At 52.9% G+C, this 56,275-nt stretch carries 60 protein-coding genes and 1 tRNA gene (2 of these 61 cut by a window edge); 41 read left to right on the top strand and 20 right to left on the bottom strand.

Annotated elements, in window-relative coordinates:
* The 4 genes from DOP62_RS13440 to DOP62_RS13425 all read left to right on the top strand — a co-directional run.
* On the top strand, positions 1-477 hold the 3' portion of the coding sequence (locus DOP62_RS13440; RefSeq protein WP_208677086.1) for a RelA/SpoT family protein. It extends 1,815 nt beyond the left edge of the window; only the last 477 of its 2,292 coding nucleotides appear in the window; its start codon lies beyond the left edge, outside the window; the stop codon is at positions 475-477.
* A 246-nt stretch (positions 478-723) separates the two neighbouring features.
* A complete protein-coding gene (locus DOP62_RS13435; RefSeq protein WP_208674119.1) occupies positions 724-1,896 on the top strand; it encodes a hypothetical protein in 1,173 nt (390 codons plus the stop codon).
* 120 nt (positions 1,897-2,016) lie between these two features.
* Positions 2,017-2,769, top strand: a complete 753-nt coding sequence (locus DOP62_RS13430) for a hypothetical protein (RefSeq protein ID WP_208674116.1) — start codon at positions 2,017-2,019, stop codon at positions 2,767-2,769.
* A gap of 3 nt (positions 2,770-2,772) precedes the next feature.
* Entirely contained in the window at positions 2,773-3,732 is a 960-nt protein-coding gene (locus DOP62_RS13425; RefSeq protein WP_208677110.1) for a hypothetical protein, read from the top strand.
* 176 nt (positions 3,733-3,908) lie between these two features.
* On the opposite strand, the gene DOP62_RS13420 is transcribed toward DOP62_RS13425, so the two are convergent.
* Complete coding sequence (locus DOP62_RS13420) at positions 3,909-5,144, bottom strand: lipid-A-disaccharide synthase (protein WP_261789858.1); 1,236 nt, start codon at positions 5,142-5,144, stop codon at positions 3,909-3,911.
* 76 nt (positions 5,145-5,220) lie between these two features.
* Positions 5,221-5,302, bottom strand: a tRNA-Leu gene (locus DOP62_RS13415).
* A 155-nt stretch (positions 5,303-5,457) separates the two neighbouring features.
* Here DOP62_RS13415 and accC point away from each other — a divergent pair.
* The 4 genes from accC (at position 5,458) to DOP62_RS13395 (ending at position 13,611) form a co-directional block, all read left to right on the top strand.
* Positions 5,458-6,819 carry an acetyl-CoA carboxylase biotin carboxylase subunit gene (accC, locus tag DOP62_RS13410; protein ID WP_208674110.1) on the top strand — a complete coding sequence of 454 codons (1,362 nt, stop codon included), beginning with the start codon at positions 5,458-5,460 and terminating at the stop codon, positions 6,817-6,819.
* 43 nt (positions 6,820-6,862) lie between these two features.
* Positions 6,863-8,587 (top strand): solute carrier family 26 protein, encoded by a 1,725-nt coding sequence (locus DOP62_RS13405; RefSeq protein WP_208674107.1) that lies wholly within the window; start codon positions 6,863-6,865, stop codon positions 8,585-8,587.
* Positions 8,588-8,649: 62 nt separating this feature from the next.
* On the top strand, positions 8,650-10,575 hold the full coding sequence (locus DOP62_RS13400) for an ABC-F family ATP-binding cassette domain-containing protein (RefSeq protein WP_208674105.1): 1,926 nt from the start codon (positions 8,650-8,652) through the stop codon (positions 10,573-10,575).
* 366 nt (positions 10,576-10,941) lie between these two features.
* Positions 10,942-13,611 carry a bifunctional diguanylate cyclase/phosphodiesterase gene (locus tag DOP62_RS13395; RefSeq protein ID WP_208674103.1) on the top strand — a complete coding sequence of 890 codons (2,670 nt, stop codon included), beginning with the start codon at positions 10,942-10,944 and terminating at the stop codon, positions 13,609-13,611.
* 74 nt (positions 13,612-13,685) lie between these two features.
* On the opposite strand, the gene DOP62_RS13390 is transcribed toward DOP62_RS13395, so the two are convergent.
* On the bottom strand, positions 13,686-14,198 hold the full coding sequence (locus tag DOP62_RS13390; protein ID WP_208674099.1) for an inorganic diphosphatase: 513 nt from the start codon (positions 14,196-14,198) through the stop codon (positions 13,686-13,688).
* A gap of 135 nt (positions 14,199-14,333) precedes the next feature.
* Here DOP62_RS13390 and DOP62_RS13385 point away from each other — a divergent pair, with 135 nt between their 5' ends.
* Entirely contained in the window at positions 14,334-15,197 is an 864-nt protein-coding gene (locus DOP62_RS13385) for an META domain-containing protein (protein WP_208674097.1), read from the top strand.
* 104 nt (positions 15,198-15,301) lie between these two features.
* Here DOP62_RS13385 and acs read toward each other — a convergent pair whose 3' ends face one another.
* The gene (acs, locus tag DOP62_RS13380; protein ID WP_208674089.1) at positions 15,302-17,272 is read right to left on the bottom strand and encodes an acetate--CoA ligase; all 1,971 of its coding nucleotides are present in this window, start codon (positions 17,270-17,272) and stop codon (positions 15,302-15,304) included.
* 114 nt (positions 17,273-17,386) lie between these two features.
* Between acs and DOP62_RS13375 the strand changes: the two genes are divergently transcribed.
* From DOP62_RS13375 to DOP62_RS13350, 6 genes are all read left to right on the top strand, one after another.
* Complete coding sequence (locus DOP62_RS13375) at positions 17,387-18,067, top strand: HAD family hydrolase (protein WP_208674087.1); 681 nt, start codon at positions 17,387-17,389, stop codon at positions 18,065-18,067.
* Between the two features lie 163 nt (positions 18,068-18,230).
* The gene (locus DOP62_RS13370; RefSeq protein ID WP_208674085.1) at positions 18,231-18,857 is read left to right on the top strand and encodes a cytochrome b; all 627 of its coding nucleotides are present in this window, start codon (positions 18,231-18,233) and stop codon (positions 18,855-18,857) included.
* Between the two features lie 43 nt (positions 18,858-18,900).
* The gene (patD, locus tag DOP62_RS13365) at positions 18,901-19,203 is read left to right on the top strand and encodes a heterocyst frequency control protein PatD (RefSeq protein WP_208674084.1); all 303 of its coding nucleotides are present in this window, start codon (positions 18,901-18,903) and stop codon (positions 19,201-19,203) included.
* Entirely contained in the window at positions 19,200-20,816 is a 1,617-nt protein-coding gene (locus DOP62_RS13360; RefSeq protein WP_370538819.1) for a dipeptide ABC transporter ATP-binding protein, read from the top strand. Before patD ends, DOP62_RS13360 begins: the two co-directional genes overlap by 4 nt.
* Positions 20,817-20,912: 96 nt before the next feature.
* The gene (locus tag DOP62_RS13355) at positions 20,913-21,485 is read left to right on the top strand and encodes a hypothetical protein (protein WP_208674083.1); all 573 of its coding nucleotides are present in this window, start codon (positions 20,913-20,915) and stop codon (positions 21,483-21,485) included.
* A gap of 9 nt (positions 21,486-21,494) precedes the next feature.
* Complete coding sequence (locus DOP62_RS13350) at positions 21,495-21,896, top strand: hypothetical protein (protein WP_208674082.1); 402 nt, start codon at positions 21,495-21,497, stop codon at positions 21,894-21,896.
* Between the two features lie 149 nt (positions 21,897-22,045).
* On the opposite strand, the gene DOP62_RS13345 is transcribed toward DOP62_RS13350, so the two are convergent.
* From DOP62_RS13345 to ndhC, 3 genes are read right to left on the bottom strand one after another with little or no spacing between them, the layout of a single operon-like run.
* Positions 22,046-22,564 (bottom strand): NAD(P)H-quinone oxidoreductase subunit J, encoded by a 519-nt coding sequence (locus DOP62_RS13345; protein WP_208674081.1) that lies wholly within the window; start codon positions 22,562-22,564, stop codon positions 22,046-22,048.
* Positions 22,557-23,264, bottom strand: coding sequence for an NADH dehydrogenase subunit K (locus DOP62_RS13340; protein WP_338430228.1), 708 nt, complete (start codon positions 23,262-23,264; stop codon positions 22,557-22,559). The genes DOP62_RS13345 and DOP62_RS13340 overlap by 8 nt, the downstream gene beginning before the upstream one ends.
* Positions 23,255-23,617 (bottom strand): NADH-quinone oxidoreductase subunit A, encoded by a 363-nt coding sequence (gene ndhC, locus DOP62_RS13335; protein ID WP_208674070.1) that lies wholly within the window; start codon positions 23,615-23,617, stop codon positions 23,255-23,257. Before ndhC ends, DOP62_RS13340 begins: the two co-directional genes overlap by 10 nt.
* A 211-nt stretch (positions 23,618-23,828) precedes the next feature.
* On the opposite strand from ndhC, the gene DOP62_RS13330 reads away from it, so the two are divergent.
* The 6 genes from DOP62_RS13330 to DOP62_RS13305 all read left to right on the top strand — a co-directional run bounded on the left by DOP62_RS13330 (position 23,829) and on the right by DOP62_RS13305 (position 26,127).
* Positions 23,829-24,245, top strand: coding sequence for a rubredoxin (locus DOP62_RS13330; RefSeq protein WP_208674065.1), 417 nt, complete (start codon positions 23,829-23,831; stop codon positions 24,243-24,245).
* A 32-nt stretch (positions 24,246-24,277) separates the two neighbouring features.
* Complete coding sequence (locus DOP62_RS13325) at positions 24,278-25,318, top strand: photosynthesis system II assembly factor Ycf48 (protein WP_208674063.1); 1,041 nt, start codon at positions 24,278-24,280, stop codon at positions 25,316-25,318.
* A gap of 64 nt (positions 25,319-25,382) precedes the next feature.
* On the top strand, positions 25,383-25,634 hold the full coding sequence (gene psbE / locus DOP62_RS13320; RefSeq protein ID WP_208674061.1) for a cytochrome b559 subunit alpha: 252 nt from the start codon (positions 25,383-25,385) through the stop codon (positions 25,632-25,634).
* Between the two features lie 23 nt (positions 25,635-25,657).
* Positions 25,658-25,792, top strand: coding sequence for a cytochrome b559 subunit beta (psbF, locus tag DOP62_RS13315; RefSeq protein ID WP_011242686.1), 135 nt, complete (start codon positions 25,658-25,660; stop codon positions 25,790-25,792).
* Positions 25,793-25,804: 12 nt separating this feature from the next.
* Positions 25,805-25,927, top strand: coding sequence for a photosystem II reaction center protein L (locus tag DOP62_RS13310; protein WP_011377901.1), 123 nt, complete (start codon positions 25,805-25,807; stop codon positions 25,925-25,927).
* 80 nt (positions 25,928-26,007) lie between these two features.
* On the top strand, positions 26,008-26,127 hold the full coding sequence (locus tag DOP62_RS13305) for a photosystem II reaction center protein J (protein WP_011377900.1): 120 nt from the start codon (positions 26,008-26,010) through the stop codon (positions 26,125-26,127).
* Between the two features lie 244 nt (positions 26,128-26,371).
* Here DOP62_RS13305 and hemB read toward each other — a convergent pair whose 3' ends face one another.
* The 5 genes from hemB to DOP62_RS13280 form a co-directional block, all read right to left on the bottom strand.
* Positions 26,372-27,340: a porphobilinogen synthase gene (gene hemB / locus DOP62_RS13300; RefSeq protein WP_425330105.1), complete on the bottom strand. Its 969-nt coding sequence runs from the start codon at positions 27,338-27,340 to the stop codon at positions 26,372-26,374.
* Between the two features lie 178 nt (positions 27,341-27,518).
* Positions 27,519-28,502: a CobW family GTP-binding protein gene (locus DOP62_RS13295; RefSeq protein WP_208674054.1), complete on the bottom strand. Its 984-nt coding sequence runs from the start codon at positions 28,500-28,502 to the stop codon at positions 27,519-27,521.
* A 59-nt stretch (positions 28,503-28,561) separates the two neighbouring features.
* Complete coding sequence (folE, locus tag DOP62_RS13290; protein ID WP_208677085.1) at positions 28,562-29,176, bottom strand: GTP cyclohydrolase I FolE; 615 nt, start codon at positions 29,174-29,176, stop codon at positions 28,562-28,564.
* Positions 29,177-29,217: 41 nt separating this feature from the next.
* Positions 29,218-30,210 (bottom strand): CobW family GTP-binding protein, encoded by a 993-nt coding sequence (locus DOP62_RS13285; RefSeq protein WP_370538818.1) that lies wholly within the window; start codon positions 30,208-30,210, stop codon positions 29,218-29,220.
* Positions 30,194-30,619: a SufE family protein gene (locus DOP62_RS13280; RefSeq protein ID WP_208674052.1), complete on the bottom strand. Its 426-nt coding sequence runs from the start codon at positions 30,617-30,619 to the stop codon at positions 30,194-30,196. The genes DOP62_RS13285 and DOP62_RS13280 overlap by 17 nt, the downstream gene beginning before the upstream one ends.
* Before the next feature lie 410 nt (positions 30,620-31,029).
* On the opposite strand from DOP62_RS13280, the gene psb32 reads away from it, so the two are divergent.
* The 13 genes from psb32 to DOP62_RS13215 all read left to right on the top strand — a co-directional run bounded on the left by psb32 (position 31,030) and on the right by DOP62_RS13215 (position 40,956).
* A complete protein-coding gene (gene psb32 / locus DOP62_RS13275; RefSeq protein ID WP_261789855.1) occupies positions 31,030-31,740 on the top strand; it encodes a photosystem II repair protein Psb32 in 711 nt (236 codons plus the stop codon).
* A 2-nt stretch (positions 31,741-31,742) separates the two neighbouring features.
* Positions 31,743-32,399, top strand: a complete 657-nt coding sequence (locus DOP62_RS13270) for a class I SAM-dependent methyltransferase (protein WP_208674049.1) — start codon at positions 31,743-31,745, stop codon at positions 32,397-32,399.
* A gap of 120 nt (positions 32,400-32,519) precedes the next feature.
* Positions 32,520-32,696, top strand: coding sequence for a chlorophyll a/b-binding protein (locus tag DOP62_RS13265; protein WP_208674047.1), 177 nt, complete (start codon positions 32,520-32,522; stop codon positions 32,694-32,696).
* A gap of 4 nt (positions 32,697-32,700) precedes the next feature.
* Positions 32,701-33,321: a 7-carboxy-7-deazaguanine synthase QueE gene (locus tag DOP62_RS13260; protein WP_208674044.1), complete on the top strand. Its 621-nt coding sequence runs from the start codon at positions 32,701-32,703 to the stop codon at positions 33,319-33,321.
* Positions 33,321-34,016 carry a 7-cyano-7-deazaguanine synthase QueC gene (gene queC / locus DOP62_RS13255; RefSeq protein ID WP_370538817.1) on the top strand — a complete coding sequence of 232 codons (696 nt, stop codon included), beginning with the start codon at positions 33,321-33,323 and terminating at the stop codon, positions 34,014-34,016. Before DOP62_RS13260 ends, queC begins: the two co-directional genes overlap by 1 nt.
* The gene (pabB, locus tag DOP62_RS13250) at positions 34,013-35,410 is read left to right on the top strand and encodes an aminodeoxychorismate synthase component I (RefSeq protein WP_208674042.1); all 1,398 of its coding nucleotides are present in this window, start codon (positions 34,013-34,015) and stop codon (positions 35,408-35,410) included. The genes queC and pabB overlap by 4 nt, the downstream gene beginning before the upstream one ends.
* A complete protein-coding gene (locus DOP62_RS13245) occupies positions 35,407-36,201 on the top strand; it encodes an aminotransferase class IV (protein WP_208674039.1) in 795 nt (264 codons plus the stop codon). The genes pabB and DOP62_RS13245 overlap by 4 nt, the downstream gene beginning before the upstream one ends.
* A 301-nt stretch (positions 36,202-36,502) precedes the next feature.
* Positions 36,503-37,021, top strand: coding sequence for a DNA recombination-mediator protein A (locus tag DOP62_RS13240; protein WP_208674037.1), 519 nt, complete (start codon positions 36,503-36,505; stop codon positions 37,019-37,021).
* Positions 37,022-37,097: 76 nt separating this feature from the next.
* On the top strand, positions 37,098-37,589 hold the full coding sequence (locus DOP62_RS13235; RefSeq protein WP_208674030.1) for a YajQ family cyclic di-GMP-binding protein: 492 nt from the start codon (positions 37,098-37,100) through the stop codon (positions 37,587-37,589).
* 63 nt (positions 37,590-37,652) lie between these two features.
* Positions 37,653-38,225 (top strand): hypothetical protein, encoded by a 573-nt coding sequence (locus tag DOP62_RS13230; protein ID WP_208674028.1) that lies wholly within the window; start codon positions 37,653-37,655, stop codon positions 38,223-38,225.
* A gap of 68 nt (positions 38,226-38,293) precedes the next feature.
* Positions 38,294-38,608, top strand: a complete 315-nt coding sequence (locus DOP62_RS13225) for a DUF6825 family protein (protein WP_261789854.1) — start codon at positions 38,294-38,296, stop codon at positions 38,606-38,608.
* Between the two features lie 60 nt (positions 38,609-38,668).
* Positions 38,669-40,357, top strand: coding sequence for an ABC1 kinase family protein (locus DOP62_RS13220; RefSeq protein WP_208677083.1), 1,689 nt, complete (start codon positions 38,669-38,671; stop codon positions 40,355-40,357).
* Between the two features lie 8 nt (positions 40,358-40,365).
* Positions 40,366-40,956 carry a helix-hairpin-helix domain-containing protein gene (locus tag DOP62_RS13215; RefSeq protein ID WP_208674022.1) on the top strand — a complete coding sequence of 197 codons (591 nt, stop codon included), beginning with the start codon at positions 40,366-40,368 and terminating at the stop codon, positions 40,954-40,956.
* A gap of 115 nt (positions 40,957-41,071) precedes the next feature.
* Here DOP62_RS13215 and DOP62_RS13210 read toward each other — a convergent pair whose 3' ends face one another.
* Entirely contained in the window at positions 41,072-41,560 is a 489-nt protein-coding gene (locus DOP62_RS13210; protein ID WP_208674019.1) for a GNAT family N-acetyltransferase, read from the bottom strand.
* 106 nt (positions 41,561-41,666) lie between these two features.
* On the opposite strand from DOP62_RS13210, the gene DOP62_RS13205 reads away from it, so the two are divergent.
* Complete coding sequence (locus DOP62_RS13205) at positions 41,667-42,245, top strand: GIY-YIG nuclease family protein (protein ID WP_208674016.1); 579 nt, start codon at positions 41,667-41,669, stop codon at positions 42,243-42,245.
* 114 nt (positions 42,246-42,359) lie between these two features.
* Here DOP62_RS13205 and DOP62_RS13200 read toward each other — a convergent pair whose 3' ends face one another.
* From DOP62_RS13200 to DOP62_RS13170, 7 genes are all read right to left on the bottom strand, one after another.
* Complete coding sequence (locus DOP62_RS13200) at positions 42,360-42,902, bottom strand: GNAT family N-acetyltransferase (protein WP_208674014.1); 543 nt, start codon at positions 42,900-42,902, stop codon at positions 42,360-42,362.
* A 369-nt stretch (positions 42,903-43,271) separates the two neighbouring features.
* Positions 43,272-43,829 carry a hypothetical protein gene (locus DOP62_RS13195; RefSeq protein WP_208674011.1) on the bottom strand — a complete coding sequence of 186 codons (558 nt, stop codon included), beginning with the start codon at positions 43,827-43,829 and terminating at the stop codon, positions 43,272-43,274.
* A gap of 222 nt (positions 43,830-44,051) precedes the next feature.
* A complete protein-coding gene (locus tag DOP62_RS13190) occupies positions 44,052-47,114 on the bottom strand; it encodes an SNF2-related protein (protein ID WP_370538816.1) in 3,063 nt (1,020 codons plus the stop codon).
* A 3-nt stretch (positions 47,115-47,117) separates the two neighbouring features.
* Positions 47,118-47,594 carry a hypothetical protein gene (locus DOP62_RS13185; protein WP_338430214.1) on the bottom strand — a complete coding sequence of 159 codons (477 nt, stop codon included), beginning with the start codon at positions 47,592-47,594 and terminating at the stop codon, positions 47,118-47,120.
* Between the two features lie 251 nt (positions 47,595-47,845).
* Complete coding sequence (locus tag DOP62_RS13180; protein ID WP_208674009.1) at positions 47,846-48,199, bottom strand: carboxymuconolactone decarboxylase family protein; 354 nt, start codon at positions 48,197-48,199, stop codon at positions 47,846-47,848.
* 92 nt (positions 48,200-48,291) lie between these two features.
* Complete coding sequence (locus DOP62_RS13175; RefSeq protein WP_208674007.1) at positions 48,292-48,678, bottom strand: ArsR/SmtB family transcription factor; 387 nt, start codon at positions 48,676-48,678, stop codon at positions 48,292-48,294.
* Complete coding sequence (locus DOP62_RS13170; protein WP_208674005.1) at positions 48,629-49,981, bottom strand: NAD(P)/FAD-dependent oxidoreductase; 1,353 nt, start codon at positions 49,979-49,981, stop codon at positions 48,629-48,631. Before DOP62_RS13170 ends, DOP62_RS13175 begins: the two co-directional genes overlap by 50 nt.
* A gap of 205 nt (positions 49,982-50,186) precedes the next feature.
* Here DOP62_RS13170 and DOP62_RS13165 point away from each other — a divergent pair, with 205 nt between their 5' ends.
* From DOP62_RS13165 to DOP62_RS13140, 6 genes are all read left to right on the top strand, one after another.
* A complete protein-coding gene (locus tag DOP62_RS13165) occupies positions 50,187-50,570 on the top strand; it encodes a DUF302 domain-containing protein (protein WP_208674003.1) in 384 nt (127 codons plus the stop codon).
* 102 nt (positions 50,571-50,672) lie between these two features.
* Entirely contained in the window at positions 50,673-51,653 is a 981-nt protein-coding gene (locus DOP62_RS13160; RefSeq protein ID WP_208674002.1) for an arsenic resistance protein, read from the top strand.
* Between the two features lie 96 nt (positions 51,654-51,749).
* Complete coding sequence (gene alaS, locus DOP62_RS13155; RefSeq protein WP_208674001.1) at positions 51,750-54,380, top strand: alanine--tRNA ligase; 2,631 nt, start codon at positions 51,750-51,752, stop codon at positions 54,378-54,380.
* 99 nt (positions 54,381-54,479) lie between these two features.
* A complete protein-coding gene (locus DOP62_RS13150; RefSeq protein WP_208673999.1) occupies positions 54,480-55,163 on the top strand; it encodes an ABC transporter ATP-binding protein in 684 nt (227 codons plus the stop codon).
* 41 nt (positions 55,164-55,204) lie between these two features.
* Positions 55,205-55,966 carry an ABC transporter permease gene (locus DOP62_RS13145; RefSeq protein WP_425330082.1) on the top strand — a complete coding sequence of 254 codons (762 nt, stop codon included), beginning with the start codon at positions 55,205-55,207 and terminating at the stop codon, positions 55,964-55,966.
* A 125-nt stretch (positions 55,967-56,091) separates the two neighbouring features.
* A protein-coding gene (locus DOP62_RS13140; RefSeq protein ID WP_208673996.1) for a TIGR03960 family B12-binding radical SAM protein crosses the window boundary here: on the top strand, positions 56,092-56,275 show its 5' end (the start). Its footprint extends 2,435 nt past the window's final position; 184 of the gene's 2,619 nt are visible here — the first part of the coding sequence; the start codon lies at positions 56,092-56,094; its stop codon lies off the right edge, out of view.

Genomic DNA, 56,275 nt, shown 5'->3' with positions numbered 1-56,275 from the left:
GTCAGCCGATCGCCAATTATTGGCGTTGAAGGACTGGTTTATCGGCTGGCAGGCTGTTGTAATCCTCTGCCCGGCGAGTCCATTCTGGCGGTTGTCTCGCGCGGTAATCACGGCATTGCCGTCCATCGTCAAAGCTGCCCGAATGTGGAAGGGATCGAGGGCGATCGCTTAATTCCAGTCTGCTGGAACCCAGACGAAATCAAAGCACCACGGCCGCAGACCTACCCCGTCAATGTTCAGATCACGGTGCTCGATCGCGTGGGCGTCCTGCGCGACATCCTCACCCGCCTCAGCGACAACAACATCAACGTCCGCAATGCTCAGGTGAAAACCACACCCGGTAAGCCCGCCATTATCGATCTCTGCATCGATCTTGCCAGTGCTGATCAGCTGGGACGGACGTTTTCCCAAATCCGTCAGATGAGCGATGTGCTGCATATTCGGCGGCTGTCGAGCGGCAGCGATGACGAGCTTTGATAGTTCAGGAATTGGCGTTGCATGCCAGGGATATGCAGCAATATAGGTAGCTACGATTAACTAACCTATTTTTGACTCACTCTATCCATCTATTGATTCACAATCTTAGGTTTAAGGTAATCCCTGTTCTTTTCTAGCTCATACCTTAAGTCGATAGGACTTAAGAACCCATACTTGGAGACTCGCCCTAGTCAGTGGCTTTATCATTTAGCCTGATAACCATTGATTAAAAACTAGGTTTCAGTCGTGCGTGACTTCTTGAAAAACGTGACTGATGGTTTGGTGCCAGCAGTAACAGCTAATATTTCTGCTGCTGCTCAAGCCGCGATCGATGGCGCTGCAACGCTGTTGACCCCAGGGGCTGGTGTTATCCGCCAAGACGGTGCAGTGAGCCAAAATCCCCAGGCTTTTGGTTTTGCTTTTGAGCACCTGCAGGCGATTGGCTACAACCTACAGTCCAGTCTGCAAGGAAGTGGTAACCGTGCCTGGCAAGTGCCTGCGGATGGTACCGCTGCTGGCACTGACATCTATGTGACAGATGCTGTGGGCCGCATGATCGCATCGATTCAGGCCAAAGTTGGTAGCGCTGACTATGTGACCCGTCAGGTTAACAGCGGTCGCTATGGTGACCAAGCGGTTGTCACCGATGCAGCCAATCAGGGTATTGACGGCGCATCAGTCGTGATTGAGGTGGACGGCATTCGGAGTCTGCCAATTGACCGCGGTACAGCTGAATGGGTTGCCGCCCATCCCTTTGAAGCCGCAGCTTTAATTGAAGTAGTAGCAATTGGGGGCGAAGCAGTCGCTGGCGGCGTTTCGGGGGCTGCCATCAATGCTGCGATCGCCACAATGCTGGAAGGAATTAAGTTGGCTGGAGCCTACGCTCGGGGAGAAGGTGCACCGAGTGAGGAACAGTTACAAGCCTTTCAGCAAGTAGTGCTGCAGGCGCTCCAAGCTGGTTTTATCCGAGGTGCCGCTATTAAGTTGCTGCAACGGCTTCTCCAAGGCAATGCCTTTGCAGTTTTGGGCTTCGCGATCGCGGCCGAAGCTGCGCCGGCCCTGATTCAGATGCTGCAGGGACACTTGACCCTTGAACAAGCGATCGCGCAAGTGGGGCCATCCGCCTTAACTGCGGGCATGGTCACCACCGTCGTTTTACTCTTCCCACCTGTGGGCGCCCTTCTCTTCAGCGCCTCTGTTTTGCAAGCTGTCTGGGCAGAGGTCACGCCAGAGTTTCGAGCCTACGTGCTGGAGGGCATTGCAGCAGCCGGTCGGGGAGCTGTGGCCGGTGTCCAAGCAGGTCAAGCGCACCTAAAAGCTCAGCCATGGGATTTATTCGGAGCTTCTTCTGCCAGCGCCCTGGCGTCCTCCGCCGAAATGCAAGCGATGCAGGGCGAGCTGGATAGCCTGCTGGAGTAGTCCAACACCCAAAAGTTCGCCAGGAGGTTTCTCAATCCACGATTGGGGCGAGAAAGGATGCTCTAAAGCAGAACTTGCGTTTATGATCACAGCTAATTGATCGGCGTCTTGAGAACTGCGATGCAAGCAACTGCTGAGGACTCGTCAGTTAACTTTGAATTTCTAAAACCCTTTGACTACCCGCTCTATAACTACGCCCTCTTAGCTGAAAAGATCCATCAACTAACGGCTGCCGATCCTTGCCTCTGTCAACTTCGCCTCTTTTCTGAACATTTAGCTAATGTCATAGCGACTCAGTACAATCTTGAACGTCCTCGAAAAAAGCGCTGGAATCAGGCACAGCTTCTGGAGAACTTACGGTCGCAGCAAATCATTGAAGGCAGAATCTACCGTCTTTTGCAGTGGTTTCGTGAGACTGGAAACAAAGCCTGTCACTGTAATGAAAAAGGGGTGCATTTACTCAACGATCTACCTGATCGCTTTACACCAGATGACTCTCTAGAAGGTTTGCAGAAAGCCCAAGAGTTAGGGGCTTGGTACATTCAAGCTTGCCATTCTCAAGAATTTGTAAAACCGGTCTTTAAACCACTTTCTCAGAATAATTCTGGGAGCACTGACAACCCACAACCCTCTCTTGAAGAACTGAATCGCAGAGTTCAACAGCTCGAGGCCTCGCTTTCAGCCAGTTTGCGACCTTATCTACTGCGACAGATTGATTTCGCAGTCGAGGGTCTTGGCACAGGTGTTGAAACTGGGAAAGAACATCTCAAGACCAATCCCTGGGACATCTTCGGAGCTTCTAAGGCAAGCTCAGCAGCCTCTACAACCAAGATGCAGGCCATGCAAGCAGAACTTGACAGTTTATTGGAGTAATTAATGTCTCGCTTTCAATTAGGTCAAATCGTCAAGCATGGTCATAGCGTGGCAGCCCATTATGCCGTTGTCGTTGCTGAAGATCGAACAATTGGGTGGACTAATGATTCCAGCTTGGAAGTCAAACCAATTCAGGGAATTGCTTGGGAGGCAGTAGCGCTAGAGGGTGAAGCCTTTCCATTTGACCAAATCAAAGCCAATATTCGGGCTTTTCGCAATTCACTCAGCTTAGAGAATGCACCTCGCTATCACTTGACAGAGTTCAATTGTGAACACTGGGCAACGCTGATGGTGACAGGGCGAAGCTACTCAACCCAGAGCGGAGCAGTCAAGTTTGGGACTGCCGAGATTGTTGGCGGGGCAATGATTCTTGGCGGAGCCTCTGCTGGAACTGTTGTGACGATCGCCTCTCTCGTTGGGGCGGCAGCCTCAACTGGAACAGCAATCAGTACCTTGAGTGGCGCAGCTGCCACCAATGCTGCAATGGCTTGGCTCGGAGGGGGAGCGGTAGCAGCGGGTGGTGGCGGAATGGCAGCGGGCAGCGCAATCTTAGCTGCAGTTTCTACCGGGGGAGCTGTGATTGCGATCGCTGGAGTTGGAGTCATCACGAAGAAGGTCTGGGACAACCTCGACGAAGCTCAACGACAAGAAATTATTGAAAAGGTCGATCGCGCCACGCCGGAGCAAGTGAAGGTTTTGGCAAATACAACATCGGAAGCTGTTCAAAGCTTTGTAGCAGAGACAAGTCAGTGGATTGGAGACCAGTCATCACAACTTGCGCAGGCTGTACGTCAGGCCATGCCACCGGAGATCAAACAGCAAATAAAAGGTTTGTTAGGCACTGGGCAAGAAGCTTTAGAAGCAACTGGCGAGTTCGCATATCAGACTTGGGATTCTACTCAAAAAGCTGCTCAAGGCTTATTCGATAAAGCAGGTCATCAACTAGGTCGCTGGTTCAAATAACTAATTGACTAAAAAGTGACTATTTCCTGAAGCTTTAGTAGACAACTATCTATTGAAGCTTGGAGTTTCATCCTAGAAACAAGAAGTGACATAGATTAATGGGGAGGGGGGTAAATTTCCCAACTTTTGGCTTGACCCATATTCGTAAGAATGGTCAAAAAATTAATAATAAAAATTTATTCTTCTGAAGAAATCAGTAATTGAGCGGCGATCGCGGCCAGTTTTTGAGCAGCACCGGCCTCACCGCGCACAGCTCTTAGTTCTGCTTGCATCGCTGCTAGTTTCTCTGGGTGCTGGAGATAGTCGAGAGCGATCGCGGCAATATCCTCGGGGTAATACTCGCCGATCAATTCCGGTACGATCGCCCGCTTTGCCCAAATATTTGGCCAAGCTAGCAGCCCGACTTTGCGCAAGGCCAAGGTATTGATCAGACTAGCGATCGCGTCGCCTAGCAACGGCAACTTGACCAGCAAGCCCGGCAAGCCATCCCAGGCTTTCATGGCATCACGTTTCTGGGTTGGTAGCAGCACCAACATTGGCACCGCTAACGAACCCAATTCCGCGGTATTGGCACCGATCGTGGTCAGACAGAGCTGGCACTGGGCCAACTCTACATAGGCCGGAGATTCAGTGATCAGCCGTACGGTCAGCCCTTTTTCGGTCGTCAGCACCCAACCCTCGGGCTGCTCCTGTAAACGAGCGGAACTGCCCCGAAACATAGCAATGACTGGATTTTGATCTGCATCTGCATAGCGGGCAATCTGCTGCGGTTGTACCGTGGGTGCGAGCGGCAGAATGAACTCCATCTCTGGTTGCTGGGCCGCGATCGCCTCAGCTGCCGCCAGCATGAAGGGTAAGCCGATCTGCAATTTAGCCGCCTTGGATCCGGGCAGAAGCCCCACCCGCGATCGCGTCGACTCCGCTTGGGCTTGCGCCGACACTTCCGCCATCAAGTCGCCAACGAGCTGGAATTTGTGGCGATCCTGCTCCGGTGCTTTTTCAATTACTTGCGGCGTCATCACTGCAAAGGCATCAGCCCAACCGGTCCAGCGGGCTTCCCATTCCGCGTAGATCAAGCAGCGGTAGCCCAAGCGGCGGGCAATCCAGAGGGCAAAAAACTGATCGCCGCCGAGAAAAATGACTAAGCCCTGCGATCGCCAATCCCAGTTATCCGCAGTTTTGCCCCAGAGCAAAAATGGCCAGAAATGCTCAACCGATTGAATGCGATCGAGTTCGGGATAACGGGCTGCCGCTGCCGCTTCCTGCCCGGTGCCGTTGCTGCAAGGTGCGAGGACGAGGGAGAGACGCAGGCGATCGCGATCGTTGCCCAACTGTTGTCGCAGAGCCTTGACCACTGGCCGCACCCAGGTCGCAACTTCCCCAGGGCCATTGGACAGAATCAGAATATCCATACGCATCCTCTTGGCCCCACCATCAAACCAAGAAAGCAGGCTAGCGTTTTGCTCTCCTGCTTTCCGGTTTTATGAGTGCGGATGGCGAGACTTGAACTCGCATGGCGTAAGCCACACGCCCCTCAAACGTGCGTGTCTACCAATTCCACCACATCCGCGTGGCTGCACTCGGTTAAAAGCGCTTAAGTACTATAACGAGCGATCGCCGGACTCGGCAAGAGGGGCCGACAGGCTGCATGATAGGATTCGGTTGCTCAAAACGGCGTTGCTGCCGTTCTGCTGCCGCTAGCAATTCCTGGCTGCCGCTGCTCCTATGCGTTTCAACAAGATCCTGATCGCCAATCGCGGCGAAATCGCCCTGCGTATTCTCCGCACTTGTGAAGAACTTGGGATCGGGACGATCGCCGTTCATTCCACTGTGGATCGCAACGCGCTCCATGTGCAGTTGGCGGATGAGGCGGTCTGTATTGGTGAAGCAGCGAGCAGCAAGAGCTATCTGAATATTCCCAACATCATTGCCGCAGCGCTGACGCGTAATGCCAGTGCCATTCATCCCGGCTATGGCTTCTTGGCAGAAAATGCTCGCTTTGCAGAAATCTGCGCCGACCATCACCTCACCTTTATTGGCCCCAGCCCCGACTCGATTCGGGCGATGGGCGATAAGTCCACGGCGAAGGAAACAATGCAGCGCGTCGGCGTGCCGACCATTCCTGGCAGCGATGGTCTGCTGACGGATGTAGAGGCAGCCGCCAAAGTGGCTGCTGAAATCGGCTACCCCGTCATGATCAAAGCGACGGCGGGCGGCGGCGGTCGTGGCATGCGCTTGGTGCGCGAAGCAACGGATCTGGAAAAGCTGTTCCTAGCTGCCCAAGGTGAAGCTGAAGCAGCCTTTGGTAATCCCGGTCTTTACCTTGAAAAGTTCATCGATCGCCCCCGACACGTCGAATTTCAAATTCTGGCGGATGCCTATGGGAACGTTGTCCACCTCGGCGAACGTGACTGTTCGATTCAGCGCCGCCACCAAAAATTACTAGAGGAAGCGCCTAGTCCGGCTCTATCGGCAGATCTGCGGCAGAAGATGGGCGATGCTGCCGTCAAAGTTGCTCAGGCGATTGGCTATATCGGTGCAGGCACTGTGGAGTTTCTGGTCGACGCGACTGGCAACTTCTACTTCATGGAGATGAATACTCGCATCCAAGTTGAGCATCCAGTTACGGAAATGGTGACGGGTCTGGACTTGATTGCTGAGCAGATTCGGATTGCTCAGGGAGAAGCGTTGCGATTCCGGCAAGCGGATATTCAACTGCGGGGTCATGCGATCGAATGCCGGATCAATGCGGAAGATCCCGAGTACAACTTCCGACCGAATCCTGGTCGAATCACCGGCTATTTGCCGCCCGGTGGCCCCGGTGTACGAGTCGATTCCCACGTCTACACGGACTACGAAATTCCGCCTTACTACGATTCGTTGATCGGCAAGCTGATCGTTTGGGGGTCCACGCGTGAGGAGGCGATCGCACGGATGCAGCGCGCTCTGCGGGAATGCGCCATCACCGGTTTGCCGACCACTCTAAGCTTCCACCAGTTGATGTTGCAGATGCCGGAGTTTCTACGCGGGGAACTCTATACCAACTTCGTTGAACAGGTGATGCTGCCACGGATCCTCAAGTCCTAGCGCTGCGATTGCCCGTCATATTCATTTCATCCGAGGAGAGGCCATGCTGCTGCGACGCTCTCGACTGCGCTGGCTACCCGGTCTGCGATCGCTGTTGCACTACCAGCCAGCTTGGCTACGGGGCGATCTACTCGCTGGTGTGACTGTGGCCGCCTATTTGATTCCCCAGTGCATGGCCTATGGGGAGCTTGCAGGGCTGTCACCGATCGTCGGCCTCTGGGCCATTTTGCTCCCGCTATTCCTCTACACCTTTTTAGGCTCCTCGCCTCAGCTCTCGGTGGGGCCAGAATCGTCCACAGCAATCATGACCGCAGTGGCGATCGCACCGATCGTGGCTCAGGGCGATGCTGCCTACCCGGCGATCGCGGCATTGATGGCTTTGTTGGTGGGCCTCGTCTTTCTGGTGGCCTACAGTCTGCGACTGGGCTTTCTAGCCGATTTACTCTCGAAGCCGATTCTGATTGGCTACATGACGGGCATTGGTCTGGTGATGATCACAGGCCAGCTGGCCAAGACGAGTGGGATTCCGATCACGTCACAGACACCCCTAGGGGAGATCCGAGAGTTTGTGACCGGACTGGCCAACCTACACTGGCCGACAGTCGGTGTGTCGCTATTGGTGCTGTTTTTTTTGGTCGTGATTCAGCGGCGCTTCCCCACCGCTCCGGGGCCTCTTTTGGCTGTGCTGTTGGCCACGCTGCTGGTTGCCAGCTTCCAGTTAGATAACCAAGGTGTCAAAGTCATTGGCACGATTCCGGCTGGCTTGCCGCGCTGGCAACTGCCGGAGTTTCGCTGGCAAGACTGGCCGACCTTAACTGCCTCAGCAATCGGGGTGGCATTGGTGGGCTACTCCGACAACATTTTGACGGCTCGAACATTTGCCGTTCGCCATCGCTATGAGATTGATGCCAATCAAGAGCTGTTGGCCTTGGGCGTCGCCAACTTGGGCAATAGCTTTTTCCAGGGCTTTCCAATCAGTGGCAGTACCAGTCGCACAGTGATTGGCGATGCGCTGGGGAGTCGCACCCAACTGTTTTCTCTCGTCAGCTTGGGGACTGTTCTGCTGGTGTTGTGGTGGTTTCGTCCGGTCTTGGCGCAATTCCCCCAAGCAGCGCTGGGCGCGATCGTGATTTATGCAGCAACAAAGCTGATCGATCTGCAAGAGTTTTATCGCCTGCATCGCTATCGCCGCAGTGAATTTTGGCTGGCGATTGTGACGACGGTTGGTGTTTTGACCACCAATATGCTGATTGGGGTCGGGGTTGCCGTCAGTCTCTCAGTCATTGATCTCTTTGCCCGTTTGGCGCGTCCTCACGCTGCGATTTTGGGCGAAATTCCGGGGATGGCGGGGCTGCATGACATTGAAGATTGGCCCCAGGCCCAAACTTTCCCTGGCTTGGTGATTTTTCGCTATGACGCCCAGCTCTGTTTTGCCAATGCCGAAGACTTTAAGCGGCGGGTACTCATCGCGATCGCAACGGCGCCGCAACCCGTGCAGTGGTTGTTGCTCAATGCCGAAGCGATCATTGATTTGGATGTGACGGCAGCAGACAAGCTGTTGGAACTGGTGCGGGAGCTGCAACAGCGGGGTGTGACCCTCACCATTGCCCGCGCCAAGCAAGAGCTGATTGCGGAACTCGATCGCGTGGGGTTGGTGGAACGGATTGGGGGTGAGCATTTCTATCCCACCTTGCCAACAGCGATCGCGGCCTTTCAACAGTTCCGCCGGAGCCAGATCGCTGATGAGCCACCCCTGACGGCGGGCTGAACGCGATCGGAGTTTGGCCAGAACTGCGAGACTGAAAAGAGCAATCCGGCACGGGAGTTCCTATGGCGCTGATGACGCTGCGCAACGTCAGCAAAGACTACGGTCTGAAAGTCTTGCTACAGTCAGCGAGCTTCAGTGTGAGCGATCGCGATCGCATTGGTTTGATTGGTCGCAATGGCTCAGGGAAATCGACCCTTCTGCGCATTTTGGCCGGCTTAGAAACGGCAGACAGCGGCGATATTCAACGACAGTCTGGCCTACGCACCGTCTATGTGCCTCAGGATCCACAGCTCGACCCTGAACGCACTGTTTTGGAACAAGTCTTTGCCGATGCTGGTGAGCAACTGCAGCTCGTTCGCGACTATGAAGCGATTTCTGAGCAACTCGCGACCGCCCAAGGGGAGACAGCGGAAGCCTTGATGGCGCGACTGACGAGCTTAAGTCAGCAACTCGATGCGCAGGATGCCTGGGGACTGGAAACCCAAGCCAAGATTGTCCTCAGTCGCCTTGGCATTCACAACTTTCAGCAGCGAGTCGGCGATCTCTCGGGGGGCTACCGCAAGCGGCTAGGGTTGGCTTCAGCTCTGTTAGCGGATCCAGAGCTGTTGCTCTTGGACGAGCCAACCAACCACCTTGATGCCGATTCCGTTGAGTGGCTGCAGTCCTTTCTCAGCAAGTTTCGAGGGGCGTTGGTTTTGATCACCCACGATCGCTACTTCCTCGATCGCGTCACCAATCGCATCTTGGATCTCGATCGCGGTGAGTTATCTGCCTATGACGGCACTTACGCTTACTACTTGCAGAAAAAAGCCGAGCAAGAAGCGGCTGCAGCCAGCAGTGCCCACAAGTTTCAAGGTGTGTTGCGGCGGGAACTCGCATGGCTTCAGCGCGGGCCTAAAGCGCGGAGTACCAAACAAAAGGCTCGGATTCAACGCATTGAGGAAATGCGATCGCAGGAGGGTCGGGCCGCTGCGGGACGGGTCGAAATTGCAGCCGCCAGTCAGCGCCTCGGTAAGACAGTAGTTCGCCTCGAAAATGTCAGCAAACGCTTCGGCGATCGCCAACTGATTCAGAACTTTTCCTACGAGGTCAGTCCTGAGGAACGGCTGGGGATTATTGGCCCGAACGGGGTGGGTAAATCTACTTTGCTCAACTTGATGACCGGGCAGCTCGCCCCGGATGAAGGCAACGTAGTTCAGGGCAGCACTGTTTGCTTTGGCTATGTCGATCAGCAGGCGGAAGGACTAGAACTGGCTGCACAAAAGCAACAGCGGCCAATTGATTATCTCCGCGAAGAAGGTGAGTATCTCCCCCTTGGCAATGGCGAGAAACTGAGTGCCAGTCAGCTCTTGGAGCGTTTTCTCTTTCCCCCGGCACAGCAATATGCCCCGATCGCTGCACTCTCTGGTGGAGAAAAGCGACGCCTTTATTTACTCCGAATTTTAATGACAGCACCGAATGTGCTGATTCTGGATGAACCCACGAATGATCTCGACATCCAAACCCTCGCTGTCTTAGAAGAGTACCTTGAAGACTTTCCGGGTACCGTGATTGTCATTTCGCACGATCGCTACTTTCTCGATCGCACAGTGGATTCCATCTTGGCGTTTGAGCCGACAGGGGAACTACGACATTATCCTGGCAACTATTCCGTCTATTTGGAATATCAACAGAAACAAGCAAATTCCACAGAAATAGAATCTCTCAAACAGTTAAAATCCAACGCAGAACGTTCCTCCAATCAACCCTCGCGATCGCAACAGCGACGACTATCCTTCAAAGAAAAACGAGAATTAGAGCAGCTTGAGCTACAAATTCCGGTTTGGGAAGCTGAAAAAGCAGAAATTGAGTCCAAGCTTTATCAAGATGGCTCAGGTGGTTTTAGTCAACTGCAAGCACTCTCTGAGCAACTAGCAGAACTTGAAAACCGGATTGAGACAGGCACTGAACGCTGGTTAGAGCTATCAGAAGTTGCCAGTGCTTCTTGAAACTTTAAAGAGTTCTGAATTGGGAAAACAGCATAATTGTGCCAGCAGTTATGTATTTCATTATCATTTTTGTAGCCAAAAATACTGAAACTTCTAAAACTTTTTAGATTTTTAGTCAACTGTTTCGATTAAGGCTGCTGCTGAGCAGGGACAATCAATAGACAGCAAGCCCCATCCAGCTTCGTTAGACTAGGAAAGAAGCGACTGATCAACTATCAACTTCGCCCAAAGATTGATCAAATCAATTCTTATTGTTGAGTCTTGCATTGTTGCCAGACACAAGACACAATCATGAAAACCCGATAAGTCTTATGAGAGAAATCGGTAGTTCGCTGTTTAATGCCCATGTGGTAGCAAAACTGCTCAATGTCCTTGGCAGCCTTTACGGGATTAAGCTCCCTCGTCAATACGCGCTTGGCTGATCGGCGCTTTTGGCTAGGAAGTCTTGTCACCTTTTGCCTGTTTTGGGTGACAGCCCGTTTGGGAATTGACTATGGCTCGTTACCACCCAGCAATTTAACTGTAGCTTGGCTGCCGGCAGGTATTGGCTTAGTCGCTTGCATTGCCTTGGGCTATCGGGCAGTGATCGCGATTTGGCTCGCAGCCTTTTTGATTAACCTACAGGACTTTACCAATCTCGGAGGCTGGCAGTGGGGCTCCGAACTGTTCCATAGCTTTTTAGCAGCACCGATCAATGCCAGTCAAGCCGCGATCGCCTATACCTTGTGGCGGCGTTTTCTCGGGGCACCCATTCAGAAAAGTCGCCAGCTGTGGCCCCTAATTGGGTGGGTGTGTCTGCTGCCGACTGCTCTGACCTTACCCATCCTCGTCGCTAACCAAGCTTTTGGTGGCTTTTTACCCTGGGATGACGTACCCAATAGTCTATTGACCATTTGGATCGGTGACTCCCTCGGAATTTTCTTAGTTTTGCCCCTCTACGATGGCTGGCGACAGAACCGACATCTTGGCCGCAAGAGCTTAGGTTGGCTCGGACTGAGTTTCGCCGCCCTCGTTCTCATCCTCGTTTTAACTTTTGTCCTCTACCCGGTTTTTCTGGGGGTAACACTCTTAGCCTTACTGGGATTGGCCTTGCAGATCGGCCTACTGGGCAGCGCTCTGGGTGCAACTGCCCTGTCAATTGTTGCGCTTCTAGCAACCCGTCAGGGACTGGGGCCATTTCATCGTCTAGACCCCGATCACCCTGATATCGCAGTGATCTTGCTGATGTTTAGCATCAGTCTCGCTGTCCATATCGTTGGCCTTCAATATTCTGAAATTCGTCGCCAGCGCGATCGCCTCCAGTCAGCAATTGATGAGCAAACCAATCATTTATTGAATGAAATTGAAGAACTCGATCAAACGCGAAGAGAGCTAGAAGACTCCAAGATTTTTACTGAAAACTTAATCCAAGCAGCTAATGCGATGGTTGTCCTCCTCGACTTGGAGGGACGGATTCAAGAGATCAACCCGATCGCAGAAGCAATTACTGGCTATCATCGTTCCGAAATTCTCGGTAAAAACTGGTTTGAATCAATCGTTCCGCGCGATCGCTATCCCAATGTCTGGGAACAGTTCAAGAATTGCGGCACCCAAGATATTCCCCACAACTTCGAGAATCCGATTCTCACCAAGGATGGACAAGAGCGCTACATCGTTTGGCGCAATAGTAGAGTCTTCAGAAAAAATGAGTGTATTGGTTCGGTCTCCTTTGGCATCGATATCACCGATCGCCGTGCCAGTGAAAAAGCCTGGGAACGACAGGCTTGTTATGATTTCTTGACTGGACTAGCCAACCGATTTTTACTGCAAGAGCAAGGTCAAGAACTTCTCTTGCTCGCTCAACGAAATCAAGACACACTGGCAGTTATTTTCATTGACCTCGATCGCTTCAAGGAGGTGAATGATAACTTTGGCCATGAAATGGGCGATCGCGTTTTGACAGAAGTTGCCCAACGCATTCGACAATCAGTTCGCCAAAGCGACCTCATTGCCCGTCTCAGTGGCGATGAATTTATCGCGATCTTGCCGAACACAGATGCTCAAGGAGCAGCTATCCTCGCACAAAAACTTCAACAGCAAATCACTCAGCCAATTTTGCTCAACAATCGCAGTATTCAACTGACCACCAGCTTAGGGATTAGTCTCTATCCCGTTGATGGCGATGACCTTGAGGTTCTGATCAAAAAAGCTGATGCTGCAATGTACAGTATCAAAGAAGGTGGACGAGATGCCTTTAGCTTCTTTACTGCAACGATTGGTCAACGGCTACAAGAGCGGCTTGAATTCGAAGCTGATCTCAGAGCAGCGATCGCCCGTGATCAATTCAAACTCTTTTACCAGCCGCAGATCAGCCTCGAAGACAACAGTATTATTGGTTTAGAATCTCTACTCCGCTGGCAGCATCCACGGCTAGGCTTATTGATGCCCAAAGACTTTCTGCCCATTGCCATTGAAATTGGCTTGATGGAGGAAATTCAACAATGGGTACTCAAAACTGCTTGCACTCAAAACGCACTCTGGCAAGCACAAGGCTTAAAATCAGTTCCGATCGGGATTAATTTCTCGGGCTTCCCCATCCAAGGATTCTGTCCCCAGATTCACGACATTCTCGCTCAGTCTGAGTTACGGCCACAGTACATCGAACTCGAGTTGAATGAGGCAATCTTGGCAGAGCAAGAGCTGAGCGGAAATAAAGGACTACGCCAGCTGAAAAATTTGGGCTTAAAGATTGCTGTTGATGACTTTGGCTGTTCCGAATCCACTCTCGCCTGTCTCCGCAATGAAGGTCTCAATCGTATGAAGATTGATGCATCCTTGATTCAAGTACTTGAGCAAGATCCTTCGATGCAGAAAATTGTGACCGCCATTATTGACTTAGGTCTAAGCCTAGGTTTAAGAGTTTTGGCTGAAGGGGTCGAAACAGAATTTCAACGGCAATGGTTGAAACAACGAGGCTGTCATGAGATCCAAGGCTTTTTAATGTCTTTTCCCTTGCCTGCAGAAGCCGTTCCTGAAGTTCTGGCAAACGGCCTCTAAACTAAAAAATCTTGGCCAAGCGTGGGTAGGTGCTTGGCCAAGATCTTGCTTTTAGCTAAAGACAGTCAGACGACTTAAGCCTGATAAGCCTTGATACATTCTTCAACTAATGCCTGAACGGTTTCAGGCCCTTCCCAACCAAGAATTTCAGTCACTTTTTTCTCGAGGTTCTTATAGGAACGGAAAAATTCCGCAATTTCATCAAGACGATGGGGAGCAATATCGCTGAGGGTTTTCACTTCAGCGTAGCGAGGATCTTTGGCCGGAACGCAGAGTAGTTTCTCATCGCGATCGCCGCCGTCGATCATTTCCAGCATGCCAATCGGGCGAGCAGCAATCACACAGCCTGGGAAAGTTGGTTGGTCGAGAATGACCATGCCATCGAGAGGATCGCCATCATCGGCGAGTGTGTTGGGAATGAAGCCGTAATCGTAGGGATATTGCACCGAGGAATAGAGGACGCGATCGAGTGCAAAAGCATTGAGATCTTTATCAAATTCGTATTTGTTTTTGCTTCCCCCGGGAATTTCAATGAGGACATTCACTAAACCCGGTTTGGGTTGGGCGGGGATGCGGGAAAGGTCCACTGGCGTTCTCCAGAATCGTCTCTAGGGGCAGGAACAGTCCTGCCGTTTTGATTGTCTCATTCCCTAGTGACCCTCTCGGGCGCCTGTGGCGATCGCCGGTGAATGGGGTCCTGATTGGGGAGTTGGGGTAAAGCGATGAAAGCCTGTAGACCACATTTCAGCCATCCCTCAAACCTGCATTGGACATTTGGACTGTTGGGATTGATCGCGATCGCCCAGCCCCTACCGCTCAAGGCCATGCCACTCAGCAATTCTGAAGCACCACCGCTCGAAAACACTACCTGGGAGCTGGTTAGTTTTGTCCAGCGTGGGCAGGAACAGGCTGCCGCGATCGCTCCCGAACAACAAGCCATCCTCAAGCTGCAATCAGAACCCAACAACCCTCAGCTCCAAGGCAGTACGGGCTGTAATTCTTTTTTTGGAAGCTATCGCTGGGAACCGAAGACTGCCCAGCTGACACTCCAACCAGCAGGCTCTACCCTGCGGGCTTGCCTGTCGCCAGACTTGAATCAACAAGAGCAAGCCCTGTTCACAGGGCTACCGCAAGTCACTACCTATACGCTCGCAGGCGATCATCTCCAGCTTCGGAATGCTAGCCAGGAAATCCTGTTCACCTTTCGGGTGCCACCCATGCTCGCATTGACTGAGACGGCATGGGTGCTGCAGCAGTACAACAACGGCAAAGGGGCGCTGACCACACCGATCGCTGGCAGTATGGTGACCGCCCAGTTTCAGTTTGATGCGGAGAACCAGCGATTGTCTGGTTCAGCAAGCTGTAACCGCTACTTTGCGTCGTATCAGGTTCAGCAGCAACAGTTGACGATTGGGTCAATTGGCAGCACGCGCAAAGCCTGTGCCCCCGATCAAATGCAGCAAGAGCAATCTTTCCTACAGCTCTTGAAAGCCACGCGCTCCTACCAAATTGAGGGCGATCGTCTCCAACTGTACGACGGGCAACAGCAAGTTCTTGCTGTCTTCTCGGCTCAAGTCCAGCGTTGAATCGGGTCTAGCCTTGCTAAAGGCAACTCTTGGAGCATTCAGCCTCGCCTGGGTATGGACCCGCGTGGTCTGCTGACATTCTGCGATCGCCCCTAGATGATTTCCTAGGTTCCTTCGCGTAGCTTGTCGAGCACCGAGCGATCTTCCAGCGTGGACGTGTCGCCCGAGACTTCTTGACCGGCAGCAAGACTACGCAACAGACGGCGCATAATTTTGCCCGAACGCGTTTTGGGTAGCGCCTCACTAAAGCGAATCTCATCAGGACGCGCGATCGCGCCAATCTCTTGGGCGACATGTTTCTTCAGGTCTTTGACCAGCTCATCACCCGTCTCAATGCCTGATTCCAGCGTGATGAAAGCGACGATGCCTTCACCCTTCAGCTCGTCGGGACGACCGACAACAGCAGCTTCGGCGACTGCCGGATGGGAAACCAAAGCCGACTCAATTTCCATCGTGCCGAGACGGTGACCCGAGACGTTGATCACGTCATCGACGCGTCCCATCACCCAGAAGTAACCGTCCGCATCACGGCGAGCACCATCGCCCGCAAAGTAGAGATACTGACCGTTCTGGGGCGGAATGTGCTCCCAGTAAGTACGGCGGAAGCGATCGGGATCACCGTAAACCGTGCGCATCATGCCCGGCCAAGGATGGCGAATTACTAGATAGCCGCCCTCGTTATCCGGCACCGATCGCCCATCGAGGTCGACCACATCTGCCAGAATGCCGGGAAAAGGCTTAGTGGCAGACCCTGGTTTAGTCGGCACAGCCCCTGGCAGCGGCGTAATCATGTGGCCGCCGGTTTCGGTCTGCCACCAGGTATCAACAATCGGGCAGCGATCGCCGCCAATGACGCGGTGATACCACATCCAAGCTTCGGGGTTGATTGGCTCGCCAACCGTGCCCAATAGCCGCAGTGAAGAGAGATTGCGGGAAGCCGGATGCTGCTCACCCATTTTGATGAAGGCCCGGATCGCCGTTGGGGCGGTGTAGAAGGTTGTCACCCCATACTTTTCGATCACATCCCAGAAGCAACCCGGATTGGAGGCGCGGGGAGCCCCTTCATACATCAGGGTCGTGGCGCCGTTAGAGAGCGGGCCATAGACGATATAACTGTGGCCGGTAATCCAGCCGACGTCCGCCGTACACCAGTAGACATCGGTGTCTTGTAGGTCAAAGGTCCACTGACTAGTGATGTGGGCGTAGAGGTTGTAGCCGCCGGTGGTGTGAACAACACCCTTGGGTTTGCCCGTGCTGCCGGAGGTATAAAGCACGAACAGCAGGTCTTCGCTATCCATTGGCTTAGCCGGACAGTCAGCACTTACCGTCTGCTGCAGTTCATGCCACCAATGGTCGCGCCCCGGTTCCATGTGGATTTGCTGCTTGGTGCGTTCAACCACCAAGACGTTTTGAACGCTGGGGCAAGCATCCCCTTCCAGCGCTTTATCAACGGAATCTTTGAGCGGCACGATCGCATCTTTGCGCCAGCCGCCATCGGCCGTGACGACCAACTTGGCTTGGCCATCGACCAAGCGATCGCGCAGAGCTTCTGCACTGAAGCCACCGAAGACGACGCTGTGAACTGCGCCGATCCGCGCACAGGCCAGCATTGCGATCGCGGCTTCGGGAATCATCGGCATGTAAACACCGACGACGTCACCTTTTTGGACTCCTAGAGACTTGAGCACGTTGGCGAACTGGCAGACCTCGCGATGCAATTGCGCGTAAGTCAGGGTGCGAGAGTCACCCGGTTCGCCTTCCCAGATAATCGCCGCTTTATTTTTACGCCAAGTCGTCAAATGGCGATCGAGGCAGTTGTGAGAAATGTTGATCTTGCCACCGACAAACCACTTGGCAAACGGCGGATTGCTCCAGTCCAGTACCTGTTGCCACGGTTCAAACCAGTCCAGCTCCTGCGCCGCTAATTCGCCCCAAAAGGCTGCCGGATCCGCAGCGGCTTTCTGGCTGAGGGCTTCGTAGGCTTCAGGGGTAATGCGGGCCGCGCTGGTAAATTCAGCCGAGGGAGTAAAAACCCGCTTTTCCTGCAGAATCGACTCGATCGTGGGCTGGCTCATGGTCGGTGGCTGAAACGTGCTTGAATACGGGCGAGGAGCGGCGATCGCTCCCTGAAAACCATACCGAATCCCGATCAGGGTAGGGTGGCGACGTAGCGTTTTGTGACAGACCCCATGCTGCAAGCCGTGATTTATGACCTCGACGGTCTGTTGCTGGACACGGAGCCGATTCACGCTCAGGTTTACGACGAAGTCGCGCAGCAGTTTGGGGTTCAGCTCGATCCGGTCTTGCAGGCAAAGTTACGTGGTCGCCCCTCCCATGAAACCTCGCGACTGATTGTCGAGGCTCTGAACTTGCCGGTCTCGCCAGCTGAGTTTCTGGCGATTCGCAAACCGATCATCGAAGCACGGGTTGCCCAGTCGCCTGCTCGCCCCGGGGCTGCAGAATTAGTGCGATCGCTGCATCAGCAAGCTTGTCCCCAAGCAATCGCCACGAGTTCTACCCAGCCCGCTTTTACAATCAAAACCCAGCAGCATCAGCCTTGGGTACAACTAATTGATCTCGTGGTTTGTGGTGATGATCCACAGCTCGAGCGTCCTAAGCCTGCGCCCGACATTTTTTGGTTGGCTGCCCAGCGGTTGGGAGTTAAACCAGAAGATTGTCTAGTCTTTGAAGATTCGATCAGCGGTGTTCGGGCTGCACTGGAAGCTGGGATGACCGTGGTCGCTGTGCCCGATCCTGTCGATCGCGATCGCCTACCGACGGGTGTTCATCATTGCCTCGACAGTTTGGCGGAGCTGCAAGACCGCGATCGCTACCAGACAATTTTTGGGAAACTCCCGCTGTCAGTCTGATGGCGATCGGGTCAGGAATGCTGGCAGGGCCTGCTTCAAATTCAGTCGCATTGACAGGAATAAGACTACTAGGGCCTCAGTCTCTCTGTTTGGCTGAGAACTCCCGCTTCCATTGACAGTCGTTACGATTGCGGCGAATTAATGTCGTCCACATTGAGAAGCCATGACTAATGCTACGCAAGCCCCACCAACCGTGCTACCGAAGCGACGAGTTAATAATGCTTTCCGTAATCTGATGTCTTTGCATTGGTGGATGGCCTGGGCTTACCTCGTGTTGTTCGTGGGTGGAAGCATTATGGCTCAACTACCACGCGAGGTTTCCTTCCGGTCTAGCCTCTATGATTTCCACAAGTCGATCGGGATTTTGACAATTGGTTTACTGCTAGGCCGAGTGCTGCTGTTGCTGCGGGTTTGGTGGCGAAAATACTCGCGTCAATTTCCCCAAACCTCTGCTCATTGGTGGCGCAGACTTCTGCTGCATAGCAGTCTCTATGGATTTATGATTGTCGTTCCTGTGACAGGAATTCTTCTATCTAATTCCTTCAGATCCAATAATGTCAAATTCTTTGGCATTATTATCCCCGATATATTTCCCCAGAATGCTGCCATGGTCGAAGTGGGACGCAGCTTACACTTTTGGTTAGCTTATAGCTTCTTGATGTTTGTTGTTGTTCATATAATTGATCAGTGGAAAGTGGTTCGTGCGATCGTACGCCGGTGGAAAAACTGGTCACAAACATTGATGCAAAGCACTGCTAATCGGGTGAGCAAGGCTGAGAGTGATCGCTAGCGTGATCGTTTAAGATAAGCAGTTTTCATCAAGAGGAATGAGGATGGATCTGCGATCGCAATTGGTCACATGGCAAACGGCGTTAACTGCGCCGGAGGCTGACTGGATCGCGATTCAGCAGCAGGGACAAGCGATCGCGATCGCCTTAGCTCAGACAGACAGCGATCGCTATCTGACCTATCGCCTCGAAATTGAAAAGCATCTGCGGCTATTACAGCTCGATCTCAGCTTTTGGCAGCGCAGCCGCGATCCGCAGAGCCAGCAAGTGCGAGTGGCAGCCCTACAGCAGCGGCAACAGACCCTCATCCGCTACTGTGAGGCGGTGCTTACCGCGATCGCTGCATGACTGCACCTCTCTTAGCTATTGATCAGCTCTCTGTCACCTATCCGGGAGCTGATCATCCCGCTGTGCAACAGCTGTCGCTGGAGCTCTCTGCCGGAGAGCGTCTCGGGCTCGTGGGTGAGTCAGGTTGCGGCAAGAGTACCCTAGGGCGCGCGATTTTACGGTTGTTGCCGCCGGGCAGTCTTCAGCAAGGAGACATTCGCCTTTCTGGACAGTCGATTCGCCAATTCCAAGGGCGATCGCTCCAACAGTTTCGCGGTGGGCAGGTCGGACTCGTCTTCCAAGACCCGATGACCCGCCTCGATCCACTGCAGACGATCGGCAATCACTTGCTGGAAACGCTGCAGGTTCATCGCCCCCAACTCAGTCGTCGTCAGGCCAAACAGCAGGCTTTGAGCTGGCTGGAACGAGTGCGGATCCCTGCTAATCGTTGGTCCCAATATCCGCATCAATTTAGTGGCGGGATGCGGCAACGCTTGGCGATCGCGCTGGCACTGCTTCTGCAGCCACGCCTTGTGATTGCTGATGAGCCAACCACCAGTTTGGATGTGACGGTGGCGGCGGAAATTTTGCGGGAGCTGACGCGCCTGTGCAGCGAAGAAAACACCAGCCTGCTGCTGATCTCCCATGATTTGCCGATGGTGGCTGCCTACTGCGATCGCATTGCAGTGCTCTACAAGGGGGCGTTAGTCGAAACAGGCGAGACAACTGCTGTCCTGACTCGGCCCCAACATCCCTACACGCAAACGCTGTTGCAATCAGCCAGAACTGCGATCGCGGCTGCGCCATCGACCGTTCCTGCCACAGCACCGCTATTGCAACTAGAGAACGTCACTCAACACTTTCGTGTTGCTCAATCTTGGCTACAGAGCTGGCGCGGCGGCGGTGAGATTGTGCGGGCAGTCGATGGTCTGAGTCTGGAAGTTTGGCCCGGCGAAACTTTGGGACTGATTGGCGAATCGGGCTGTGGCAAAAGTACACTCCTACGCACGATTCTGCAGTTACTCCGACCCAGTCAGGGCAAAGTCCTGTTCCAAGAACAGGATTTGACGCAACTGCCTGATCGCCGCTTGCGATCGCTACGGCGCGAGATTCAACTGATCTTTCAAGATCCGGCAGCTTGTCTCAATCCCCGCCTCCGCATTGGTGAAGCGATCGCCGACCCCCTCAAAATTCAAGGTCTTGCCAAAGGTGCCGCAGCTCAGCAACAAGTGCTGGCAATTCTGGAACAAGTGGGTCTGACGCCCGCTGCCAATTGGGTCGATCGCTATCCCCATCAACTCTCAGGAGGACAGCAGCAGCGAGTTGCGATCGCCCGTGCCTTGATTACTCGCCCGAAACTCGTCCTTTGCGATGAGCCGGTCAGTATGTTGGATGCCACGGTGCAGGCCCAAGTGCTGGCATTGATGCAGGATCTCAAGGAGCAGCTCAACCTCACCTACCTATTCGTCACTCACGATTTGCGGGTTGCGCGGGAGTTTTGCGATCGGGTTGCTGTTTTACAACGCGGGAAAATCGTTGAAATCGGCCCTGCAGCCCAGGTTTTAAGCGGGCCCGAACATCCCTACACGCGATCGCTCTTAGCATCGCTACCAGAGCTTCCAGTCGCAATTTGAACTGAAAATCACAACTTCGGTGATCAACGCTGGTAATATCTCTGCCAACCCTCGATTAGTGGGCTTTTTCATCTTGGTAATGCGAGGCTTATTGCAATGACATCAGCGCAAGCAACCAATTCATCCGCTCGCTTTCGTCCAGCCTCTGACTTCCCTCGCTCGATCGCCGGCATGGAGCAGGTGAAGGCTGAAGCAATCTACGCAGAGCTTCGCGACTGCCTCGTCTTCTCTAACCGTAGCCGTGGCCAACTCAACCGACGTAATCAGGAATACAAGAACAAAGCAATGCAGCTGCAATCAGATGTGCAGCGCCTTCGTTCTCTGATTCAGAAGCTAGAAGTTGATAAGATTCAGCTCGAAGCCAGCAAGCAGCAAGTCATTACCGAGCTTCAGGCAGAATTCGCCACAGTCTCCCAACATCTTGATGAGTTATCGAGTGCTTTCGATGAGATTCAAGATTTTGAGGAAATGCTCAAGACTCCTTTGGGATTGATGGCGAATCCCAGTCGTTTCATCCAGTTCTTACGCAAGATTGCCTCAATTGTGAGGTTTTGGCGGCAACCTGACCCAGCGCAACCCACGCTCGCAGACACAGAACAAGATCGGCGCGATCGTCCACAAATGTACGAAGGTCCTGCAGAAAACGGTCGGGCGCTTCTCGATCGCTAGGATCTAGGCATGGGTAAAGCAAAACTCCAGCGACTGCTGGGACAACTTGAGTCGGTGCAACTCGCCGATCGCCAGAATGCAGCGACCATCTACACCGCAGCAACGCTGGCCGTTCAAAAGCTGGAAGAACAGACTGCCACTACTCAACCAGTTGCTGCACTACCCGAAGCAGCACCAACTGATTTGTCGACCTTCAAGCAACAGTTTGCCAACCATCGTGCTTGCCGACAGTGGCTGAAAATGCAGGGCGTTCACTTCACCAAAACACCGAGCTGGAAAGATCTCTACCAAGGCTGGCGCTACTGGCTAGCAATTCAGCCTGCACTCGCTGCAACCCTGACAAGCCATCCTCTTCCATCCTCAGCTCGCTTTGAGATTACACCTCAACTCGCTCGACAGCAGCCAGAGTGACGATGAGTGAGCACCAGCTCCACGAATTTTGCTGCAAGGAAAATGCTGCTCACTTCATCTTCTCTCTGAAATAGAAGGCTCCAGAAAAACGAAAAAGCTCCTCTCCACAGTGGAGAAGAGCTGGGGGAGCTAGCGATGCAGCTAAGAGCCTAGTAAGCGTCTTGCAGCTCGTAGAAATCGGGCGAGATATAGTCTTTGCGCAAGGGCCAACCCACCCAGTCCTCGGGCATCAAAATCCGCTTGAGATTGGGGTGTCCCTCAAACTCAATGCCGTACATGTCGTAGGTTTCGCGTTCTTGCCAGTCAGCCCCTTTCCAGATCCAATAGACCGACGGAACTTTCGGATCATTACGGGGCAAGAAGACTTTCACCCGTACTTCCTGCGGTTGGCTGGCGTTATCACTGACTTTCGTCAGGTGATAAAAGCTGACCAAGTCCTGACCGGGACCCTGATCATAGCCGCCTTGGCACTGAAGGTAGTTAAACCCATAGGCAAACAGGGCAGCTGCGATCGGTAGTAACACCGCGCGATCGACTTGGACGATCTCAACCCCGAGGTGATCACGCTCCAAGGCCGTGTTATCAAAGCCGTTTTCACTCAACCAACGAGAGACCGGGCCAGCTTCAACAACCGCTGTTTCTGGCGTTGGCGTCAACTCTTCAGCCACGATCGCGACCCTCCTTCTCAGTCACCGGCAGTTGCGGGGCAACTGCAGCGCCAGCCGCAGCTGGCAACGGACCGGCTTGGCGAGCCGCTGTCCGCCAATATTCCCCAGTCAGCAATGGCGCAGTCGGCTTCATCTGATGGGTGGTGCTGTAGTAGCGATGGGTCTGCAGCAGTTTGCCGCGCTCTTGAATTGAGTCGTTGGCAACCTTCTTCCGGAGCTTCACGATCGCATCAATAATCGCCTCAGGGCGGGGCGGGCAACCGGGGATGTAGACATCGACGGGCAGCAGCTTGTCGACACCGCGCACCGTAGTGGTGGAGTCGGCGCTAAACATACCGCCCGTGATCGTGCAGGCACCCATGGCGATCACGTATTTGGGTTCAGGCATTTGCTCGTAGAGCCGTACCAGCGCCGGTGCCATTTTCATGGTCACGGTGCCAGCGGTGATCAGCAGGTCTGCCTGACGGGGGCTACAACGGGGGACCAAGCCAAAGCGATCGAAGTCGAAGCGGGAGCCAATCAGCGCCGCAAACTCAATGAAACAGCAAGCCGTCCCATACATCAGCGGCCACAGGCTCGACAGACGCGCCCAGTTGTACAGGTCATCCAGCGTCGTCAGAATAACGTTTTCTGACAGACCTTGAGTGACTTCGGGAGGGGCAGCCGGATTGCGAATCTCGGCAGGGTTTGTCAGGACCATTCCAAGGCTCCTTTGCGCCATGCATAGGCTAGACCAACAACGAGGATCGTGATGAAGATCAACGCCTCGACAAATGCCAGTAACCCCAGCCGATTAAAGGCGACGGCCCAGGGATAGAGGAAGACGGTTTCTACATCGAAGATCACAAAGACGAGCGCAAACATGTAGTAGCGCACGTTGAATTGGATCCAAGCCCCTCCAATTGGCTCCATCCCCGACTCGTAGGTCGTCCGTCGCTCCGGTCCTCGGCGACCTGGTCGCAACAAGCGCGAAGCGGTCAGCGAGAGGATGGGAACCAGTGAGCTAATGAGCAGAAAGCCAAGCAAATATTCGTAGCCGCTGAGGACAAACACGCCAAACTCCAGGCTGCAGTCGCTGTTCTATTCTGCCATTGCCGTAAATCGGCTCCGCAGAAATGCCTACTCTACTGTAGCGATCGCTGTCCCTCGGCTCATGCCTGCAAGGATTGCGATCGCCAATGTTCTTCCTCGATCACGGCTAAGGGGCTTCCGGCGATTGGCTTATGATCGCCTTTAGTTCTGCGCGATCGCTTGCCAAGATCCTATGGATACACCTGAAGCTTCTACCCCGCCGGCCAACACTGCGCCTGATCCGGTAGAAGAGGGCACCCCCGAGGCAGCTACCGAAACGTCGGAGACGAAGCCACTCATCCTGCTCGACCGCCACGAGTGTCGGTCCTGTGGCTATATCTACGAGCCCAGTGAAGGAGAGCCTCGCCGTCAAATCGCTGCAGGGACTGTATTTGAAGACGTGCCTGCCAACTGGCGTTGTCCAATTTGTGGTAGCCCTCGGAGTCAGTTCCGCAACATCGGTCCCAAGGGTGTGCCCTCTGGTTTCAGTGAGAACTTGGGCTATGGCCTTGGCGTCAATACCCTGACTCCAGGCCAGAAAAACCTGCTCATCTTCGGTGCGCTTGGTCTTGCCGTTCTCTTCTTCCTCAGTCTGTACGGTCTGAACTAAATCGTTTAATCATCTCTTCGAGTCTTCGCACCATGTCATCGCTCCTGTCTCGATCGCGTATCGGCTGGTTGCTCAGCTTTTTGCTGCTGCCGCTGCTACTTTGGCTCCCAACTCCTGCTTGGGCAGCAGAGGCCACAACTAGCCCCTGGCAAGTGATCGACCTCGGCACTGAAAAAACCATCCTGGACATCGCTTTCACCAACAACAAACAGCACGGTTGGCTGGTGGGCACCGATCTTGCCCTCTATGAAACGCAGGATGGCGGACAAAGTTGGAGCGAACGCGCCCTCGATTTGGGTGAAGTCTATCGTCTGAACTCAATCAGCTTTAAAGGCGATGAAGGGTGGGTCGTGGGCCAGCCCTCGTTAATGCTGCACACCACCGATGGTGGCAAAAACTGGTCGCGCATTCCCCTCAGTGAGAAATTGCCAGGTTCTCCCCTGCTAATCACTGCATTGGGCAAAGGTGAAGCAGAACTAGCCACCGATGTTGCCGCCATTTACCGCAGTCGTGACGGCGGCAAGAGCTGGCAAGCACAGGTCGCAGATGCCGCCGGTGTTGCTCGATCGATCAGTCGGAGTCGCGATGGACGCTATCTCGCAGTCTCAGCTCGGGGCAATTTTTACTCGACTTGGAAACCGGGCGATGCAGCTTGGACTCCACACCAACGCACCTCATCTCGCCGCCTACAATTGATGGGCTTTGGGCCTGACAACCGTACTTGGCTGATTGCCCGCGGCGGTCGCCTTCAGTTCTCGAAGACCAGCCAAATCAGCAACTGGGAAGAGATGCTAGAAGAGGGTGATGCTTGGGGGCCCGCGGTCGAGCCAGAACGTAATGCCGGCTGGGGCTTCCTTGATTTGGCCTACCGTTCCAAGCAAGAAATTTGGCTATCTGGGGGCAGTGGCACCCTGTTGGTTAGCGAGGACGGAGGGGAACACTGGCAACGCGATCGCGCGATCGCCAAACTGCCTAGCAACCTCTACACCATCAAGTTTTTTGCCCCGAATCAAGGTTTTGTCCTTGGTCAGCGCGGGTTGCTACTGCGATATGCACCAGAGGCTGCAGCCTAGGGCATAAATTTGGGCGTGCTCCGATAAGATAAGGGTTGTCCGAAATCCTCTGAGGAGCACGTCTATGGCAGGCGGATCTACCGGCGAGCGTCCGTTTACCGACATCATTACCAGCATCCGCTACTGGGTGATTCACAGCATCACGATTCCAGCGCTGTTTATCGCTGGATGGCTGTTTGTCAGCACTGGCCTTGCCTATGATGCCTTCGGTACGCCGCGCCCGAACGAGTATTTCACCCAAGATCGGACGGAAGTGCCGATCGTGTCTGATCGCTACAGTGCGAAACAGCAAGTGGAACGTTTCTCGGCTAAATAGTTCTTTTTAGGTTGGCCTGAATCATGACCAGTAACAACTCCAACCAGCCAATCACCTATCCGATTTTCACGGTGCGTTGGCTGTCTGTGCACGCCCTGGGCGTTCCCAGTGTGTTCTTCTTGGGCGCAATTGCGGCCATGCAATTCATTCAACGCTAAGGACTTGCTGTCATGCCTACGCGCTCGACTAACCCCAACAAGCAGCCGGTTGAACTAAACCGGACTTCACTGTTCTTGGGTTTGCTGCTTGTTTTTGTCCTGGGGATTCTTTTCTCCAGCTACTTCTTTAACTAGCTAGCACTGGCATCGTTTGCGATCGCCCAAGCCTAGGCTCAGCCGATCGCTCTTGTTACTGACTCGAGGAGATTAAAACTGTGGCTGGTGGTGGACGTATTCCCCTCTGGATCGTTGCAACGGTGGCAGGCACTGGGGTGCTCGTCGTTGTAGGTCTCTTTTTCTATGGCGCTTATGCCGGTCTAGGCTCGTCGCTCTAAACCTAGACAACAATTGTCGAAAGCCCGAGCTAGCTCGGGCTTTTTATTTTGGCGATTTAGGACTTCTAGTTCAGTACAAAACTTGATATGGACAAAGCCACTAATATTGCTAGCTCTTGATAGGCGCTGTGAAGATGAAAGTATCAGATTGAAATGGCTACTTCAAAGCCGCGATCGCCACAATCTAGTAACCAGGTGAGTTCCACGAGTATCGAGTTTAGACAGCGGTATGCTTCAGGTGGTTCTATCCTCGTAGCATTAAGGCCACATCCTTAGCAAAGTATGTCAAGATTAAATCTGCACCAGCTCGTTTCATACTGGTCAGAGTCTCTAGCACCACAGTCTTTTCATTAATCCAGCCCTGTTGGGCTGCAGCTTTGATCATTGCGTACTCACCACTGACATTGTAGGCAGCGATCGGTAAGTTGGTCGCTTGCTTGATTTGGTGAATAATATCCAAATAAGAGAGTGCAGGCTTGACCATCACGATATCAGCTCCTTCTAAGACATCCAGCTCCACTTCTTTCATCGCTTCTCGAGCGTTAGCAGCATCCATTTGATAGGTTTTCTTATCACCAAACTTGGGTGCTGAATCGAGTGCATCTCGAAAAGGACCGTAGTAAGCAGAAGCATATTTCGCAGAATAAGCGAGAATTCCAACGTGAATCCAACCTGCGGAATCTAGTGCTTGACGAATTGCAGCCACACGGCCATCCATCATGTCAGAAGGAGCAACGAAATCTGCACCTGCTTCAGCCTGAACTAAAGCCTGCTTAACAAGCACAGCAACAGTTTCGTCATTGAGAATTTTATGATTTTGAACAATGCCGTCATGTCCCTCACTACTGTAGGGATCGAGCGCAACATCAGTAATTACAACCATTTCAGGAATAGCCTGCTTAATTGCTCTCACTGCTCGTGGGACCAAACCATCAGGGTTATAACTCTCCGTCCCAAAATTATCTTTTTGAGATTCAGGAATTACAGGGAAAAGAGCAACAGCTGGAATTCCTAATTCGCCCGCCTGCTTGACTTCACTGATTAAGAGATCAAGGGAGTAGCGAAAACAGCCCGGCATAGAAGGAACTTCCTCCTTTTGCCCTTGTCCGTCCATCAGGAAAAGTGGGTAGATTAAATCCTCAATTCGCAGGATAGTCTCCTGAACCATGCGGCGCACATTTGCTGTCTTGCGCAAGCGACGTGGACGGGAAATGCCAACGGGAAGAGAAGATACACGGGTGGCAGGCGCAGCACTACTGTCGCTACCGAATGACACTAGAGATGCAGAGACCGGATTAGATGGAGATCCCATTTTAGAATGAAAATGATTATCAATTTAATAATAACAAGAGACTGCGCTACACTCTCTGAAAGAGCGATATTTCGACTATTTACGCAAGACAGTTATTCAGTTTTTGGATGAGTTCTAGAGAGTTAAATTGTCGTCCTATTAAAACAAGCTGATTCCCCAGCAAACGTTTTGAAGGAAATCGATCAACTGAAAATCGTTGGCCACTGAGTTGGAAGATATAAGTTTCTGGCTGATCTTGAAAGTAAAGTAAGCCTTTTGCCCGACAGATAGACTCTGGCAGGTCGAAATTGAGGAAATATTCAAATTTTTTCAGATTAAAAGGTCTCTGACTTTGAAACGGGAAGACCATAAAATTATCTGCAAACAATTGCTGACTTGCAAGGATCTTGAGTTCTTGAATCTCATGTGACTCGCGTTTAGGGGTTAATTCAAGATCCAGAATTAGTGAGAGTGGAATATCTCCAAAACTACAATCATGAATTCTTATTCGATCTTTGATAGATCGAATTGCATCTTCAACTTTTTTACATTTTTTCGCATCAATTAAATCAGTTTTTGTTAGTAAGATTTGGTCAGCATACTGAATCTGATTAAGTGCGGCTTGGCTCCTGTAATGAGTAACATCGAAGCTACTGCTATCAACCAAAGTCAGTATTGCATCAAGTCGAGTCAATGACTTAAGTTCTGTTCCTAGAAAAGTTAGTAATAGTGGAATTGGATCAGCAATCCCTGTAGTCTCAATAACGAGATAATCAACACGTTCAGGACGTTCTAAAATCTCATAGACTGTCTCAACCAATGATTCATTAGCAGTACAGCATAGACACCCATTACTTAGTTCAAGAACATCTTCATCTACTGAGACCAAGAGTTGATGATCGATATTAAGACTCCCAAAATCATTGACGATTGCAGCAATTTTTTGCCCTTTAGCGTTCAGTAGAAGTTTTTGCAGCAGTGTAGTCTTTCCACTACCAAGAAATCCTGTGATCAAAGTGACAGGCAAACCTTGTTTTGGGAATTCAGGAATTATAAGTTCACTGAAATTAGTGGCTCTGAACATTCTTAGAAATCTTGCTAATCTGGAATTAGAAAGAGATAAAGCTAGGCTAATTGAAGGATCTATCGGAAACTTGGATTATGACGAATTAAGCTGAGAAATTCTTCACGCGTGCGTACATCTTCCGCAAATGCACCTCGCATCGCACTACTCACGGTCCAAGATCCGGGCTTTTGAACCCCACGCATGACCATGCACATATGAGTTGCCTCAATCACCACAGCTACCCCGCGCGGCTTGAGTAAACCTTCGATCGCATCTGCAATTTGAGCAGTTAATCGTTCTTGAACTTGGAGGCGGCGTGCATACATTTCGCATATACGAGCTACTTTGGAAAGTCCAATCACGCGCTCATTGGGCAGATAAGCAACATGTGCTTTTCCAAGAATCGGTAGAATGTGATGTTCACAAGAACTAAATAAGTCAATGTCGCGGACTAATACCATTTCATCTGTCTTCTCGTGAAAAATCGCACCATTGAGAAGTTCATCAATTGAAGTCTGATAGCCAGCAGTCAAAAACTTTAGTGCTGTGACAACTCGCTTGGGAGTATCTCGCAGTCCTTCTCGATCTGGATCTTCGCCCAAGCCAATGAGTAACGTCCGAACTGCCTGACGCATCTCTTCATCAGAGACAGATGGTTGTTGATTGGTGGTCGGTGAGATTGATAAGGTCATAATTTCCTCAGGAAACAGTTGACAAAAATCTTTAGACAAGGCTAGAGATTGAGGGGCTCACGGATAAGTATTTGGTCTAGCTGGTGATGAATTATGTTTGGATCTAAGTTCCGACCGATGAAGACTAATTGTGTTTTTTGTTCTCCAGGCCACGTGTCATCTTCCATCGTGATACGCGTACCACTCAACTGAAAAAGATAACGCTGATAACTTTCTTTGAGCCAGAGCCAGCCTTTTGCGCGATAAACTTGACGAGGCATCTGTTGATCAATCCACAATTGGAAGTCTCGGATTCGAAATGGAGCAGTGCGTTCATAGGTTACTGCCTGAAACCCATCGTTGAGTTCTGAGTGCGAGTGATGTTCATGATGATTGATCTGTAATTCTTCCATCAGGCTTTCAAAGCGATCGCCTGCTAAATGCGGATTAAATAGCAAAGAGAGTGGAATCACAGAATTTTGACATTTGAGAATACGAGGCTCTCGCTTCAGCTGTCTGATTTTGCTTTCAATCATGAGAACCTGTTCTTCCTCAACCAAATCAGTTTTATTGATCATTAAAAGATCACCATAAACAATCTGCTTTTGAGCAACCTCACTCTCTTCTAAAGCATTTAAAAAATTCTCCGCATCAATCAGTGTTAAAATCGTCTCAAGCTGACATCGATCGCGCAAGTTAGTCCCTAAAATTGTCAGAATAATAGGCAGTGGATCAGCAACACCACTAGCCTCAATGACTAATAAATTAATTGTCTCTTCTCGCTCAATCAGTTCTTGGATGCTGCTGACAAGACTACCATTAATAGAGCAGCAAATACAACCATTACTGAGTTGAATGAGGTTCTGATCTACTTGCACCAAAAGTTGACTGTCAATATCGAGATCGCCCAACTCATTCATCAATACAGCAATTTTTTGATCTTGATAGTTTTTCAAGAGATAGTTAAGCAGTGTTGTTTTTCCACTTCCCAGAAAACCTGTCAGGATCAAGATAGGTATTTTTTCCTGCGGTCGTACTTTAGACTGAAGTTTCATAGCAAGCCTGAATAATCTGCATCTGAATCTTGTGAAAGATCAGTAGAAAACCATTTGTACGCGAAGGAGTTAGAGAGAGATTTAAGCCTGTCTCCTGAATAAAACTAGGCTCAAGGCGGAGAATCATTTGAGGTGCACATCCCTCGAAGCCTCGACTCAAAAGAGCCAGTAAACCCTGCACAACAAATGCATCACTCCAGCCTTGAATGCTGACTTGTTGGTCGAAAACTGAACTTTTTACATAAACCTGTGTGTTGCAGCCGAACACCTTCCGCTCAGGCGTGCGGTCTTGCACTGGAAGCAGCGACAGCTTTTCGCTCAGTTGAACTAGCAGCTTGAGCTTTTGGCGTGGATCAGGCGCTTGACCGATGTGCTGCAACAGGGCAAGCAGAGGCGCTGGAGGTGACATCAGAGCCGCAATCAATGAACCAGACGCATCATAGCAGAATGATAATCATTTTCAAAAACCTTTCCACAGCATTGTGATTAGCACTCCAACTCCGTGACGCCCTGTTGCAGTTGCCAGTCCTGTACTGCCTTGCAGTTCGCTGCTGATGTTGAACCCAACCGTTCACTCCAAACTTGTTGGGGCTCATCAGCTCTACAGATAAAAGAAAAGAACTTCTAAAAAGTCTGCTGCTGTGCTGATTCGCCCATGCTCTCTCTCACAAGCGCTGCTTGATCTGTTTTCTGCGATCTCTGGCTGCACAGCACACTTGGCTGCCCCTGTTTGCGATCGCGAGCTGCGTGCGGGGAAGACTCAGTGTCACTCAGTCCAACTATGTCACCATAAAAAACGGCTACTGACCCTTCGCTGCTATGACTTCTGTTTGGGCTCGCTGCACAAAATTGCTCAAGGTTTTCCTCTGCACCGGGATCGCGATTGTCGGTCTTGTTTTACCCAGCGCCCCAGCTTGGGCGACGGGTGCGGTGGACTTGCCTTTGGTACCTGCTGGCAGTCGCACCTGGATTGTTGATGAAGCCCAATCCTTGAGCCGAATTAATGAAGGTCAACTCTCGGGTGAACTCCAGCCGTTAGCTGAGAAAACTGGGATCGAAGTCCGGTTTGTGACCCTGCGTCGCTTGGACTATGGCGAAACCATCGATAGTTTTGTGAGCCAACTGTTTCAGCGCTGGTATCCCTCAGCAGAGCAGCAGTCTAATCAGGTGCTGATCGCTCTCGACACGATCACTAACACGATTGGTATTCAGGTTGGTGAAGCAGCAGCGGAACAACTAACCCCAGCGATTGCCAGCAGTGTGATTGATGAAACGATGCAGTTGCCGATTCGTCAGGGCAACAAATATAACCAAGCGATTCTGGATGCCAGCGATCGCCTCGTGGCGGTGCTCTCCGGTGAACCAGATCCGGGTCCACCCGTTGTGATTGATACCACCCGCGTCGAAGGCACCTTCGCCAGCGCCGAAGAGACAGAAGAAAGTCGTGGCAACTCAACCGTGGTTGTGATTGTCTTACTGGTGTTGGCTACGGTGATTCCGATGGCGACTTACTACTGGTACGTGCGCTGACGATGACAGGACTAAAACCTTGGTTGACTTCCGCACAGCGCAGCAAGCTAGATGGCAGCGACGATGCGTTGTTCTATGAACAGCCACGGTTTGTCACCCATGTTGATGATGCGTTTCTGAAGCGATTGACCCAGCTCTACCGCGATCGCCTCAAGTCAGGCAGTCGAGTCTTGGACTTGATGAGTAGCTGGGTCTCGCATTTGCCCGAGGACATGCAGTTTGAGACGGTAGTGGGCCATGGACTCAATGCCCAAGAGCTGGCACGCAATCCTCGATTCGATCGCTGGTTTGTCCAAAACCTCAATCAGCAGCCCAGCATTCCCGAGCCGGATGCCAGTTTTGATGCGGTCTTGATCGCAGTTTCCATCCAGTACCTGCAGTATCCCGAGCGGGTACTTGCCGAGGTGCGACGCGTGTTACGTCCAGGCGGACAGCTGATCATCAGCTTTTCCAATCGTCTCTTTTACTCCAAGGCGATCGCGGCTTGGCGCGATGGTAGCGAAGCCCAACGGTTGGCCTTGGTGCAGGAGTACATCCGCCAAACGGCGGGTTTCAGCAAACCCGAAGTGATTGCAGAGGTCAACTCTCCCTTGGGCTGGCAGCAGTGGTTGGGACTGGGACAAGACCCGTTCTACGCAGTACTGGCAACGGCGGTCTGAGGGATCAGCTGCGATCGCTGCCATTGGATTTCAATTCTGTAGCGATCGCTCCGAATCCATTGAACGGGGCTCCCCGCCACCCGTTAGACTCGGGAAAAGATAACGCTCAACGGTTTTCTCATGTCTGGCAAGTCGGCCAAGCAAGACAATCTGCCCGAACCCGATCCAGCTTTTGGCTGGAGCGCCTATGCAGAGCGAATTAATGGACGCTTTGCCATGGTTGGGTTCGTGGCATTGTTGCTGCTGGAATTTTTCACCCATCAAGATTTGATCACTTGGCTTGGTCTGCGACCCTAAGCCCATGTCAGCCGTGATCGCTAGCACTACTGCCACCCTCCCGATCGTTGAAACTTTTCACTCAGTTCAAGGCGAAGGTGCTTGGATGGGGTGCAGTGCTTTTTTCATTCGACTCGCGGGCTGTGATGTCGGCTGTCCGTGGTGCGATACCAAACAGTCTTGGCCACGCGATCGCCATCCCGAAGTCGCGATCGCAGATTTGGTGCAAGCCGCGATCGCAGCACAGCCGCAGTTTGTGGTGGTCACCGGCGGGGAACCGCTGTTGCATGACCTGACAGAGCTCACCAATGCCCTGCGATCACAAGGGCTGCGTTGCCACTTGGAAACCTCAGGCAGTGCTCCCCCCAGTGGCCAATTCGACTGGGTAACGCTGTCACCCAAGCCTTTCAAACCAGTGGTAGCCACGAATTACAACTGGGCTAATGAACTCAAGGTGGTCATTCAGACGGAAGCGGACTTAGCTTTTGCGGAGCAGCAGGCGATCGCGGTACCTGAAACAACGCTGAAGCTGCTGCAACCTGAGTGGAACAGCCCCGAAAGCCGCGATCGCGTCGTCAATTACGTGCGGCAACATCCCCGCTGGCGCGTCAGTTTGCAGACGCACAAGTTTTTAGGAGTGCGCTGATGGCTAAGGCTGTGGTTTTGCTATCGGGTGGGCTGGATTCTGCCACGGCTGCTGCCCAGGCGATGGCTGACGGGTACGAAGCGATCGCTCTCTCCTTTCGCTATGGTCAGCGCCATGTGCGGGAACTGGAAGCAGCGCGATCGGTGGCGGCTGCATTGGGGATCACTCAGCACTTTTTTGTCGATGTCAACATTGCCCAGTGGGGTGGCTCTTCACTGACAGATGCGGCAGAACCGCTGCCGGAGTCCGGTGTCGTTGCAGGTGAAATTCCCTCCACCTACGTGCCCGGTCGCAATACGGTCTTCATTGCCTTGGCCCTATCTTTGGCCGAGGCGCAGCAGGCGAGTGTCATCTATCTCGGCATCAATGCGGTGGATTACAGTGGCTATCCCGACTGTCGTCCTGACTATCTGGCCGCCTTTCAGCAACTGGCAACACTCTCGTCCAAAGTCGGCATTGAAGGTCAAGCCCCGCAACTCGTCGCTCCGCTGATCCACGATCACAAAGTCGATATCGTGCGGCGGGCTGTGGCACTGGGTGTGCCGATTCCGGCGACTTGGTCTTGCTATGCCGGTGGTGCTGAAGCCTGTGGTCGCTGTGATTCCTGCCGGATCCGCGATCGCGCCCTGATTGAAGCGGGTTACCCCGAGTGGGCAACGGAAATCGGTCGATCGCTGATTAGCCTCCAGTCATGACCGCAATCGGCAGTCGAGTGGTGCAACCTTTGGTGCGCGAGATCGCTTGGTGCGATCCGCAGCAAGCATTTTCTCCTTTTGCCCAAGATCGTCACGCTGTTTTGCTCGACCTAGGAGAACCGGCAACACCCGAAAGCCGCTATGCCTATCTCTGTCTATCGCCCTATGCCACTCAGCAGGGCGATAGCCTTGAAGTTACGGCTGATCCTTTTCAAGCCTTGGCGACAGCACTGGCTGCCGTGGAGTGGCAAGCGGATCCCAATCCCGATCTCCCTCCATTTCAGGGCGGCATCTGCGGTTTTTTAGCCTATGAGTGCGGCGCTTGGCTGGAGCGACTCCCGACACCGAAACCTGTCGAGCCAGTCCTGCCGCTTTGGTCTTTTGGCCTCTATGACTTGGTGGTCGCCTGCGATCGCCAGCAGCAACGCACGTGGGTATTCTCCTCAGGCCTGCCGCTGCAGGATCCCCGCGATCGCCAGCAGCGGGCTGAACAACGACTGCAATGGGTCTGCGATCGCCTCGTCTCAGCCCCGCCTTTGACACCGCCTGATTGGCAGCTCCAGAGTTCTTGGCAAGCTCTGCAAACCCAGGCTGACTTTTGCCAAGCTGTCGATCGCGTCCAACGCCACATTCGTGCCGGCGATATCTTTCAAGCCAACCTGACTACGGCTTTTCGCGCCCAGTTACCGACGGATTTGAGCCCTTGGCAGCTGTATCGACGGCTCTATCAGCTCAGCCCTGAACCCTTTTCGGCCTACTTTGCCGGTGGTGATTTTCAGTTGCTCTCGGTGTCGCCCGAGCGCTTTCTTCGTCTCGATCGCGATGGATGGGTGGAAACGCGCCCGATCAAGGGAACGCGTCCCCGCAGCGCAGATCCTGCTCGCGATCGCCAGTGGGCAGCAGACTTGCAGGCTAGCGAGAAGGATCGAGCAGAAAATGTGATGATCGTTGACTTGCTGCGCAACGATCTGGGTCGCGTTTGCCGTCCTCACTCCATTCAGGTACCTCAACTCTGCCAACTGGAAAGCTATGAGCATGTCCATCACCTCACCTCACAGGTGATTGGTCAGCTGCGATCGGGCTTGACGGCGGTGGATTTGTTGCAGGCCACCTTTCCGGGTGGATCGATTACGGGCGCCCCCAAAATCCGCTCGATGGAGATCATCCATGATCTTGAGCCAATTCCCCGCCAAGCCTACTGTGGCAGCCTCTTTTGGCTCGGCTTCGATGGCAGCCTAGATGCCAGCATTCTGATTCGGACGCTGCAACTCAGCCAAGGGCAAGTCCTTGCTCAAGCTGGCTGCGGCATCGTTGCCGACTCTGATCCGCTGGAGGAATACGCTGAGATGCAAGTCAAGGTCCAACCCTTACTGCGATCGCTGCAACCCAGATGATTGGCTACTGCAACGGCGAGTGGATCCCGACAAAAGACCTGACGATCGCCGTCAGCGATCGCGGTTTTAGCTTGGGCGATGGGCTATTCGAGACCTTGCTGGTCTGGCAAGGGCGGGTTTGTCTGGCTGAGCAACATTGGCAGCGCCTGACGAATAGTGCCCAGCAGCTAAGGTTTCCTCTGCTACCGGATGCAAGCCTTGACCTACTGCAAGCCACAGTCGATCGCAATCAGCTCGAGACGGGAGCTCTACGGGTGACCCTGACCCGCGGCTGTGGGCAGCGCGGCTTACAATCGCCGGATCCGCTACAGCCATTGCTGGTGATTGTGCCGAGCCTGAGTCAACCGCAGTTCCAGCCGCTGCGCCTAGTGACGGCTCAAACCGTTCGCCGTTGCCCTGAGTCAATTCTGTCGCGCTTCAAAACCCTCAGCTATCTGGAAAATGTTTTGGCGCGTCAGGAGGCTGAACAGCAGCAAGCGGATGAAGCCCTGTTGCTGACCCCGAGCGATCGCCTCAGCGAAGCGGCAGCAGCCAATGTCTTTGTCCGCCTGAACGATCATTGGTGGACTCCGCCCCTCAGCGATGGGGCCTTGCCCGGAATTGTGCGACAGCGCTTGCTCGCAACCGGCTGGGCACAGGAAGCTTCGATCGCTTGGTCACAACGAGATCAGATTAATGCGATCGCCCTCAGCAATAGCCTCAGTTTTCGCCCCGTCAGCCACTGGGATGGTCGGGCGCTAAAGACTGATTTAGAGGACTGGCGATCGCGCTTTGAACACCTGCAACGCTAATCACTGCGATCGATTTACAAACTAGCCTCCTGCTTCTGCTCTATTTGCCAATGAGGGCAGAATTGGCAGATAACATGCGTTGCTTTCTGAGGAGACTGGGAACGACAGAAAGGTTTGCTGCCGTGATCAGAGTCGTCTTAGCAACCCACAAGACTTTTCGCGTCTCTGAAAACTTCAGGTCATCACCTCGATTAAGGTGTCCTAATTGACTTGACGATGGCTCTACCTTGCAATCGCGCAGGGGAAACGAGTGGCTCAAGGGTTGCTGTAAAATGGGCAAGCCGTTGCGATCGTTTCGACGTTGAGCCAGTCCATCGACCTCGATATTCCTAAGCTCGATCGCATTGACGAGCTCGCTCAGGAGCTAGCTGCCATTCAGCAAACCAGCTCCAAGCGTGTAGCAATTCTCGGTTCTCGCCACGTTCCGATCACGCATCAACACCTGATCGAAATGATGAGCTACGCCCTTGTGTTGGCGGGCAATCGCTTGATGACCTCGGGGGCGCAGGGAACGAATGCAGCGGTCATCCGAGGCGCGATGCGAGCTGATCCCAACCTGCTGACAGTAATCTTGCCCCAAAGCCTCGATCGCCAACCTCGCGAGTCACGGGAGCAGCTCGAGAAGGTCATCCACCTCGTCGAAAATCCTGAAAACGATCACCTGTCCTTGGCAGAAGCTAGCACCCTCTGCAACCAGGCGATCGTGACCCGCTGCCAGCAGTTGATCTGCTTTGCCTTCCACGACAGCCACACCCTTTTGGATACCTGTCGCTACGCTGAGGATCAGCATCACCTCGTCACGCTGTTCTACTTCGACTGACGGTGCTCGCTATCCTTTTCCTGCCTCACTGATCGCCTTGCGATCGGATGATTTGTGTTGTTGTTCTTAAATCGCCATGGCCACTGCAAGCTCTTTTGACGTCGTTAGCGACTTCGATCAGCAAGAACTGGTCAATGCTGTTGATCAGGCGCGGCGTGAAATTAACAACCGCTACGACCTCAAAGATTCCACAACAACGCTGGATCTGACAGCGGATACACTCACAATCAATACCGACAGCGAATTCAGCTTGGATGCAGTTGTTACCTTGCTGCAAACCAAAGTCGCCAAACGCAACCTTTCCCTGAAAATCTTCGACTTTGGCAAAGTGGAAACTGCCAGCGGCAATCGCGTGCGTCAAGTGATCACGCTCCAGCGCGGCCTGAGTACTGAACTCGCAAAGGATCTGTCCAAGCAAATTCGTGACCAATTTAAGAAAGTGCAGGTTTCCATTCAGGGCGATGCACTGCGCGTCAGCGCAAAATCCAAGGATGACTTGCAGACTGTGATTCAATACCTCAAGCAACAGGATGTCCCCGCACCACTGCAGTTCACCAACTATCGTTAGCTTGTGGGCGATCGCGTCTGATGACCATCTGCCCTGCTCAGCCCCATTCATGAGACCACCCCGATGAGTCGTCCCGAAGATCGCACGGTGCTTGTTTCTCCGAAGCAACCTCGGGCTGTGGCTCCGCAATCGGGACAGAGACGCCCCGTCAGCTCCTCAGTACAGCAATCTCGTCGGCCAGCAGTCTGGGGCGGGGTTTGGTTAGCGATCGCGATCGGCTGTGGTTTTGGTGCAAGTTTTGCCCTGACTCTGCGCTTCAGTCGCCCGACATTTAACCCCATGGCGACGATTTTGCAGAGTGAACAGGATTTTCCGGAGGCCACTTTCCCTGGTACCTCCTACAGTGCTTTGGAAAGTCGCCACGGCGCTGTAGACCCGCCAGCCGGTATTGATACTTGGTCTGCCCCACCTTCCACGGCGATTGTGCCTGACCCTGTGATCGAAGCGCCCTTTGATCCGATCGCAGAACAAGCAGAGCCGCCTGTCACCGACCCTACGTTTGCAGAGCCACCCTTGAGTGCAACCGATCCGAGTTGGGCGACTCCCGAGCCGACACCAGTCCCAAATCTAGAGCCAAGCGCACCTTCGATGCCTGAGCCCACTGCTCCAAGCCCAACTGCACCCCCGCTCCAGTAGCGATCGCGGCAGAGCCCGACCAAGCGCGATCGCTATAATGACCGCTGTTGCCGTTTGTTAACGCCATCTTGTCTGCTCCGTCCGATCCCAGTCGGGAAGCCTTTTTCTTGGGGCGATCGCTCGTCCGTGAATTTCAGCGCGCCCTCGGCGAAGTGGTAGCTGATCGCCTCAGTGACTTCGGCATTTGGGAAGCGGAGTACCGACAGACGCTGCAACAGTTTGTGCGGGAAGTGATTCAGCAAACCGAGACGGATCTGGAGCAAGACCCTGCATCCGCCAGCCAACCTCCTGTTGATCTGCAAGCTCTGTTGGATGACCTGCGAGCGGAAATTGCTGCGACCCGGTTTGCCCTGCAGCAGTATCGCCAATCCCTTTCAGACTAGGTGGCTGTGACTGCTCTCTCTGTTGAGTCAGCCGCGATCGCTGCGGCTCCCTCGCCGCCCATGCCACCGCGTCGTCGCTATCGCTGGGATCGGCGGCGCTATCCGCGCTGGCAGCGCAGTGCCGATATCTGGCGGTTTGTGCTGCTGCTCAGCTTCCGACTCTGGTTGATCCAGCGTCCTTGGACCTATCTTGGGGGGTTCAGCAGCGATCGCCAAAACCAACGCCGCCGCAGATTAGCCAGTTGGATTCGCGAAACCTGTCTGGATCTGGGACCGACCTTTATTAAAGTCGGACAGCTATTTTCAACGCGGGCTGATCTGTTTCCAGCCGAGTATGTCGAAGAACTCTCGAAGCTGCAGGATCAAGTCCCAGCCTTCGATCTGGAACAAGTCCAACAGATCCTGACCAGTGAGTTAGGGGCGAGTCCTGAAGCACTATTCAGCGACTTTGATCCGGTTCCTCTCGCAGCTGCCAGCTTAGGACAGGTGCACCGCGCTCGTCTGAAAACCGGCGAAGCTGTGGTGGTCAAGGTTCAACGCCCCGGCCTCCAGCAATTGTTCACCGTGGATTTGGCGATTCTGCGGGGCATTGCCGAATACTTTCAGCGCCATCGCCGTTGGGGCCAAGGGCGAGACTGGGTGGGCATTTACGAAGAGTGCTGCCGCATCCTCTGGCAAGAAACCGACTATCTGCGCGAGGGTCGCAATGCCGATCGCTTCCGGCGCGACTTTCGGGACTGTGATTGGTTGCTGGTGCCGCGTGTCTATTGGCGCTATGCCAGTCCGCGGGTGCTGACGCTGGAATATCTGCCCGGCATCAAAATCAGTGACTACACGGCGCTGGAAGCTGCCAACCTCGATCGCCAGAAAATTTCGCAGCTCAACGCGGAAGCCTATCTTCGCCAAGTGCTCAACCACGGCTTCTTCCATGCCGATCCGCATCCGGGCAACTTAGCCGTTAGCCCTACGGGTCGCCTAATTTTCTACGACTTCGGCATGATGGGCGAGATTCGCACCGATGTCCGCAGTAAGTTGATGCAGGTCTTCTTGGGCATTGCCCGCAAAGATGCTGATGATATTGTCAGCGCCCTAGTTGAACTTGGGGCGCTGTTGCCAACGGGCGATTTGGGTCCTGTGCGGCGATCGGTGCAATACCTGCTCGACAACTTCCTCGATCGCCCCTTCGAAGGCCAATCGATCAGTGCGATTAGCGACGATATTTACGAGATTGCCTACGACCAGCCGTTTCGTTTTCCCGCTACCTTTACCTTTGTGATGCGAGCTTTTTCGACTCTGGAAGGGGTTGGCAAAGGCTTAGATCCCGACTTCAATTTCATGACGGTCGCCAAACCCTACGCCCTAGAGATTATGTCTGACGCTACCCCCAATGCCGCTGGTTTGTTGAATGAGTTCAGTCGTCAAGCCCTTGCGGTGGGCAACTCAGCCTTGGGCCTCCCACGCCGCTTGGATGACACGCTGGACAAGTTAGAGCAGGGCGATTTGCGTGTGCGCGTACGTGCTAGCGAGAGCGATCGCTTGTTACGTCGCCTCTTACTGACGCAGCAAAGCCAGACTTGGGCAATTCTGACGTCAGCGCTGTGGGTTGGCTCTGCCATTGTTAGTTTGAGCGCACTGCCATTACTGGCGATCGCACCGTTTGGAGTGGGATTGATTCCGCTGGGGCTGTTGATTCGGACGCAATTGCGCCTGCGCCGCAGTGAACGGATGGGGAACGTTAGCAACAGCTAGGAGCAACTATGGAGGCGATCGCGGCTTGGTTCAAACCCCTGCAACAGTGGGCGACCAGTCAGCGCGATCGCCCTTCTCCTGCTTGGCGACAACTGCAACAAGTCCTGCAGCAACGCTTGCAGCAAAACCCGAACTATCGCTTTCAGAATGCGCTGGAAGTGGAAGTGGCCGCGAGTTTAGGGCTGCGGTTAGATGTCAACTGCGCGGCTGTTGAGGACTGGCTACGGCTGCCAGAGATGACGCCCACACAAGCACAACTCTTGGTGCAGCTACGGCAGCAAGGCTTCTTCTTTGCAGAGCTAGAAGATGTTGCCCAAGCTTTAGGGTTAGGCGTTAACCAACTGAATGCGATCGCGCCGATTCTGGTGTTTCGCTATTACGATTCAGAGCCAGAAGTTGCGATCATTCCTTGTTGGGTGAATCGAGCAAAATATCCGGAGATCCTGCAGACCCTACCGGGGGTGAATGAGGCGATCGCTCGTGAAATTATCCATCAGCGATTGCTACGTGGTCCTTATCAAGACGTGGCAGATTTTCAGCGACGCTTACAACTTCCTCCCGAGGCGATCGCCCAGTGGCTTCCTTTCCTACGTTTTTAAATCAACTCATGATTGAGAGGTTTTAACTTATCTATAAAAGGTGAATAGCAGATCATGCCAAACAACTATTTTTCCTAGTAGTTCTAGGCAGAGTCTGACGTTTGCCACTCAATAATTAGGTAGCGAATTTCAGCACAAACCGAAAGTACCGCACGCCGTAACGCCGCGGCAACTCTATATCTAGAACAAAGCCAAGATCACGATAGAGAAGCTGTGCAGATTGCATAAGTTCACTAGTAAAAAGGGCGATCGCTGTGGCTCCATCTCGGCGCGCTCGCTCAATGCAAGCTTTAGTTAAAACCTTGGCAATCCCTTTACCTCTGGATTCAGGGCATACCGCCAACAACAGCAGAGAGGCCATGTTTGATTCAAAGATACCTGGGTCACTCTTGCCAGCTGGACAGTACGCAACTGATCCAACGATACGGTCATTTAGGCGATAGATCAAAAACTCAGCAGTCTTGGATTTTTCTTCAATATTTTGGAGATTTTTCTGCATTATTTCCCAGGCGCCACAAGCTAACTTGGGTGCAAATTCCTCGTAGGCTTTCACCGTCAAGGCAGCGATCGCAGCAAGGTCATCCTTTCGTGCTATCTCGATCACCGCATTCCTCCGATATCGATACAACAGAGGGGTCTTCTAAGAAAACCCGTATGGAAATTAAGACTTAGGAATGCTAGATCTAGCAGGAATTCTTTGACAAAGAACGATGGAACAGTTGCCACTGTTTGGCCGATCGCAGGTGCGGGAGTTGGAGGCGGCGCGTTATGGCAGTGCGCCAGCAGAGCATGAGCAGTCGGCGGAGTCGTTACAGGCTTGGAAGCAGCGGATTATCAATTTTCAATCGGCATTGCGATCGCAGCCCCCAGCTTTAGCCACTGATTTGTTTGGACAAGTGCCGGAAGCAGTCGCGATTGCCCACAGTATTGATCCGTGGCAGTTACGTCGCCGCAGTTTGGAGTTTTGGCGTTGGCCAGCAGCAAGTGCAGGCACGGCGGCACTTTACTTTGTGATTGACTATCACTGTTCGCTATTGCTCTATGTGGGCGAGACGATTAAGGCGAATCAGCGATGGAAGGGAGAGCACGATTGCAAGGATTATGTGGCTCGCTATCAGTCACTCCATCATCAGCATGGTTTGGCTTGTGAGGTAGGCATTGGCTTTTGGCTGAATGCACCAACCCAAACGCGACCTCGACAGCAACTTGAAACTATCTTGATTGATTACTGGCGATCGCCCTTCAACAAGCAGAACTGGCGGCAGTGGGGGACTCCTTTTACGACCTAGATTAATAGAATAATTTAATGTAATCAATAGCCTCTAAAATGTGTAGCAAGCAAGATAAAACATGATTGATGTCAACTAGTTTATTGACTTTTTCTAAAAAGAATTATCAAAAACTTAGCTAACTATATTTTCCAGTTTAAAAACCTGCTCGACACAAGATTCACCTTTAAAAATAGTTTTTTGTTCATAACTCAGCTGCATGCCTAGATATCTCAAAAGACTGACAGAACGCTCATTACGAATATCAGTGACAGCAACAATCTTTTTTATTGATGAAAGCTTGAATAGTGAGTTTATCAAAGTTATTAGTGCTTCTCTCGCATATCCCTTCTTTTGGTCGCCATAGCTCAGCGTAAAACCAATTTCTATAGTCGTAGGGTCGTCTTCATAAATTAGTATTCCAATATCTCCAATAAGCTGGTTGGACTCTTTGTGTGCGATCGCAATCTGAAACCACTCTCCTGGTATTCCTATTTTTGCTATTTGCATTTCATTGATAAATAATTGTCCATCTTCATTGGAAAACTGAGACCAAGCTTGAAACCGGCTAATTCGAGGGTCTTGACGATAGCCAACAAAGCGCTCCAAGTCTTGGGCAATAAATCGACGTAAGATGATTCGTTCAGATAATTGGGGTAAGAAATCAGCAGGAAACAAGGAATTGTTGCTCCAAGATTATTTTTTTATTTCAGTAAACTTTATTTAATCCTAACAGCATTATTTTTAGATTTTTCTACAAAAATTACCTCAAGATCATTTTAAGCAAGAAACCAAAAGGCCCATGCCAAGAAAATCTAGGTATTGCTAACAGCACATAGTCACAGAAAATAATAAAACTGTCTTGTCTGATTATTTTTGATCGCTACTAACAAGTAAAATTAGTGAGAGAAGGTCACTCCACTTGCATGGCTAAGGCAAAGATATAAAGAGCAATTAAGATCAGATTATCAACATCACTTGACGCGTAAAATTTTGATTTTATTCGATTCTTAAAAATCAAGATAACTCACATAAATCATAAATGATCTACTTATGACCTAGGCTCAAGAGGTTGAGCCGATCAAGTTGCTTGTTGAAAGTTAGGCGACTAGGACGTAGATTATATCTACCCATATTAATGTGGGCTAGAGTAAACACTAATAAGTCAATCAAATATAAAATATCTCCGTACCCTAAATTATTTTTATGTCTATGCTTTAGCATCCATAAGCGATTATGGACACGGTCTACGAGATCGGAAATACTTACGCAATCTTCAATTCGATGCTTAAACTGTGGGCGGGAATATGGCTCTGCTTCGAGCCAATCAACTCTTACAGGTTCACCCAGCAAGAGATCTAGAGGCATACTCACTGCCACTAGTGAATCAAAAGCCTCTGTTCGAAGCAAATTAATATACTCATTTGACGAAGGATCATCGCTAAGCCGCCAAAGGCATTCAGCATTCCAATGAAGCTCTCGACTTAAACGCTCGTAAGAAAGATGCCTTAAGGTCTTGAACTCAGCTTTTTTAGACCATTCAGTATTGGCAACTGACAAAAGTGGCGTCAAGAGGGATAAAAAAACACTGGCGGGGAGAGTCATGATGAATTCGGAAAATTACGTTTGAGGCTTTTCTTAGGCAGCCAACTACCTGACTTGATATATTGAAATACAGGCTAGATATTTTGTAAGAACTGAACAGAATTTTTTAACGGTTTGCGTACCAGAACCTGGTAATCCTTAGGTATTAAAAAAGTTATGAAGAAGGCTTTCTATATGGCCGGATTGATATTGGGCATATACAAAACAGGGGTTACGTATGTTCTAAGGCTCTTCCTCTTCTACCCAAGCTGAACGATCAAGGATCAAGAGTTGTCGGAGTTGATTGGTGTCTAGTTCTGTAAGCCAATCCTCACCGCTACCGACAATTTGCTGGGCTAGGGCTTGCTTACTAGCGATCATCTGATCGATTTTCTCTTCCAACGTGCCTGCACAGACAAACTTGTGCACCTGCACATTACGCCGTTGGCCAATCCGAAAAGCGCGATCGGTTGCTTGATTTTCAACTGCTGGATTCCACCAGCGATCGTAATGGAAGACGTGATTCGCCTTGGTCAGGTTTAGCCCCACGCCACCTGCCTTCAACGACAGGATGAAAATCGCCGGTGCTTGCGGATCATTCTGGAAACGATCGACCATCTGTTGGCGATCGCCCTTCTTGGTACTGCCCGACAAAAACAGCACTTCTCGGCCTAACTGTTCCTGCAAAAACTGCTGCAGCAATCTACCCCAGCCAGCAAACTGCGTGAACACCAAAGCGCGATCGCCCGCATCCGTCAGTTCTGCCAACATCTCCAACAAGCGCTGTAACTTGGCCGAGCGATCGCCAAAATGCGAGTCTAGTTTCGGCTTTTCTTGCAATAGCGACGGATGATTACAAAGCTGCTTCAGTCGCGTCAGCAACGCCAAAATCTGACCGCGCCGCTGAATCCCTTCACTCGCTTCGATATTGTCCAGCGCTTCCGTCACCAACTGTTGATAGCGATCGGCCTGCTCCTGTACTAACGGACAAAAAACCGTCATTTCTTGCTTCTCGGGCAAGTCCGCAATAATGCTGCGATCGGTTTTCAGTCGCCGCAAAATCAACGGCTGCACCCGCTGCCGTAATGCAGTCAGCGAATCCGCATCCCCAAACCGCTCAATCGGCGCGACAAACCGCTTCTGGAAAAACGGTTTCGTGCCCAAATGCCCCGGCTGCAGAAACTCAACAATCGACCACAACTCACTGAGGCGGTTCTCCACCGGCGTCCCCGTCAGAGCAATCCGAAAGCGCGGCTTTTGCGTCGGACTTTGCGCGATCGCCCGCACTGCCTGCGTCTGTTTCGCCTGATCGTTTTTGATGTTCTGGGCTTCATCCAGCACAATCCCCTGCCAGTCGATCGCCGCGATCGCCTTCTGATCTCGCGCCACCAAGGAATAGCTGGTCAGCACCAAATCACAATCCTTGAGTGCCGTTGCCAAAGCCTTGCCCTGAGCGCGATCGGGGCCATAGTGCAACCGCCAGCGTAATTCCGGCGCAAACTTCTGCACTTCCCGTTCCCAGTTGCCCAGCACCGAAGTCGGACAAACCAGCAATACTGGCCGCGTCAGTTCGCCACTGTGCTTGAGATGCAGCAAAAAGGCCAGCAACTGAATCGTCTTGCCCAAGCCCATGTCATCGGCCAAGCAAGCACCAATCCCGAAGCGCTGCAAAAAGGTGAGCCAACCGACGCCGCGCTCTTGGTAGGGTCGCAGCTCACCTTGAAAAGTTGGCGGAGCCGGTAAAGCTGCGGGCGATCGCTGCCCCTGAAACACCGCCAAAGCTTCTTCCAGCAGCCCCGCTGCCTCGAAGTTGACGACGGGCAGGCGGCCAATATTCGGCGACTCACCACTGGCGATCGCGATCGCATCCGCCAAAGTGAGATTCGGCTGATCCTTGCGCTTGCGGAAAAACTCCCGCGCCGACTCAATATCCTGCTGTCGCACCTCAATCCAGTCGCCGTTGATTTCCACCAAGGGCGTTTCCAGTGCCGCCAGCCGCTCCACTTCTGCCTTGGTCAGCCGCTGGCCACCTAAACTCAATTCCCAACGGAATTGCAACAGCGCTTCCAGCCCCACACTCGGGCGATCGCTGGGGAGGTTGGCGCTGACTTCCACCCCCAAACGGTGCCGCCCTTGCCCACGCAATCCTGGCGGGAGTTGCACCTCAATTCCCTGCTCCTGCCACTGGGGAATGACCTGCTTGAGCAGCTGATAGACCTCCGCCGTGGTCAAGGGATGAAACTCAGGACAAGCTGTCGCCAAGCTGGTTTGCAACTGTGGATAGAGGCGACAGGCTTGACCCAATCCCCGCAGCAGCAATTCCTGGGCTTGATCGGGCACGCCGGGCGGTAAAGGATCTTGCCAGAGCAAGGATGCCGGCCAAAAGCGATCGGGATCGGTCGCGGCCTGCAGGCCAAACTCTAACTGCCAGCGCCGTTCTTCCAGCTGGGGCGGGACGAGACGCAGCGCCATCCGCCAAGCCTGAGCCGCGCCATTCTGAACCGGCAGTAACCAGCGATCGATCGCCGTTTGCAAGCGATTGGCCTCGCCATCTTCCAGCTCCAGTGGTTCGCCCTTGGCCAGCGATCGCTGCCATGCTGCGAGCAGATCGGCTGAAACGACTGTTCCTGACGCGATCGCCACTTGCAAGCGCGCCGTCAACCAGCGTTGCAGGACCTGAAGCAACTGATCCTGGGGCTGAGGCTGCCAAGGACAAGCCGCTGCTGACTCGATCGCCTGATAACAAAACTGACTGAAGGGCAACTGCTGACTGTAGCGATCAAACCGCTGGCGATCGCCCGCCTGATTAAACAGCGGCAACCAAGTCGCCGTTAAGCCGCGATCGCTCGACTCCAAGGCTGGATAAAAGCGACCCCGCGCCAGCAGACTTTGCGCCCAGCGATAGATGTGGCTCCAAAAACGCAGATCGGGCCCCAACCACGGATGATCCTCCGCCGAACCCAGCGGCAACGTGGCTAACCATTGACCGGCGATCGCCGCCTCCAGTGACAGCCCTGAAATTCGCCAAGGCCAGAGCAGCGCCTCCGCTGGAATGTCTTGCCCGCTCAAAAACGGTAAAACCGTCTCTTTCTTGAGCTGGCTAGGAATGGAGAGTAAGACCTCCGTAGCAGCGCTGCCGGTCAGCGATCCCAGTCCATATTTCTGGCACCAACGCTCTAACTCAGATACCGCGATCGCATAGGGATGGGCAGCCATTTCCGCTACCGACTGTGGCTCACAGGGCTGCCAAGCTTCGGCCCACAGAACAAAGCGATCGCCGAGCCAGCCACCGTGCAGCACTGCCATGGGTTATTGGGGAGAGGAGGGAATGGGTCGTAACCAACCACGCGCGATCGCAAAATCTAAGCTAGTCGCACAAAGCGCAAACAGCAGCAGGCTGCCGCCCAACTGCGAGGTCAACCACGGCAAATCCAGACTCGTCGTTGCGCCGTTTTCCAGGAGTCCCAGCCCGCGCACCAGACCAAAGGCACCGACTAGACCGTTGCGCAGATGGGGATTGGTGTCGCTGCGGATCGCGTAGCGGTAGGTGACGCCGAATAAAAAGACGCTGACCGCAATCGCACCACTATGCACCGCCAAAGTTGTCCAAGTCGGCAGAGCAGACGGTCGCTGAATCTCTAAGCCAATCAACGCTGCTGCCGGAATCACCGCCGTCGCTAAAGCCAGCAAGCCTGCCTTCGCTGACTCCCAGCGCTCAGCCAAACTCAGAGAGGAACGAGTCATGCGGGTCAACACCCCAGCACAGCCGCGATCGCAGACTTCCATCTGTTCAACCCCTCAGGGCGATCGCATCTCCCGATTTTAGGGCGCAGAGCCTCACTTTCAGTGGCAACCACTCTTTCCCGCAGCAATGAACCGGATCGCGGTTGCAGATTTTGACTGGGGATCGACTGACTCGTTTGTTTCAGAAACAGACGCATCAGACTTAGACGCTGAGCATTCAACGAACAGTCAAACCGACTTTTCTAGGTTCCATTACCCCACTCCGCAGCATGGACGCCGGTGATCCGCGATCGCTAGCCCGCCTGCTCACCACCAAAGGCTTCATAGGCCTGTAGCGCCTCAGCCGCTGTCATCAGCGATGGGCCACCGCCCATGTAGATAGCCACCTGCAGCATCTCCAGAAACTCAGCCCGAGTACAGCCCATCTGCACCAGCATCTTGGCATGGAAACCCAGACAGCCTTGGCAGCGACCTGCAATCCCGATCGCCATAGCAATCAGTTCCTTGGTTTTACTGCTCAACGCCCCGTCATTGTGAATGCTGCGAGCCATCTGCCCAAAGCCCTTTAGGGTCTCAGGGATTTCATGGTGCAACTGCGCAAGGGAGTGATTGAGGTTCTCGGTTAGGTCTGGGTAGTTATGGATCATGCAAGAGAATGCTGTGCTGCTTGTTTTTATAGCCACTGCCCCGTAGATCCGCGATCGCCTTCAGGTTCTCTGCAGACCCATGGAGACCACAGTTAGGCTCTGGCCTCGTCACAGCTAGAGACTTCCACGGGCGATAAGCTAGCCAAGTCGATCAGGGAACGTGCACAAAGGCCGGAATATTGAGGATCCGACAGAAAGTAGATTCGAGCATTGCCCTCCTTGCGGCAAGCCACCAAACGAGCCATTCGCAACATCTGCAAATGCTTCGAGACATTGGCTTGGCTCAAACCAGTCGATTCACTGATCTCAGTCACATTGCATTCCCCTTGGCAGATGCGCCAAAGAATTCCAAGGCGGCTGCGATCGCCCAAGACTTTGAACAATTCAGCCAAGCGATCGAGGTCAGGACTGGTGCTAGATGTCTCTAGTTCAGCGGTACCGGGTGAGCTCAACAGAGTCTGAGGCGTGGTGCGGGGCATGGAGAGTGGGGGGCGTATCGGACTGATCGGAGGGACTGATGGGGCGCAAGAGTGAAAGACCAAAGAGTAATTTCAACCCCCACAGTTCAAACCAAGGTAGCCCAAGTCCCCATTTCATTTTGAGTAGGAAGTAGCGTTCGAAGGCAGCTTTGGCCCAATTTACCCATGCGCCTCGGGTGGCGTAGGAATAGCGTCGTCGCCCACTGACTGGGTCGGGCAAAATTGGGGCAGCAATATAGGCAATGCCCGTTTGACCCATTTCCGCAAAGCAGAGCGCTTCAAGGGTTGGGATTTGGTGGGGGCCAGACAGAGTACCTAAATCGACGGCAATGTTGTGAGCTACAGCTGCGCCCATCGCTTCACTCATCTGACCGCTTTTTGGCAAACCGATCGGAACAGGGGTGCGATAGGGCTGCTCTAGCTGCACGCTCACGCCCAGGGCATAAATTCGTTCGTAGTCGCGGTGACGCTGGGTCGGCAGGATGGGAATGAAGCCGCGATCGTTGCCTAAACCAGAGACTTGAACATAGTCCGCTCCTCGGAAAGCCGGCAGAATCATCGCGTAACCGAAGAGAAATTGGCGGCCATCTGCTAATTCCACGCGATCGGGAAACACTTGGGCGATCGCCGCATTGGTGACTACTTTCACCCCTTGTTCTTCTAAAACTCCTTCCGTCAGTTCGCGAGCTAGATAGAGATCGGGCAGCCCCAAATAACCGGCATAGGGTTCAGGCGTGATGTAGGTAATCGTGACGCGATCGCGCAGGCCACGTTTGCGCAACGCTTGATCAGCCGCCAGCGCAAACTCATAGGCAGGCCCGAGGCAACCTGTTTTAGGCGCAGCACCCACCACCAAATCGGTTGGATTTTTGAGAAAGGACTCCCATGCTTCTCGTGCTTCCAAGGCATGGGCTGGGTTACAGACCGATTGGGTGTAACCTCCATGCGGCCCTAAACCGGGAATTTCATCAAAGGCAAAGGAAGGGCCACTGGCGATGACGAGATAGTCGTAGTCCAGCGTCTGATGATTGGCCAAGCGCACAATTCGGCGATCGGGATCAACCCGCTCTACGGCGCTATCGACCCAATTCAGGCCATGGCGCTGACACAGGGAAGCTAAATCCAGCTGCACACGGTCGAGGGGAATCTTGCCCAACGCCACGTGAATGAGGCCGGGAATGAAAGTGAACTGAGAACGATTAGAGACCAGAGTGACCTGGTGCCCGCCTTTGAGCCAATGTCGTAGTTCATAGGCTGTCGGCAATCCGCCCAACCCTGCACCGATTACAACAACTTGTGCCATCACTGGGGATCCCCTTAGTTGCTATTTACTTATTTAGTTATATAGTTTATTCACGGAGTCAGCTAGAGGCGATCGCATTCCTTCTGAATCCTTCCCGCTAGTTCGATCGCCCGCGGATCATGCCCTAGCACTTCCTGGGCTTGTGGTTGGCTAGTTGCCTGCCGCTGACAGAGCCCCCGACTCACCCCAGACGGAGTTTGATCAGATGTATCACCTCAGCAAAGTTCTCCAGTTGCCCTTTGATGATGCTCTCAGCCACACCAAAGAAGTTTTGAAACAGCATGGCTTTGGGGTGCTGACGGAAATTGACGCCCAAGCGGCGTTTAAACAAAAGCTTGATGTGGAGTTCCGGCACTACACCATCTTGGGAGCCTGTCATCCCCGCATTGCCTACAGCATCCTACAGGCGGAGGACAAAGCAGGCGTTTTCTACCCCTGCAATGTGGTGGTGCAAGAACATGAAAACGGCTGTGTTGAGGTCTCTGCGATCGATCCGGCAGTGATGTTTGCCGCGCTCGAAAATCCTGAGACTCGTGCGATCGCTTTGGAAGCCAAAACCCTGATGGAACAGGCGATCGCACAGCTTTAATCACAGCTCATATCCGCCTTTGAAGCAGAGGAGTTCACGGACTATCTAGGCGATTGAGGGCAATTCAACGTTCTGAGACTGACGGATCGGAGAACACCAGCAATGTGGACATTTCTATCACTGCTACAGAATCAACTGGTTTGGTCTGTCCCCAGCTTCATGATTGCTGGGATTCTATTTGGGTTACTGATCGATCCTAGTGGACTGAAAGATTTAATTGTTCCGCTGACATTTCTCATGGTTTATCCCATGATGATTAACCTACAGTTTGGCAAGTTAATTGCTGGGGGAAACTGGAAGCTCCAAGGGGTCGCCCAATTGATTAATTTTGGCATTGTGCCATTCTTGGCCTATGGTATTGGCTGGCTATTCTTTCGCGATCAGCCACTGATCTGGTTGGGGCTATTGCTGACAGGATTACTGCCCACAAGTGGCATGACTATTTCTTGGACAGGCTTTGCCAAAGGCAATCTGACAGCCGCGATTCAAATGACGGTCATCGGCTTGATTTTAGGTTCTTTGGCGACTCCACTCTATGCCCAAGCGCTGCTAGGACGAGCCATTGAAATTCCGTTGGTGGAAACCTTTAAGCAAATTGCGATCGTGGTTTTTTTACCCATGATTCTTGGCTTGGTGACAAAGCGCGTTCTAATTGCAACTGTTGGTCAACAGAAATACGAGAGAGATTTAAAGAAAAAATTTCCGGTCTTCTCAACGCTGGGTGTCTTAGGCATCGTGTTTGTGGCAATGGCGCTCAAAGCAAAAGCAATTGTAGCCGCGCCGTTGATATTTCTCGGCTACTTTGGGCCACTGCTGCTGATTTATCTGATCAACTTTATGTTGAGCACGATCGTTGGCAAGGTCTGGTTTTCTCGCGAAGATGCGATCGCTCTCGTCTACGGTACGGTGATGCGGAATCTTTCGATCGCCTTGGCTATTGCCATGACTGTGTTTGGGGCGAAAGCAGGCGCTGAAATTGCCCTGATTATTTCCATGAGCTACATCATTCAGGTGCAAGCTGCAGCTTGGTACGTCAAGTTGAGCGATCGCTGGTTTGGTAAACCAGTGACGGAAAGCCTGTAGTCACTAGGGAAGGGTGGTGTTGCGATCGCTCAGTCCAAGCGATACGGCATGATGGGTTTAATCTGCACCCTGTCCTTTATTTCGCTTCGGCAATCCATGGCTGCCCCTGCACTCAGCGGTGATCAAATCCGCGAAACCTTTCTGAAATTCTTTGAAGGCAAGGGGCACCGTCGCCTACCCAGTGCCTCGCTGATTCCAGAAGATCCAACGGTCTTGCTGACGATCGCAGGCATGTTGCCGTTCAAACCGATCTTCCTTGGGCAGCAGGTTGCGGAAGTGCCGCGGGCAACGACCTCGCAGAAGTGCATTCGCACCAACGACATTGAAAATGTGGGTCGCACGGCACGCCACCACACCTTCTTTGAAATGCTGGGCAACTTCAGCTTCGGTGACTATTTCAAGAAGGAAGCGATCGCCTTTGCCTGGGAACTAGTCACCGAAGTCTTCCAAGTTCCGGCAGAACGCTTGGCCGTCAGTGTCTTTGAAGAAGATGACGAAGCCTTTGCAATCTGGCGCGATCAAATCGGTGTGCCGGAAGCGCGAATTCAACGGCTGGGTGCCAAAGATAACTTCTGGGCTTCGGGTCCGACCGGCCCCTGCGGCCCCTGCTCCGAGATCTATTACGACTTCCATCCTGAGCTGGGTGATGAAGGACTGGATCTAGAAGATGACAGCCGCTTCATCGAGGTCTACAACCTCGTGTTCATGCAGTACAACCGCGATGCGGCAGGCAATCTGACGGCACTCGAGAAACAAAACATTGATACGGGCATGGGGCTTGAGCGGATGGCTCAGGTGCTGCAAGGCGTGCCCAACAACTACGAAACCGACCTGATTTTCCCGATTATTCAAGCGGTCGCGGCGATCGCCCAGCGCGACTACGCCAACGAGTCGGAAACGGTCAAAGTTTCGCTGAAAGTGATCGGCGATCACCTGCGCGCCGTCACTCATCTGATTGCTGATGGCGTCACGGCTTCGAACCTCGGGCGGGGCTATGTGCTGCGGCGACTAATTCGGCGCGTCGTTCGCCACGGACGGCTGATCGGTATCGATCGCCCCTTCACGGCGGAAATTGCTGAAACCGCGATCGCCTTGATGGCTGCTCAATATCCCAACCTGCGGGAACGAGAAGCGGCGATTAAAGCGGAGCTAACGCGGGAAGAGCAGCGCTTCTTGGAAACCTTGGAACGCGGCGAAAAGCTGTTGGCGGAACTGCTGGCAGCCGCCACGGATCAAATTCGCGGTGAGGATGCCTTCGTCCTCTATGACACCTACGGCTTTCCGCTAGAGCTGACCCAAGAAATCGCTGAAGAGAAAGGCCTGACCGTCGATCTTGCGGGTTTTGAAGCGGCGATGACCGCCCAACGTCAGCGATCGCAGGCTGCCCACGAAACCATCGACCTGACGGTGCAAGGTTCCCTCGATCGCCTCGCGGAACAGATTCACCCGACCGAGTTTGTTGGCTACCAAGACAGCGCCGCCACAGCGACCGTCACAGCAGTCCTGCGCGAAGGCCAGAGCGTCGAAGCGGCAGAAGCCGGCGATCGCGTTCAGATCGTGCTGGATCACACGTCGTTCTATGCAGAATCCGGCGGACAAGTCGGCGATCGCGGAGTGCTGACTGGCGAATCCCTAATCGTTCGCATCGAAGATGTCCAGAAAGAATCGGGCTTCTTCGTTCACTACGGCCAAATTGAACGCGGTTTGCTGCAAGTCGGCGATCGCGTTACGGCGCAAATCGATCGCGCCTGCCGGCGTCGGGCCCAAGCCAATCACACCGCCACGCACCTGCTGCAAGCAGCCTTGAAGCTGATTGTTGATGAAGGCATTTCCCAAGCCGGTTCACTGGTCGCCTTCGATCGCCTGCGCTTCGACTTCAACTGTCCGCGAGCCGTGACGCCGGAAGAGCTGCGCCAGATCGAAGACCAGATCAACCAGTGGATTGCCGAAGCCCACAGCACCGTGGTTGAAGTGATGCCGATCGCTACGGCCAAGGCCAAAGGTGCGGTCGCCATGTTCGGCGAAAAATATGGTGCGGAAGTCCGCGTCATCGATGTACCGGGCGTCTCGATGGAGCTGTGCGGCGGCACCCACGTTGCCAATACGGCCGAAATTGGCCTGTTCAAAATCATCAGCGAAGCCGGTGTCGCTTCCGGTGTACGGCGGATCGAAGCAGTAGCTGGCCCTGCTGTGCTGGAATACCTCAACGTTCGCGATGCCGTGGTTCGCGATCTGAGCGATCGCTTCAAGGCTAAACCTGAGGAACTGAGCGATCGCGTTACGGCGCTGCAAGAGGAGCTGAAGGCCAATCAGAAGCAATTGACGGCGCTGAAAGCGGAGCTAGCGATCGCCAAATCCGATGCACTGGTATCGCAGGCGATCGCAGTCGGTGAGGCACAAGTTCTGGTTGAAACCCTGACTGGCGTTGATGCTGCAGCCCTGCAAACTGCCGCTGAGCGACTCCAGCAAAAACTCGGCGATGCCGGTGCAGTCGTGCTCGGTTCTAGTCCTGAGGAAGGCAAGGTGACGCTGGTGGCAGCCTTTGGTCCGGCGATCATCACCAAAGGACTGAAAGCCGGTCAGTTCATCGGTGGCATCGCCAAAATCTGTGGTGGCGGCGGTGGTGGTCGTCCCAATTTGGCACAAGCGGGTGGACGGGATGCTAGCAAGCTGCCGGAAGCTGTAGCAGCGGCACTCGACCAACTCAAAACAGCTTTAGCAGCGTAAACAGTCGCTGTCATTAAGCCTGCAGTTCTCAATCGGATTGCAGGCTTTTTTTACGCTTGCATCAATGCTGCGATCACCTCTTTCTTATCGATTTAGCCGATGAATGCTGCCACTGTTGATTCCGACTCAGGGCGATCGCCATTATTGGTGGTCGAAAACTTGGGGCGACGCTTACAACAGGGCTGGATTTGGCAGAATATTCAGCTCAGGCTGGATGCGGGCGATCGCCTCGCGATCATGGGGCCTTCGGGCGTTGGCAAAAGTTTATTACTGCGTGCGATCGCGGGTTTAGATCCCATCCAAGCTGGACACATTCACTTCTTAGGCAAAAGCCTCAGTGATTGGTCGATGCCCCGCTATCGATCGCAGGTGCTCTACTTGCATCAGCGACCCGCTCTGTGGGAAGGCAGTGTGGAAGCCAATCTCCAGCAAGTCTTTCAGTTACATCACCATCGACGACGGGGCTACCAACGTCATCGCATTCTCCAGTATCTGCGGCTCCTCAATCGCGATGAAACCTTTCTCGATCGCCCCAGTTCTATGCTGTCCGGTGGTGAACGTCAAATCACTGCTTTTCTGCGGGGCTTGCAACTGGATCCCATGATTTTGTTACTGGATGAGCCAACTGCTTCACTCGATCCTGAATCGACCGCCTCGCTCGAAACACTGGTACAAAACTGGCAGGCCGACAATCCGCAACGCGCCTACCTCTGGGTCAGCCATGATGCCGAGCAACGCCAACGCATGACCCAACGGGCTTTTCAATTACGGGGCGATCGCTAATGCAAAGTAGCTATGTACTAATTAGCAATCTGCAGCTTGGATTGTCCGCCCTCCTAATTCTCGTTAACCTAATTCTCTCCTTTGCTCTCAAACTCAATTTAGGCAAGCAACTCTGGATTGCCTCAGTGCGCATGGTCGTGCAGCTGCTGCTTGTCGGCTACATCCTTGAGTGGGTTTTTAGTCTTCAAAACCCTATCTGGGTGATTGCACTGGCGCTATTGATGACCAGCCTCGCCAGCCAATCTTCTGTAGCACGTACTAATCGTCGTTTTCCCCAGATTTATCTCAACAGCTTTATCGCGATTCTGGCGGGTTCTTTTTTGCTCACTAGCTTAGTTGTTGGCGGCATTATTCAAGTTTCACCCTGGTACAGTCCTCAATACTTAATTCCCTTGCTTGGGATGATTTTGGGGAATAGTTTGACGGGTGTCTCCCTGGCTCTCGATCGCTTCATGACTGATCTGGTGGATCAGCGCGATCGCGTCGAAACGTTACTGGCTTTGGGAGCCACCGGCTGGGAAGCAGCGCACGGCCTCATCAATACAGCTCTACGGGTTGGCATGATCCCAACCATCAACTCGATGATGGTCATGGGAATTGTCAGTCTACCTGGCATGATGACTGGCCAAATTTTGGCTGGAGCTAGCCCACAAGATGCAGTCCGCTATCAAATCATTATTGTTTTTGCGATCGCTGCTGGTACAGCAATTAGTACGCTCTGTATTATTCTGCTTGCATTTCGGATTTTATTTAACCAGCAAGACCAATTGCAACTCGATCGCCTCCGAAAAGTTAGCTCTTAGCGATCAACTCACATGGCCCAAAATTTATCTATTTAACTGAATGCAACAGCTGGGCGATCGCCAATCAATGAAGTCTGACTAGGTGAAATGCCACAATTGAACGGTTGTTGCGCTGTCGCGCCGCTGTGTCTGTTGCCGTCGAAACGCTGCTCTCGCCTGAAATTCTCAAACCGGCTCGCTACCTCGGCAATGAGCTGGGGGCTGTCCACAAGCCTTGGGAGCAAGCAAGCGTTCGCTGGTCGCTGACTTACCCGGAAATCTACGAGGTGGGTGCCTCCAACCTCGGCCACATCATCCTCTACAGCATCC

The sequence above is a fragment of the Synechococcus elongatus PCC 11801 genome (assembly GCF_003846445.2).
Taxonomy (GTDB): Bacteria; Cyanobacteriota; Cyanobacteriia; order Synechococcales; family Synechococcaceae; genus Synechococcus; species Synechococcus elongatus_A.
The sequence above is the reverse complement of the archived record's forward strand: the minus strand, read 5'-3'. Positions and strand labels throughout refer to the sequence as shown.

Bases quoted from the DNA above. Each gene is read 5' to 3' on its own strand.
- DOP62_RS13430 (WP_208674116.1), top strand. From the start codon at position 2,017: ATGCAAGCAACTGCTGAGGACTCGTCAGTTAACTTTGAATTTCTAAAA.
- DOP62_RS13425 (WP_208677110.1), top strand. From the start codon at position 2,773: ATGTCTCGCTTTCAATTAGGTCAAATCGTCAAGCATGGTCATAGCGTG.
- DOP62_RS13420 (WP_261789858.1), bottom strand. From the start codon at position 5,144: ATGGATATTCTGATTCTGTCCAATGGCCCTGGGGAAGTTGCGACCTGG.
- accC (WP_208674110.1), top strand. From the start codon at position 5,458: ATGCGTTTCAACAAGATCCTGATCGCCAATCGCGGCGAAATCGCCCTG.
- DOP62_RS13405 (WP_208674107.1), top strand. From the start codon at position 6,863: ATGCTGCTGCGACGCTCTCGACTGCGCTGGCTACCCGGTCTGCGATCG.
- DOP62_RS13400 (WP_208674105.1), top strand. From the start codon at position 8,650: ATGGCGCTGATGACGCTGCGCAACGTCAGCAAAGACTACGGTCTGAAA.
- DOP62_RS13395 (WP_208674103.1), top strand. From the start codon at position 10,942: ATGTCCTTGGCAGCCTTTACGGGATTAAGCTCCCTCGTCAATACGCGC.
- DOP62_RS13385 (WP_208674097.1), top strand. From the start codon at position 14,334: ATGAAAGCCTGTAGACCACATTTCAGCCATCCCTCAAACCTGCATTGG.
- acs (WP_208674089.1), bottom strand. From the start codon at position 17,272: ATGAGCCAGCCCACGATCGAGTCGATTCTGCAGGAAAAGCGGGTTTTT.
- DOP62_RS13375 (WP_208674087.1), top strand. From the start codon at position 17,387: ATGCTGCAAGCCGTGATTTATGACCTCGACGGTCTGTTGCTGGACACG.
- DOP62_RS13370 (WP_208674085.1), top strand. From the start codon at position 18,231: ATGACTAATGCTACGCAAGCCCCACCAACCGTGCTACCGAAGCGACGA.
- patD (WP_208674084.1), top strand. From the start codon at position 18,901: ATGGATCTGCGATCGCAATTGGTCACATGGCAAACGGCGTTAACTGCG.
- DOP62_RS13360 (WP_370538819.1), top strand. From the start codon at position 19,200: ATGACTGCACCTCTCTTAGCTATTGATCAGCTCTCTGTCACCTATCCG.
- DOP62_RS13355 (WP_208674083.1), top strand. From the start codon at position 20,913: ATGACATCAGCGCAAGCAACCAATTCATCCGCTCGCTTTCGTCCAGCC.
- DOP62_RS13350 (WP_208674082.1), top strand. From the start codon at position 21,495: ATGGGTAAAGCAAAACTCCAGCGACTGCTGGGACAACTTGAGTCGGTG.
- DOP62_RS13340 (WP_338430228.1), bottom strand. From the start codon at position 23,264: ATGGTCCTGACAAACCCTGCCGAGATTCGCAATCCGGCTGCCCCTCCC.
- DOP62_RS13330 (WP_208674065.1), top strand. From the start codon at position 23,829: ATGGATACACCTGAAGCTTCTACCCCGCCGGCCAACACTGCGCCTGAT.
- DOP62_RS13325 (WP_208674063.1), top strand. From the start codon at position 24,278: ATGTCATCGCTCCTGTCTCGATCGCGTATCGGCTGGTTGCTCAGCTTT.
- psbE (WP_208674061.1), top strand. From the start codon at position 25,383: ATGGCAGGCGGATCTACCGGCGAGCGTCCGTTTACCGACATCATTACC.
- psbF (WP_011242686.1), top strand. From the start codon at position 25,658: ATGACCAGTAACAACTCCAACCAGCCAATCACCTATCCGATTTTCACG.
- DOP62_RS13310 (WP_011377901.1), top strand. From the start codon at position 25,805: ATGCCTACGCGCTCGACTAACCCCAACAAGCAGCCGGTTGAACTAAAC.
- DOP62_RS13295 (WP_208674054.1), bottom strand. From the start codon at position 28,502: ATGTTCAGAGCCACTAATTTCAGTGAACTTATAATTCCTGAATTCCCA.
- folE (WP_208677085.1), bottom strand. From the start codon at position 29,176: ATGACCTTATCAATCTCACCGACCACCAATCAACAACCATCTGTCTCT.
- DOP62_RS13285 (WP_370538818.1), bottom strand. From the start codon at position 30,210: ATGAAACTTCAGTCTAAAGTACGACCGCAGGAAAAAATACCTATCTTG.
- DOP62_RS13280 (WP_208674052.1), bottom strand. From the start codon at position 30,619: ATGTCACCTCCAGCGCCTCTGCTTGCCCTGTTGCAGCACATCGGTCAA.
- psb32 (WP_261789855.1), top strand. From the start codon at position 31,030: ATGACTTCTGTTTGGGCTCGCTGCACAAAATTGCTCAAGGTTTTCCTC.
- DOP62_RS13270 (WP_208674049.1), top strand. From the start codon at position 31,743: ATGACAGGACTAAAACCTTGGTTGACTTCCGCACAGCGCAGCAAGCTA.
- DOP62_RS13265 (WP_208674047.1), top strand. From the start codon at position 32,520: ATGTCTGGCAAGTCGGCCAAGCAAGACAATCTGCCCGAACCCGATCCA.
- DOP62_RS13260 (WP_208674044.1), top strand. From the start codon at position 32,701: ATGTCAGCCGTGATCGCTAGCACTACTGCCACCCTCCCGATCGTTGAA.
- queC (WP_370538817.1), top strand. From the start codon at position 33,321: ATGGCTAAGGCTGTGGTTTTGCTATCGGGTGGGCTGGATTCTGCCACG.
- pabB (WP_208674042.1), top strand. From the start codon at position 34,013: ATGACCGCAATCGGCAGTCGAGTGGTGCAACCTTTGGTGCGCGAGATC.
- DOP62_RS13245 (WP_208674039.1), top strand. From the start codon at position 35,407: ATGATTGGCTACTGCAACGGCGAGTGGATCCCGACAAAAGACCTGACG.
- DOP62_RS13235 (WP_208674030.1), top strand. From the start codon at position 37,098: ATGGCCACTGCAAGCTCTTTTGACGTCGTTAGCGACTTCGATCAGCAA.
- DOP62_RS13230 (WP_208674028.1), top strand. From the start codon at position 37,653: ATGAGTCGTCCCGAAGATCGCACGGTGCTTGTTTCTCCGAAGCAACCT.
- DOP62_RS13220 (WP_208677083.1), top strand. From the start codon at position 38,669: ATGCCACCGCGTCGTCGCTATCGCTGGGATCGGCGGCGCTATCCGCGC.
- DOP62_RS13215 (WP_208674022.1), top strand. From the start codon at position 40,366: ATGGAGGCGATCGCGGCTTGGTTCAAACCCCTGCAACAGTGGGCGACC.
- DOP62_RS13205 (WP_208674016.1), top strand. From the start codon at position 41,667: ATGGAACAGTTGCCACTGTTTGGCCGATCGCAGGTGCGGGAGTTGGAG.
- DOP62_RS13195 (WP_208674011.1), bottom strand. From the start codon at position 43,829: ATGACTCTCCCCGCCAGTGTTTTTTTATCCCTCTTGACGCCACTTTTG.
- DOP62_RS13190 (WP_370538816.1), bottom strand. From the start codon at position 47,114: ATGGCAGTGCTGCACGGTGGCTGGCTCGGCGATCGCTTTGTTCTGTGG.
- DOP62_RS13185 (WP_338430214.1), bottom strand. From the start codon at position 47,594: ATGGAAGTCTGCGATCGCGGCTGTGCTGGGGTGTTGACCCGCATGACT.
- DOP62_RS13180 (WP_208674009.1), bottom strand. From the start codon at position 48,199: ATGATCCATAACTACCCAGACCTAACCGAGAACCTCAATCACTCCCTT.
- DOP62_RS13175 (WP_208674007.1), bottom strand. From the start codon at position 48,678: ATGCCCCGCACCACGCCTCAGACTCTGTTGAGCTCACCCGGTACCGCT.
- DOP62_RS13170 (WP_208674005.1), bottom strand. From the start codon at position 49,981: ATGGCACAAGTTGTTGTAATCGGTGCAGGGTTGGGCGGATTGCCGACA.
- DOP62_RS13165 (WP_208674003.1), top strand. From the start codon at position 50,187: ATGTATCACCTCAGCAAAGTTCTCCAGTTGCCCTTTGATGATGCTCTC.
- DOP62_RS13160 (WP_208674002.1), top strand. From the start codon at position 50,673: ATGTGGACATTTCTATCACTGCTACAGAATCAACTGGTTTGGTCTGTC.
- alaS (WP_208674001.1), top strand. From the start codon at position 51,750: ATGGCTGCCCCTGCACTCAGCGGTGATCAAATCCGCGAAACCTTTCTG.
- DOP62_RS13150 (WP_208673999.1), top strand. From the start codon at position 54,480: ATGAATGCTGCCACTGTTGATTCCGACTCAGGGCGATCGCCATTATTG.